Source organism: Vibrio sp. 99-70-13A1 (assembly GCF_013114625.1).
Taxonomy (GTDB): domain Bacteria; phylum Pseudomonadota; class Gammaproteobacteria; order Enterobacterales; family Vibrionaceae; genus Vibrio.
In genome coordinates this window covers 1-57,671 of record NZ_VTXD01000025.1, presented here as the reverse complement: position 1 = coordinate 57,671, position 57,671 = coordinate 1, and the positions used below count along the sequence as shown (strand labels likewise).

The 57,671-nt window shown below is 40.7% G+C and carries 53 protein-coding genes; 29 read left to right on the top strand and 24 right to left on the bottom strand.

Translation table 11 applies throughout. The annotated features are described in order from the left end of the window. Positions 1–98: 98 nt before the first annotated feature. The gene (gene cysS / locus F0226_RS15645) at positions 99–1,484 is read left to right on the top strand and encodes a cysteine--tRNA ligase (protein ID WP_171736512.1); all 1,386 of its coding nucleotides are present in this window, start codon (positions 99–101) and stop codon (positions 1,482–1,484) included. A gap of 92 nt (positions 1,485–1,576) precedes the next feature. Beyond that, positions 1,577–2,155, top strand: coding sequence for a thymidine kinase (locus F0226_RS15640; RefSeq protein WP_137372994.1), 579 nt, complete (start codon positions 1,577–1,579; stop codon positions 2,153–2,155). Positions 2,156–2,229: 74 nt separating this feature from the next. Here F0226_RS15640 and F0226_RS15635 read toward each other — a convergent pair whose 3' ends face one another. From F0226_RS15635 to F0226_RS15625, 3 genes are all read right to left on the bottom strand, one after another. Next, positions 2,230–2,829, bottom strand: a complete 600-nt coding sequence (locus F0226_RS15635; RefSeq protein WP_171736525.1) for a YdcF family protein — start codon at positions 2,827–2,829, stop codon at positions 2,230–2,232. A gap of 43 nt (positions 2,830–2,872) precedes the next feature. Continuing rightward, the gene (locus F0226_RS15630; RefSeq protein WP_171736511.1) at positions 2,873–3,715 is read right to left on the bottom strand and encodes an NAD(P)H-binding protein; all 843 of its coding nucleotides are present in this window, start codon (positions 3,713–3,715) and stop codon (positions 2,873–2,875) included. A 94-nt stretch (positions 3,716–3,809) separates the two neighbouring features. Then, on the bottom strand, positions 3,810–4,040 hold the full coding sequence (locus F0226_RS15625; RefSeq protein ID WP_171736510.1) for a TIGR02647 family protein: 231 nt from the start codon (positions 4,038–4,040) through the stop codon (positions 3,810–3,812). Positions 4,041–4,301: 261 nt separating this feature from the next. On the opposite strand from F0226_RS15625, the gene F0226_RS15620 reads away from it, so the two are divergent. Both F0226_RS15620 and focA read left to right on the top strand, forming a co-directional pair. Next, positions 4,302–5,678 (top strand): ATPase, encoded by a 1,377-nt coding sequence (locus F0226_RS15620; protein ID WP_171736509.1) that lies wholly within the window; start codon positions 4,302–4,304, stop codon positions 5,676–5,678. A gap of 318 nt (positions 5,679–5,996) precedes the next feature. Then, positions 5,997–6,839 carry a formate transporter FocA gene (gene focA / locus F0226_RS15615; protein ID WP_171736508.1) on the top strand — a complete coding sequence of 281 codons (843 nt, stop codon included), beginning with the start codon at positions 5,997–5,999 and terminating at the stop codon, positions 6,837–6,839. A gap of 426 nt (positions 6,840–7,265) precedes the next feature. Here focA and F0226_RS15610 read toward each other — a convergent pair whose 3' ends face one another. Further along, positions 7,266–8,060 carry an ABC transporter permease gene (locus tag F0226_RS15610; RefSeq protein WP_171736507.1) on the bottom strand — a complete coding sequence of 265 codons (795 nt, stop codon included), beginning with the start codon at positions 8,058–8,060 and terminating at the stop codon, positions 7,266–7,268. 439 nt (positions 8,061–8,499) lie between these two features. Here F0226_RS15610 and torE point away from each other — a divergent pair, with 439 nt between their 5' ends. From torE to F0226_RS15590, 4 genes are all read left to right on the top strand, one after another. After that, a complete protein-coding gene (gene torE, locus F0226_RS15605; RefSeq protein ID WP_137372999.1) occupies positions 8,500–8,682 on the top strand; it encodes a trimethylamine N-oxide reductase system protein TorE in 183 nt (60 codons plus the stop codon). A 49-nt stretch (positions 8,683–8,731) separates the two neighbouring features. Then, positions 8,732–9,913, top strand: a complete 1,182-nt coding sequence (gene torC / locus F0226_RS15600; protein ID WP_171736506.1) for a pentaheme c-type cytochrome TorC — start codon at positions 8,732–8,734, stop codon at positions 9,911–9,913. A 24-nt stretch (positions 9,914–9,937) separates the two neighbouring features. Continuing rightward, entirely contained in the window at positions 9,938–12,400 is a 2,463-nt protein-coding gene (gene torA / locus F0226_RS15595) for a trimethylamine-N-oxide reductase TorA (protein WP_171736505.1), read from the top strand. Between the two features lie 899 nt (positions 12,401–13,299). Continuing rightward, positions 13,300–14,232, top strand: a complete 933-nt coding sequence (locus F0226_RS15590) for a porin (protein WP_171736504.1) — start codon at positions 13,300–13,302, stop codon at positions 14,230–14,232. Between the two features lie 161 nt (positions 14,233–14,393). Here the strand turns inward: F0226_RS15590 and F0226_RS15585 are convergent, their stop codons facing one another. Next, positions 14,394–15,617 carry a putative manganese transporter gene (locus F0226_RS15585; protein WP_171736503.1) on the bottom strand — a complete coding sequence of 408 codons (1,224 nt, stop codon included), beginning with the start codon at positions 15,615–15,617 and terminating at the stop codon, positions 14,394–14,396. Positions 15,618–15,816: 199 nt separating this feature from the next. Here F0226_RS15585 and F0226_RS15580 point away from each other — a divergent pair, with 199 nt between their 5' ends. Together F0226_RS15580 and F0226_RS15575 are read left to right on the top strand one after the other, a co-directional pair. Further along, positions 15,817–16,722: a manganese-dependent inorganic pyrophosphatase gene (locus F0226_RS15580; RefSeq protein ID WP_171736502.1), complete on the top strand. Its 906-nt coding sequence runs from the start codon at positions 15,817–15,819 to the stop codon at positions 16,720–16,722. 126 nt (positions 16,723–16,848) lie between these two features. Then, positions 16,849–17,238 (top strand): DUF2750 domain-containing protein, encoded by a 390-nt coding sequence (locus F0226_RS15575; RefSeq protein WP_171736501.1) that lies wholly within the window; start codon positions 16,849–16,851, stop codon positions 17,236–17,238. Positions 17,239–17,264: 26 nt separating this feature from the next. On the opposite strand, the gene F0226_RS15570 is transcribed toward F0226_RS15575, so the two are convergent. The 7 genes from F0226_RS15570 to pspF all read right to left on the bottom strand — a co-directional run bounded on the left by F0226_RS15570 (position 17,265) and on the right by pspF (position 24,564). Further along, positions 17,265–18,044 carry a DUF2927 domain-containing protein gene (locus F0226_RS15570; RefSeq protein WP_171736500.1) on the bottom strand — a complete coding sequence of 260 codons (780 nt, stop codon included), beginning with the start codon at positions 18,042–18,044 and terminating at the stop codon, positions 17,265–17,267. 120 nt (positions 18,045–18,164) lie between these two features. Then, the gene (locus tag F0226_RS15565) at positions 18,165–18,962 is read right to left on the bottom strand and encodes an ATP-binding cassette domain-containing protein (RefSeq protein ID WP_171736499.1); all 798 of its coding nucleotides are present in this window, start codon (positions 18,960–18,962) and stop codon (positions 18,165–18,167) included. Then, positions 18,959–19,960: an oligopeptide/dipeptide ABC transporter ATP-binding protein gene (locus F0226_RS15560; RefSeq protein ID WP_171736498.1), complete on the bottom strand. Its 1,002-nt coding sequence runs from the start codon at positions 19,958–19,960 to the stop codon at positions 18,959–18,961. Before F0226_RS15560 ends, F0226_RS15565 begins: the two co-directional genes overlap by 4 nt. Further along, complete coding sequence (gene sapC, locus F0226_RS15555; RefSeq protein WP_171736497.1) at positions 19,960–20,847, bottom strand: putrescine export ABC transporter permease SapC; 888 nt, start codon at positions 20,845–20,847, stop codon at positions 19,960–19,962. The genes F0226_RS15560 and sapC overlap by 1 nt, the downstream gene beginning before the upstream one ends. Continuing rightward, complete coding sequence (locus F0226_RS15550) at positions 20,834–21,796, bottom strand: ABC transporter permease subunit (RefSeq protein WP_171736496.1); 963 nt, start codon at positions 21,794–21,796, stop codon at positions 20,834–20,836. Before F0226_RS15550 ends, sapC begins: the two co-directional genes overlap by 14 nt. Beyond that, a complete protein-coding gene (gene sapA, locus F0226_RS15545) occupies positions 21,796–23,418 on the bottom strand; it encodes an ABC transporter substrate-binding protein SapA (protein ID WP_171736495.1) in 1,623 nt (540 codons plus the stop codon). Before sapA ends, F0226_RS15550 begins: the two co-directional genes overlap by 1 nt. 99 nt (positions 23,419–23,517) lie before the next feature. Continuing rightward, a complete protein-coding gene (gene pspF, locus F0226_RS15540; RefSeq protein WP_171736494.1) occupies positions 23,518–24,564 on the bottom strand; it encodes a phage shock protein operon transcriptional activator in 1,047 nt (348 codons plus the stop codon). A gap of 294 nt (positions 24,565–24,858) precedes the next feature. On the opposite strand from pspF, the gene pspA reads away from it, so the two are divergent. From pspA to F0226_RS15505, 7 genes are all read left to right on the top strand, one after another. Then, entirely contained in the window at positions 24,859–25,530 is a 672-nt protein-coding gene (gene pspA / locus F0226_RS15535) for a phage shock protein PspA (RefSeq protein ID WP_171736493.1), read from the top strand. 14 nt (positions 25,531–25,544) lie between these two features. Further along, on the top strand, positions 25,545–25,778 hold the full coding sequence (gene pspB, locus F0226_RS15530) for an envelope stress response membrane protein PspB (protein ID WP_171736492.1): 234 nt from the start codon (positions 25,545–25,547) through the stop codon (positions 25,776–25,778). Continuing rightward, entirely contained in the window at positions 25,771–26,157 is a 387-nt protein-coding gene (gene pspC, locus F0226_RS15525; RefSeq protein ID WP_171736491.1) for an envelope stress response membrane protein PspC, read from the top strand. Before pspB ends, pspC begins: the two co-directional genes overlap by 8 nt. 156 nt (positions 26,158–26,313) lie before the next feature. Next, positions 26,314–27,348, top strand: a complete 1,035-nt coding sequence (locus F0226_RS15520; protein ID WP_171736490.1) for an efflux RND transporter periplasmic adaptor subunit — start codon at positions 26,314–26,316, stop codon at positions 27,346–27,348. Position 27,349: 1 nt separating this feature from the next. Beyond that, the gene (locus tag F0226_RS15515) at positions 27,350–28,435 is read left to right on the top strand and encodes an efflux RND transporter periplasmic adaptor subunit (RefSeq protein WP_171736489.1); all 1,086 of its coding nucleotides are present in this window, start codon (positions 27,350–27,352) and stop codon (positions 28,433–28,435) included. Beyond that, positions 28,428–31,523, top strand: coding sequence for an efflux RND transporter permease subunit (locus F0226_RS15510; RefSeq protein ID WP_171736488.1), 3,096 nt, complete (start codon positions 28,428–28,430; stop codon positions 31,521–31,523). Before F0226_RS15515 ends, F0226_RS15510 begins: the two co-directional genes overlap by 8 nt. A gap of 47 nt (positions 31,524–31,570) precedes the next feature. Beyond that, on the top strand, positions 31,571–32,164 hold the full coding sequence (locus F0226_RS15505; protein ID WP_171736487.1) for a DNA-3-methyladenine glycosylase I: 594 nt from the start codon (positions 31,571–31,573) through the stop codon (positions 32,162–32,164). Positions 32,165–32,311: 147 nt separating this feature from the next. Here F0226_RS15505 and F0226_RS15500 read toward each other — a convergent pair whose 3' ends face one another. Continuing rightward, positions 32,312–33,520, bottom strand: a complete 1,209-nt coding sequence (locus F0226_RS15500; protein ID WP_171736486.1) for a cystathionine beta-lyase — start codon at positions 33,518–33,520, stop codon at positions 32,312–32,314. 161 nt (positions 33,521–33,681) lie between these two features. Beyond that, a complete protein-coding gene (gene cls, locus F0226_RS15495; protein WP_171736485.1) occupies positions 33,682–35,136 on the bottom strand; it encodes a cardiolipin synthase in 1,455 nt (484 codons plus the stop codon). Positions 35,137–35,581: 445 nt separating this feature from the next. Between cls and F0226_RS15490 the strand changes: the two genes are divergently transcribed. The 4 genes from F0226_RS15490 (at position 35,582) to F0226_RS15475 (ending at position 40,618) form a co-directional block, all read left to right on the top strand. Then, positions 35,582–36,952, top strand: coding sequence for a sodium-dependent transporter (locus F0226_RS15490; protein ID WP_216606648.1), 1,371 nt, complete (start codon positions 35,582–35,584; stop codon positions 36,950–36,952). A 212-nt stretch (positions 36,953–37,164) separates the two neighbouring features. After that, positions 37,165–38,778, top strand: coding sequence for a methyl-accepting chemotaxis protein (locus tag F0226_RS15485; protein ID WP_171736483.1), 1,614 nt, complete (start codon positions 37,165–37,167; stop codon positions 38,776–38,778). A gap of 191 nt (positions 38,779–38,969) precedes the next feature. After that, positions 38,970–39,668: a TIGR01621 family pseudouridine synthase gene (locus F0226_RS15480; protein ID WP_171736482.1), complete on the top strand. Its 699-nt coding sequence runs from the start codon at positions 38,970–38,972 to the stop codon at positions 39,666–39,668. 8 nt (positions 39,669–39,676) lie between these two features. Further along, positions 39,677–40,618 (top strand): class I SAM-dependent methyltransferase, encoded by a 942-nt coding sequence (locus F0226_RS15475; RefSeq protein ID WP_171736481.1) that lies wholly within the window; start codon positions 39,677–39,679, stop codon positions 40,616–40,618. Positions 40,619–40,680: 62 nt separating this feature from the next. On the opposite strand, the gene F0226_RS15470 is transcribed toward F0226_RS15475, so the two are convergent. From F0226_RS15470 to F0226_RS15450, 5 genes are all read right to left on the bottom strand, one after another. Further along, positions 40,681–41,292, bottom strand: a complete 612-nt coding sequence (locus F0226_RS15470; RefSeq protein ID WP_171736480.1) for a CDP-alcohol phosphatidyltransferase family protein — start codon at positions 41,290–41,292, stop codon at positions 40,681–40,683. Further along, positions 41,285–41,932 (bottom strand): ATP-binding cassette domain-containing protein, encoded by a 648-nt coding sequence (locus tag F0226_RS15465; RefSeq protein ID WP_171736479.1) that lies wholly within the window; start codon positions 41,930–41,932, stop codon positions 41,285–41,287. The genes F0226_RS15470 and F0226_RS15465 overlap by 8 nt, the downstream gene beginning before the upstream one ends. Further along, on the bottom strand, positions 41,898–43,604 hold the full coding sequence (locus F0226_RS15460) for a thiamine ABC transporter permease (RefSeq protein WP_171736478.1): 1,707 nt from the start codon (positions 43,602–43,604) through the stop codon (positions 41,898–41,900). Before F0226_RS15460 ends, F0226_RS15465 begins: the two co-directional genes overlap by 35 nt. Before the next feature lie 6 nt (positions 43,605–43,610). After that, a complete protein-coding gene (locus F0226_RS15455; protein ID WP_171736477.1) occupies positions 43,611–44,771 on the bottom strand; it encodes an ABC transporter substrate-binding protein in 1,161 nt (386 codons plus the stop codon). A 405-nt stretch (positions 44,772–45,176) separates the two neighbouring features. Next, positions 45,177–45,623, bottom strand: coding sequence for an META domain-containing protein (locus F0226_RS15450; RefSeq protein ID WP_171736476.1), 447 nt, complete (start codon positions 45,621–45,623; stop codon positions 45,177–45,179). A 222-nt stretch (positions 45,624–45,845) separates the two neighbouring features. On the opposite strand from F0226_RS15450, the gene F0226_RS15445 reads away from it, so the two are divergent. Next, a complete protein-coding gene (locus F0226_RS15445; RefSeq protein WP_171736475.1) occupies positions 45,846–46,094 on the top strand; it encodes a DUF1289 domain-containing protein in 249 nt (82 codons plus the stop codon). A 126-nt stretch (positions 46,095–46,220) separates the two neighbouring features. Next, positions 46,221–46,394: a hypothetical protein gene (locus F0226_RS15440; RefSeq protein WP_171736474.1), complete on the top strand. Its 174-nt coding sequence runs from the start codon at positions 46,221–46,223 to the stop codon at positions 46,392–46,394. A 160-nt stretch (positions 46,395–46,554) separates the two neighbouring features. Here the strand turns inward: F0226_RS15440 and F0226_RS15435 are convergent, their stop codons facing one another. Together F0226_RS15435 and F0226_RS15430 are read right to left on the bottom strand one after the other, a co-directional pair. Next, positions 46,555–46,776: a hypothetical protein gene (locus F0226_RS15435; protein ID WP_171736473.1), complete on the bottom strand. Its 222-nt coding sequence runs from the start codon at positions 46,774–46,776 to the stop codon at positions 46,555–46,557. Positions 46,777–46,989: 213 nt separating this feature from the next. Further along, positions 46,990–48,261 (bottom strand): DEAD/DEAH box helicase, encoded by a 1,272-nt coding sequence (locus F0226_RS15430; protein ID WP_171736472.1) that lies wholly within the window; start codon positions 48,259–48,261, stop codon positions 46,990–46,992. A gap of 267 nt (positions 48,262–48,528) precedes the next feature. Here F0226_RS15430 and F0226_RS15425 point away from each other — a divergent pair, with 267 nt between their 5' ends. Further along, complete coding sequence (locus F0226_RS15425; protein WP_171736471.1) at positions 48,529–48,885, top strand: PilZ domain-containing protein; 357 nt, start codon at positions 48,529–48,531, stop codon at positions 48,883–48,885. A gap of 130 nt (positions 48,886–49,015) precedes the next feature. Then, positions 49,016–49,354 (top strand): Fis family transcriptional regulator, encoded by a 339-nt coding sequence (locus tag F0226_RS15420; protein WP_171736470.1) that lies wholly within the window; start codon positions 49,016–49,018, stop codon positions 49,352–49,354. A gap of 127 nt (positions 49,355–49,481) precedes the next feature. Here the strand turns inward: F0226_RS15420 and F0226_RS15415 are convergent, their stop codons facing one another. Continuing rightward, positions 49,482–50,606: a carboxypeptidase family protein gene (locus F0226_RS15415; RefSeq protein ID WP_171736469.1), complete on the bottom strand. Its 1,125-nt coding sequence runs from the start codon at positions 50,604–50,606 to the stop codon at positions 49,482–49,484. Between the two features lie 252 nt (positions 50,607–50,858). Continuing rightward, positions 50,859–51,278: a BLUF domain-containing protein gene (locus F0226_RS15410; RefSeq protein WP_171736468.1), complete on the bottom strand. Its 420-nt coding sequence runs from the start codon at positions 51,276–51,278 to the stop codon at positions 50,859–50,861. A gap of 496 nt (positions 51,279–51,774) precedes the next feature. Here F0226_RS15410 and proV point away from each other — a divergent pair, with 496 nt between their 5' ends. The 4 genes from proV to F0226_RS15390 all read left to right on the top strand — a co-directional run bounded on the left by proV (position 51,775) and on the right by F0226_RS15390 (position 55,755). Beyond that, positions 51,775–52,962: a glycine betaine/L-proline ABC transporter ATP-binding protein ProV gene (gene proV, locus F0226_RS15405; RefSeq protein WP_171736467.1), complete on the top strand. Its 1,188-nt coding sequence runs from the start codon at positions 51,775–51,777 to the stop codon at positions 52,960–52,962. A gap of 4 nt (positions 52,963–52,966) precedes the next feature. Next, positions 52,967–54,052, top strand: coding sequence for a glycine betaine/L-proline ABC transporter permease ProW (proW, locus tag F0226_RS15400; RefSeq protein WP_171736466.1), 1,086 nt, complete (start codon positions 52,967–52,969; stop codon positions 54,050–54,052). Next, on the top strand, positions 54,045–55,052 hold the full coding sequence (gene proX, locus F0226_RS15395) for a glycine betaine/L-proline ABC transporter substrate-binding protein ProX (RefSeq protein ID WP_171736465.1): 1,008 nt from the start codon (positions 54,045–54,047) through the stop codon (positions 55,050–55,052). Before proW ends, proX begins: the two co-directional genes overlap by 8 nt. A gap of 187 nt (positions 55,053–55,239) precedes the next feature. Beyond that, positions 55,240–55,755 (top strand): lipocalin family protein, encoded by a 516-nt coding sequence (locus tag F0226_RS15390; protein WP_171736464.1) that lies wholly within the window; start codon positions 55,240–55,242, stop codon positions 55,753–55,755. A gap of 133 nt (positions 55,756–55,888) precedes the next feature. Here the strand turns inward: F0226_RS15390 and F0226_RS15385 are convergent, their stop codons facing one another. Then, positions 55,889–57,520, bottom strand: a complete 1,632-nt coding sequence (locus F0226_RS15385; RefSeq protein ID WP_171736463.1) for a methyl-accepting chemotaxis protein — start codon at positions 57,518–57,520, stop codon at positions 55,889–55,891. Between the last annotated feature and the right edge of the window lie 151 nt (positions 57,521–57,671).

The window sequence follows — 57,671 nt, the reverse complement described above, 5'->3', positions numbered from 1 at the left end:
AGAGTTGAATGATTTACGATTAAGGGTATTACCTAATAAGTCATGAGTTGTTATACTGCCAACTTATTTTGGTTTATACATAAATATAGATAGAGATCATGCTGAAGATATATAACACGCTCACAAGACAGAAAGAGGAATTCAAACCAATTACAGCCGGCAAAGTTGGCATGTATGTCTGTGGGGTAACCATTTACGATCTCTGTCACATCGGTCATGGGCGCACATTTGTTTCATTTGACGTTGTTTCTCGTTACTTACGTTACCTTGGTTACGATTTAACTTTCGTTCGTAATATCACGGATATCGACGATAAAATCATTAAGCGAGCAAATGAAAACGGTGAATCTTGTGATTCTCTAACAGAACGTTTGATCGGTGAGATGCACGCTGACTTCGATTCTTTGAATATGAAGCGTCCTGATGTTGAACCTCGTGCAACTGAATTCATCCCAGAAATTATCGAATTGGTTGAAACATTAATTCAACGTGGCTTTGCTTACGTAGCAAGCAATGGCGATGTTATGTTTGAAGTTAAGAAGTTCGATGAATACGGTAAGCTTTCAAAGCAAGACCTTGATCAATTACAAGCCGGTGCTCGTGTTGATATTGAATCGGCAAAACGCAGCCCGCTTGACTTCGTACTTTGGAAAATGTCTAAACCAGGTGAGCCTACTTGGGAATCACCTTGGGGCGCAGGTCGCCCAGGCTGGCACATTGAATGTTCAGCAATGAACTCTTCTATCTTGGGTGATCACTTTGACATTCATGGTGGTGGCTCTGACCTTCAGTTCCCTCACCACGAAAATGAAATTGCACAATCTTGCTGTGCGCACGGTACTGACTATGTAAACACTTGGATGCATAGCGGCATGGTGATGGTAGATAAAGAGAAAATGTCTAAATCTTTAGGCAACTTCTTTACCATTCGTGATGTGCTAGGGCACTACGATGCCGAAACAGTTCGTTATTTCCTAATGTCAGGGCATTACCGTAGCCAACTTAACTACAGCGAAGATAACCTAAACCAAGCTCGTGCTTCTTTAGAACGTCTATATACTTCACTGCGTGGCTTGAATTTAAGTGCTAGCCCTGCTGGTGGAGAAGAATACGTAACTCGTTTCTCAACGGCGATGAACGATGATTTCAATACACCTGAAGCATATTCAGTACTCTTTGAAATGGCACGTGAAGTAAACCGTCTTAAAGGTGAAAACCTTGAAAAGGCGAGTAGTTTAGGTGTATTGCTTAGAGAGCTAGCAGATATTCTTGGTATTCTTCATCAAGATCCGGAAACCTTTTTGAAAGGTGGTGTAGTAGGTAATGATGATGAAGTTGCTGAAATTGAGGCTCTGATTAAACTCCGTAATGATTCTCGCGCTTCAAAAGATTGGGCGAACGCCGATCTAGCAAGAGATAAGCTTAACGAGTTAGGCATTGTGCTAGAGGATGGCCCTGAAGGGACAACTTGGCGTCGTAAGTAATTTATAAAAGGGCTGATTTTCAGCCCTTTTTTCTTGTGTCTATTTCTTCCTGAAATAGGTTTCTACAATCAAAAATAAATGGGAATATCTCTGTGGCTCAGATGTATTTTTATTACTCTGCAATGAATGCGGGTAAATCTACAACACTTCTTCAATCCTCTTTTAACTATGAAGAACGCGGTATGACTCCTGTCATTTTTACCGCAGCACTTGATGACCGTTATGGTATCGGAAAAGTGAGTTCACGAATTGGTTTACAATCGGAAGCGCAATTATTTAGAAGTGATAGTGACCTTTTTGAAGCCATAAAAGAATTGAACGAGAAAGAGAAACGTCACTGTGTGTTGATTGATGAGTGTCAGTTCCTATCAAAAGAACAAGTTTATCAACTTACTGAAGTTGTCGATAAACTTCATATTCCGGTACTTTGCTATGGTTTAAGAACGGACTTTCTAGGTGAGCTATTTGAAGGCAGTAAGTACTTATTGTCTTGGGCAGACAAGTTAGTTGAGTTAAAAACAATTTGCCATTGTGGTCGTAAAGCTAACATGGTGATTCGCACCGACGAGCATGGTGTTGCTATCGCTGAAGGTGATCAAGTCGCTATTGGCGGTAATGATAAATATGTATCTGTTTGCCGTTTTCATTATAAAGATGCTCTAGGTAAATAATCATTTAGCCCCAGAATCACGGGCGATAAATCAAACAGTAAATGGCGACCATAATTGGTCGCCATTTTTATGCTTTACACAGTAAGAGGCTTTAATGTTTGGCAGATCGCTTGATAAGCAATTTCGACTTCATGTTGGATCGGCATTTCTATTTGAAAACCTTTCTTGGGGTAATCTCTAATTCGCTCAAAGTCAGCAAGTAATGCCTCAATGACCATAGGTAGCGGAAGCGATTCATTAAAGTAATCGACCCAGCTTTGCCAAGGAGAAGTAACCATCACTTGCTCAGCTTCTAGTGGCCACTGTTTTTGAAAGGTAGCGAAAGTTCGCTTTTCCATAAATGGCTTTTGTACCAATATAAAGGAAGTTGGAAACAGAAGTTTGTCGGATAGAATTTTGTGGGTGAATCGAACATTTTCACCAGTATTCGTCGCATTTGTTTCGGTGATGATTGCAGTCTTAGGCACGCCATTGTCTCTGGCTGTATCTGCAAAGGTTTCGGCTTCTGATTTATCGAAAAGTCCGTCAGTAAACCGACCTTTACCACCTGAAAATACGATATAGGGAGCAAAGCCTTGGTGGTATAGCTCGGCGGCGTACTCTGCGACTCGTAAATCATTACTGCATAATACAAATATGCAATCTGCCTTAGCTAATTCATGATTCATTCTCATGAAATCCCACAAGGTATCCAGATGACGGTGTAAGTGGATGTTGTTATTCATACAAAGCATCCAAGGTAGAATTAAAATAAAACTGATATCCAAGCTTTAAGAGCTTTTCAGGTGAAATCAGCTTGTCAGGTGTATCAACTTTAGGTGGTAAAGGAGAATCACTTTCTACTGAGTCTAAAGCCGCTTGATAGAATTCAGCTTTACTCACTGTATTCGGGGTCGTGGCGTTGACTATTTCTTTCGAAACATTATCAATACAGAATGACACAGCGCCAATGGCATCGCGTAAATGGATCATATTGGCTGGGGCAAGGGTACTTACTTGCTTCAGTTTCCCGGCAAAACGTGACGGGTGGCGTTCTGGCCCAATTAAGCCACTGCAACGTACAATCGTGTAATCCAATCCTGAATCAATGACATACTGCTCTGCACGTAGCATTATCTCTGCGTTAGAAGAAAACTCATCATTATTTACGACCAATTCAGATGAAGCATCTTCTTCATTCATAACACCACTTTTCAAAGGGTATACCGTTGTTGAGCTCACCATCATCACTTTATCTACATTGGCTTTCTTTGCAGCAGTGATGAGCTGGTGCCAGTAATTAGCATACTCATCTCCATTTGCTTTTCTAAATCCAGGAGGGAAGCAGCCAATTATTATTGATATTTCTCTGTTGAGTAGAAGGTTAGACAGTTCTTCAATAGCTTGCGTTGGAAGGTCACTATTAAATTGGAATTGTTCACAGGGTATACCTTGGCTAATGCATTCAGATAGACCAAGTTCGGTCGTCTTCGTGACGATTGAACCTATCCCTTTTTCTATTAGTGACTGACATAAGGGTTTACCTAACCAGCCACCGCCAATAATTAAAATAGATGCCATAAAAGAAACCCTATAAATAAAAAATTAACATACCCGTTAAAACGAAAAAACTCCACAGCTTGCGCATGTGGAGTCTTTGAATTCGAAGTTGTACTTACTTGATTACACGTAGTAGTTTGTCTGCACGTTCAGCGACTTCAATGCCTTCATCGGTCAGATAACCGCCGTCAGGTTGAGTGCAAAGACCTTTAGCAAATAAGCGCTTTACGGAGTCTTGCATTTCTTGGCTTGCTTCTTGATGAACTTTAATGCCCGTAGCTGCGCTACTGATGTCAAATTGGAGAAGAAGGTTTAAATCGGCAATGTGTTCAGCGGTGTATTTCATATTCAACCTATCAATTATAATGTTTATCTACCCTCACCTTAGTGCTCAACGCTACTTCAATCAACAAACAATAAATAAAATTGATAAGTGATACCAAATTGAAGAATTAATCGTCAGTGTAAAAATAAATGTATGTTGTTTTGTGTGAAATATATGCGTTTGATTGGTGTGCTTATGTCTATTTAATGAAGGCTGTAATATATTGGTTACATTATAAATAATCAGCGTCATATTTAGATGCTTTGAATTAAGGATGTTTTTGTGAAAGTCAGTAAAGTTGCATTGGCAGTAAGCGTATTACTAAGTGTTGTTGGTTGTCAGAGTACGTCGACAACCAGTGATTCAGCTCAAGAACCAACGAATATGGATGTTCAAACACAAACTGAAACTCGTACTTTCCAATCAATTCAACCAATTTACAAAGAGTGGGAAAAGACGCTGGTTGGGATTGCTTCTTTAGAAATCTACGCTCCAGAAAACTACAGTGACTTGCAAGATGCTTGGTCTGAAGCACAAGAGATTTATCTTGATATAGAAAAGAAACCAGAACTTTTCTTAAAAGATTATTCTATTTTCTCAAGCCAGACTTATGCAGAAGCATTTGATGAGCGAATTGCTGTGCTTGATACTAATTATAAATCAATGCTAGAGCTAAAAGATAAGTCCGATCGCGTTTTAGCGGATTCTATTGCCCAGATAGAGTACCTTCAATTTTTAGAGGCTGATAAGTTATTCTCATCAGACTACAAAAAAATATATTCGCAATATCGTGACTTATTTAACTATGTTTTAGTTGATGAGCTGGAAAATGCGCAAGAAGCACAAGTCGACTTTTTGAATAATGCAAGAAAGCTTGAAATTAAAGTAGTGAGAGAAAAGTACATTACTCCTTTAAATAAACAGTTGAAGACATTAGAAAATGAAGACTTCCATGAAGTGGCTCCACTGACTTTTTCTAAAGTGTCATCTCAAATTGACTTAGCAGAAAGCAAAATAGAAGCAAGTCCTAGAGATAAGTCAATTATTACTCTTGCGGTTGCATCCGCTGAATTTGAGTTGAACCATGTTCGAAATGTGGCTCAAGAAGTAAAACAACTGGCAAGTGTAGAAGATGATAAGTTTGAACAAGCAGTGCTACGAATGGAAAACAAGCTGTTGTCTATTTCAACTGTTGTGAATAATGAAGACTACCGTGACTTAGCTATTCGCGTTCAATCTCAAAAGATCATTGAGAGTATTTCTGAATTAAAAACTTCAAACCAAACCGTTGAGCTATCTTCTGAGGTAGATAAGTTGGCTGAGAAGTTGACGCTGTTAGAAAGTGAAAACAAGAAACAAGCCCAGCAATTAATTGACAGTGATAAACGTAGCCAGTTACTAACTGAGCAGATTGCACGCGGTGATGCTCATATTAAAAGTTTAGAAGAGTTGGTTTCAAATTTAAAAGGTGAAGGCGACAAAGCTTTAGCTAAAGATGCTGAACCAGCTGGAGTAAATAAAGCTGAAACTACTGCAGAAAATGATGTTGCACCAGTAGCAGATAGCGAATCATCTGCAGTAGATACTCCCCAATCTGAGGCAGCCCCTGAAGTTGCTCCTCAGACCAGCGAGCCAGAAGTGATTGCTGATAACGCATAATTTTACTGTTTTGTGATGTAGAAAAGCGCCTGATGGCGCTTTTTTTATTTCTGTTGATCTATGTCAAATTTATTTCGCCTAAGGATGAATCGTTGCCATACGAACTTATCTTAAAGGTTAACTTTTTGATTTTATTATTAAAAATGAAATTCTCTTCTGCTTTCAACATACTACTAAAGGTGTATTGATAATTCAGGGTTATCGATTTGTCTTTGTTAGCGTTACTTAGCTTGTTTTCTTGTAGAAAATAGCGCTTGAATAAAAAAATAAAAGGGAGGATTATCGCCAGCCCTAAACATGTTTCAAAATGTAAACGCTATGAACTTAAATCAATTTGACTCTTTATTACCACCCCAGATGGCTGAGCGAGCAGCAGAAATTGGTGTGGGTAAAGCCACTAAAGACCCTGTTAAGTCGTTCCTATTAGCCATATCAGCAGGCATCCATATTGGTATTGCATTTGTCTTTTACACTATCGTTACGACAGGTGCAGGTGATTTACCTTGGGGCATCACTAGGTTGCTCGGAGGATTAGCTTTTTCTCTTGGACTTATTCTTGTTGTGGTGGCGGGGGGCGAGTTGTTTACTAGTTCAGTGCTTACCTTAGTCGCGAGAGCCAGTGGCAAAATTAGTTGGCGAGTGCTGGTTAAAAACTGGGCAACCGTTTATGTTGGCAATTTGATTGGCGCGCTATTGCTGGTTGTGTGCATGCTTTTTACCAAACAGTACATGTTCGATAGTGGTCAAGTTGGTTTGAATGCGATGGCGATTTCGCAACACAAAATGCATCACGGCTTTTTCCAAGCCGTTGCGTTGGGAATCATGTGTAATGTTCTTGTTTGTATTGCTGTTTGGATGACGTTCAGCGGGCGTACATTAACAGATAAAATTGCGGTAATGATTCTGCCTGTCGCTATGTTTGTGTCAGCAGGTTTTGAGCACTGTATTGCAAACATGTACCAAGTCCCTCTTGCTATTGGCATTAAGACATTTGCCCCAGCTGAATTCTGGACGATGACAGGGGCGAACCCAGCGGATTATTTGGATCTAAATATGATGGATTTTATTACTAACAACTTACTGCCCGTAACGCTCGGTAATATCATCGGTGGTGGCATATTTGTTGGTATGTGGTACTGGTTAATCTATTTAAGAGACTAGCTTTAAATGCATTGTATTTAGAATACGCTACATTAGATTCGGCTTACCAAGAGGTAGGCCGATTTTGTATCTGCTCTTGGATAAACGTCCACATAGCTTTAGTCTTGATTTATAGCTTATAGCTTATAGCTTATAGCTTATAGCTGGGAGGTTATGTTTAAAGTTGGAAGGTTACTGTGGCGGTTTAAAATAGGATCACTTAGGCGGTTCTTTTTGTTGAAAATTAACTTAACGCGCCTTATTCAGTTTTTATTAATAGGTCGTATAAGCTCGAAATCGATACAGATAAGTGATGGTTAGCTTTTGGTTATCCACAGTTTCTGTGGATAACCTGTCTTAAAATCGGTGTGTAATCAAGTTTATAGCCGCCATATCAGCCATTCATTCATGCCCAACTTGTCTACTAAAATCCCGAGGAACGATAAGTTAAGAAGCTTTGAACACTCTGACTTTTACACGTCCTTCTTTGCTCAATATAACCTTTAAAGAAAGGTGAAGTGCTAAAGAAAGCGAAATGCTCATCATCGTAAAAATCGCAATCATGATCATAAGTTGGTACTTAATCGCAATCATGGGTGAGGTTCCTCCCAATATTTGACCAGTCATCATACCAGGTAACGTCACAAGCCCTGTTGTTGCCATAGAAGCCATTATTGGAGATACCGCCTTTTGCATTGACTCTTTCACGAAAGGAGCGGAAGCGTAGGCAGGAGAAGCTCCTAAAGAGATAGCTGCCTCATATTCTGATTGTCGATGCTCATATGAGCTAAAAAGGTTCTGTAACGCCACAATATTACAACTTAAGCAGTTACCTAAAAGCATCCCTGAAATTGGAATGAGATATTGAGCACCAAACACTGGTGTTGGCTTAATGATATAGAAACAGATGATCAGAACGATAGGGGTAGCGGTAATGGCAAGGCTAAACGCCATTGGAAGGATTAATAAGCGCTTAGGCAACTTTGCCTTACTAAGAATAGAGCTTGCTCCTATAAGGACCATTCCCATAAGCCACAGTAAGTTAACCACAAGGTTATTTAGAGTGAATAAATACTCAAGATAAAGGCCCACAAGGCACAATTGGAAAAACATTCTGAAGATACTGATCGTAGCTTCTGTACCAAGCTTTAATTTGAAACGTTGGTTTATCCAGATAGGCAATATGAGTATTGAGCTAAAAAACAGTAATTGCCACCACGAAATATCAATAACGTCTTGCATGAGAGCTCCTTATTATGGAGCTAGAATAGTAGCGTAATTGGGCCGTCATGACTGTTAGATTTCAATCCGATCCTACTAAAATAAAAACCCCCACCATTAACATAAACATAACAAGTGAGTGGCAAATTGTGCGCTTTTTGGCTACTACTTATTAGGTAAAAAGTAGCTTTCAGTTGATATTGTGTAATGAAAATGTACCTTTTTAACATGCTCGTATCATTATTAATTTGTCATATTTGTTAATACTTTTTAATATATATTATTAACTGCAAACATCTATGGATGACCTCAAAAAAGTGTTGAATAACAAGGTTTCTAGCCATTGAATTGATTGAACCCTACTTTGTGTATGGTCTAATATTTGTAGTTAGAAACTAAAAAACTTTGGCTCATTACACTGGGCTCCTCGGAATTACTAAATACAAAATAGGCAAAATGTATGAGTGATGTTAATAAAATTGAAAATGGCGAAAAACAATCGCTGGAGTGGAAGTCATTCCTCTTCATTGCTGTTGTTCTCTTTCCAATCCTTAGTGTGGCATTCGTTGGTGGCTATGGGTTCATCGTTTGGGCTCTACAAGTCTTCTTCTTAGGTCCTCCTGGCGCTCATGGCGGCATGTAACGCCAAAGCTTCCTTCCACTTTTTTGATTGATTTTTAAGAGAGCTAAACATGAAATCATTTTTAGTTAAATTATGGCGCACAATGACTCGCCCAGCAGTACACATTAGTCTTGGTGTGCTAACTATGGGTGGCTTTATCGCTGGTGTTATCTTTTGGGGTGGTTTTAACACCGCTTTAGAAGCAACCAACACAGAAGAATTTTGTATCAGCTGTCACACAATGCGTGACAATGTATACGTAGAACTGCAAGAAACGGTTCACTGGAAAAACACATCTGGTGTACGCGCAACTTGTCCTGACTGTCACGTTCCACATGAATGGACAGCAAAAATTGCTCGTAAGATGCAAGCATCGAAAGAAGTATTCGCGCAAGTATTTGGTGACTTAGATACTCCTGAGAAATTCGAAGCTCGTCGTATTGAATTAGCGAAACACGAATGGGACCGTTTTTCTTCGAACAAATCGTTGGAATGTAAAAACTGTCACAACTACGATTCAATGGATTTTGAAAACATGCGCCCAACAGCGCGTATCCAAATGAAGAATGCAGCAGAGCGCGACCAAAGCTGTGTTGATTGTCATAAGGGTATTGCTCACAACCTTCCAATGGATATGGCATCAGCAAGCGGCATTGTTGGCGAACTAGAAAATGTGGCAAGTAGCACATCTTATGCTTCAGGCAACGATGTTATTTCAATTCGTCACCTTCCAATGTACACGGATGAAACTGCAGAAGTAGAAGCTGGCCTTCTAAGCCCTGCAAGTAAAGTGGCTGTGATTGATGAAAAAGGCGACATGATCAAAATCCAAATTGATGGTTGGCGTAAAGCGAAGGGCTTCGGACGTGTAATCCAAGAAGACTTCGGTATGAACATTTCAACGGCTATCTTGACGAAAGACGTGTCTCAAAGTGATGTAGTCACTGTTGGTGATAAGAAAGAAGATGAGCTTACTGGCCTGCCATGGGAAGAAGTAAACCTAGCGCTTTGGATGAAAAAAGAGTCTATGGTTGATAACTTCGATCCAATCTGGAACGCAGCTGGTCAAGCGTACCAATCAAACTGTTCTACATGTCACTCACAACCTGATGAAGCTCACTTCAGCGCGAACGGTTGGGTAGGGATGCTAGACGGCATGATTGCATTCGTAAACTTCGATACAGATACAGAAGCACTTGTTCTTAAGTATCTACAGAAGCACTCATCAGATTTTTCTGAAGGTCATCACTAATAAGACGTCAATTGGAGTAACACAATGGCAATTACAAGAAGAAGTTTTCTGAAAGGTGTCGCGACTACTAGTGCGGCATCGGTTATTGGCCCAAGTTTATTGGCGTCGGCATCTGCTTCAGCAGCAGAAACAGAGGGAACTTGGAAGGTATCAGGTTCTCACTGGGGTGCTTTCCGTGCTCGTGTTTATGCGGGTAAAGTACAAGAAATTAAACCTTTAGAAATCGATCAGCACCCAACTGAAATGCTGAAAGGTATCAAAGGTATTATTTACAGCCCATCACGTGTGCGTTACCCAATGGTACGCCTAGATTGGTTGAAGAAGCACAAATACAGCGCTGACACGCGTGGTAACAACCGTTTTATTCGTGTGACTTGGGATGAGGCACTAGACCTTGTTTACCGCGAACTAGAGCGCGTACAGAAAGATTACGGTCCATGGGCGCTTCACACAGGTCAAACTGGTTGGAGACAAACTGGTCAGTTCCACAGCTGTACTAACCATATGCAACGTGCAATGGCGCTTCATGGTTACTCTGTGAAGAAAATCGGTGACTACTCAACAGGTGCTGGTCAAACGATCATGCCTTACGTGCTAGGTTCTACTGAAGTTTACGCACAAGGTACATCTTGGGAACTTATCCTAGAAAACAGTGACAACATTGTTCTTTGGGGTAATGATCCAGTGAAAAACCTGCAAGTAGGTTGGACATGTGAAACGCACGAGTCGTTCGCATATCTAGAACAGCTGAAAGAAAAAGTCGCTAAGAAAGAGATCAACGTTGTTTCTGTTGACCCTGTTAAAAACAAAACAGGTCGCTTCTTAGAAAACGAGCAAATGTACATCAACCCACAAACTGATGTGGCGTTCATGCTTGGTGTTGCTCACGTTCTTTACAACGAAGACCTATACGATAAGAAGTTCATCGAAACTTACTGTCTAGGTTTTGAAGATTTCATCAAGTACGTTCAAGGTGAAACGAAAGATAAAGTTGAGAAGACGCCTGAGTGGGCTGCAGAAATCTGTGGCGCAAGCGCTGACTCAATCCGTGATTTCGCTAAAATGCTGGTTAACGGTCGTACACAGATTCTTGTTGGTTGGAGTATCCAGCGTCAAGAGCACGGTGAACAGCCTTACTGGATGTGTGCTGTTATCGCTGCAATGGTTGGTCAAATTGGTCTACCAGGCGGTGGTATTTCTTACGGTCACCACTATTCAGGTATCGGTGTATCTTCAACTGGTTTCGCTGCTCCGGGCTCTTTCCCGTTGAACATCGACCAAGGTCAATCACCTAAGCACACCAATACTGATTACAACGGTTACAGCCGTGTAATCCCGGTTGCACGTTGGGTTGATAGCTTGCTAGAACCTGGTAAGAAGATCAAAGCAAATGGTGGAACGGTAACACTGCCTGATATCAAGATGATGGTGTTCAGTGGTAACAACCCGTGGCATCACCACCAAGATCGCAACAAGATGCGTAAAGCATTCAAGAGCCTACAAACGGTAGTCGCTGTTGATTTCGCTTGGACTGCAACTTGCCGTCATTCTGATATCGTACTTCCAGCATGTACTCAGTGGGAACGTAATGATATCGATGGCTACGGTGCGTATTCTGGTCGTGGTTTGATTGCAATGCACAAGCTTGTTGATCCTCTGTTCCAGTCTAAGACAGACTTTGAAATCATGTCTAGCTTGACTAAACGTTGGGGTCGTTACGACGATTACACACGTGGTATGGATGAAATGCAGTGGGTTAAGTCATTATATGACAACTGCCGTGCAGCAAATGAAGGCACTATTGAGATGCCAGAGTTTGCTGAGTTCTGGGAAAAAGGTTTCCTAGACTTCGGTAAAGGTAAGCCTTGGACTCGTCACGCATCATTCCGTGAAGATCCAGAGATCAACGCGCTAGGTACACCTTCTGGTTTCATCGAAATTACAAGCCGTACTGTTGGTAATATGGGTTACGAGCACTGTCAAGAACACCCAATGTGGTTTGAAAAATCTGAACGTTCACATGGTGGTCCAGGTTCTGACAAACACCCGTACTGGCTACAGTCTTGTCACCCTGATAAGCGTCTTCACTCTCAGATGTGTGAATCTGAAGAGTGGCGTGCGACTTATGCGGTACAAGGGCGTGAGCCAATCTACATCAACCCAACTGATGCTAAGAAGAAAGGCATCAAAGATGGCGATGTAGTACGCGTTTTCAACGACCGTGGTCAACTACTAGCAGGTGCTGTTCTAATGGATAGCTATGCTCCTGGTGTTGTACGTATCGAAGAAGGTGCTTGGTACGGTCCAATGAACGAGAACGTGGGCGCGCTAGATACATACGGCGATCCAAACACACTAACTCAAGACATTCCATCTTCTGAGCTAGCTCAGGCGACATCAGCAAACACTTGTCTTGTTGATTTCGAGAAGTTCACTGGTAAGTTACCTCCAGTGACTTCATTCGGCGGCCCGATTGAAGTATCGTAGTTTGCTTATCAAGTAGTTTGTCAAACAATAGATAGATAAACCGCTCGCTATAGCGTTATTGAAGCCCGAGAACATCATTGTTCTCGGGCTTTTTGTTTGCGCTCTAGTTATCTTAAATCTATTGGAAAAGGTTTGAATGTTGAAGCCAGACAGAACGGTTTGGAATGGTGTCCTAGTTTGTGTTTGGTCTTCACCCATATAACGTTTCTATCAGAAAGTGTTAACCCACAGCTTTAACTCGCTACAAATAATAGTATAGCCAGTCCTATTTCTTTGTTTAATCTCCATCCTAAGCATCCTAAGCATCCTAAGCATCCTAAGCATCCTAAGCATCCTAAGCATCCTAAGCATCCTAGCTATAGCAAACGGAGATTAAGCTCCCTAACTACTTAGTTCTGTATCTTCCTCATGAGCGAGAATTAATTCAGAGTAATACGTTAGTAGGTACGATGTATTACCCATCAATATTGGTGAGATTTTATTCTATGGACGCTTGATAGAAATCGAGGACATCGCAATAAATAAACGCAACAAAGCTAAGGAGCTGGAGTGATTCACTTGGGTTATTATATGCCTGATAGAAATGAGATTTTGGAGAGTGATTGCCAATGTTTGTTTTTTATCCGCTTTTGTCAAAGCATCTAAAAATTAACATCTCTAGAAAATATATTTTTATTTTTTATTAGCGGAAAATACACAAAAATTTGAGATCTCTCTCACTCAAAGTATATCGAATGGTATTTTTTTTGTTCGAATTTTATGTTTTTTTATGTTTAAGGTTATTAATTGAGCTGGTTGTTTATGTTTTTTTATTTGTGTTGAGTGGTGTTTTTACCTAAATTCAGCCCCAGAAAAGCTTTGTTAACTCCCTCGCATAATAAATACTTATAGGTATAAAAATGAAAAAGACAGCAGTAGCGATCGCATTATCACTTGTAACGGGTTCAACTTTTGCAGCAGAAGCACTTACAGGTGAGCAATTCACTGTATCTGGTGAACTTGCAGCAGGTTTCTATTCAGACTCTAGCCGTACTGAAGACGAAGTTTACAACGGTGGTGTAACTGGTTTCGATATCTTCGCTGATTACGAAAACGGTAAGATTGTAGGTAAATTTGGCGGTGAGTTCGACGTTGAAGACGACTACGCAACAACAGATTCTACTTTCACTATCACTGATACTTGGGTTGGTTACAAAACAGGTTTTGGTATCGCTTCTGTAGGTTACGCAAACGACACTGCTCTAGACGCAGTTGATGGCGCAGCTGACCAAACAATTGAATTCCTATGGTCTCCTTCTGATGCTTCAGATGCACGTCAAGTTGTAAAATTTGAAGGCGAGAAAGAAGGCATCAAATACGGTATTTCTTACTTCGGTGACCGTAACTACGAATCTCTAGACGCTCAAAGTGGTTTCAACGGTTACGTTGGTTACGCAACTGAGACATTCTCTATCAATGCTGGTTACGAAGATAACGCTCAAAAAGAAGGCAGCACTGATAAACTATACCTAGTAAACGGTACTGTAACTGTTGGTGAAATCGGTCTAGGCGCTACTTTCGCTGAAGAAGAAGATTCTGCTGGTCTTAAAACTAAGCTAGTAAACGCTTCTGCTGGTTACTCTATGGCTGAACTATACCTAGCAATGGGTTACGTGAAAGTTGAAGATATTCGTGAAGCAATCAACGTTGGTGGTTCTTACGCTATTACTGAAAACTTCACAGCTCTAGTTGATATCGCATACCACATCTCTGATGAAGGTTACGTTACTGCAAACAAAGGCTGGGAAAAGGGTGACGTTGAGTCATTCGTTAAACTAGCTTACGCATTTTAATTAAAAGTTTATATTTATGGTCCGAATAGGACCATTTATCAGCAGGATGCTTAGACGTTAATCCACTGCCTTTTTGTGCCCTCCGGAGTTGGAGGGCCTTTTTCGTTTTGTACATTCGTAATTGCTATCGCTTAAAAAAGGGCAAAGCAGGGAGGTAAATTCTATAATTCAAAAAAGAACCAATAACCATAAGCAAACAGTAGAGCCGGAATGGCAGAATAGATTGTTGCCACAAGAGCAGCTTTAGGTGCCATTGCAATTGCAGGGAAGAGGGCATCCCCGTCATTTGAAATTGCATTACCTATTTGAGCTGATAGCGGTAACGCACCAGATAAATATAGACTTGTCACGAGTAATTGAGGTCCGCAACCAGGTAATAGCCCCATGAGTACACCTGCTAGAGGGAGTAGTAATCCCCAACTAGAAAATACAGCAGCAAAATCAATTTGAGCAATTTCCGCACCAAATTCGAAAATTAAGAAGGCAACTACAACCCAAGCGGTAACAAAGTTAGTATCTTGCGCCGTTTTTTGCATCGGGTGTGAGCTGACTGATTTTTCATCCTCACTTACTACAGAACGGTAGTCATCTATTTCCTTTGTCAGAGCCCATAAAGACATCGAAACGAGCAGTAATATTGCTCCACTCCACTCCATCGTCATTTCAGGCAAGGCAAACATCGAATTAACGTCAACTTGAAATGAGCCGAGCAGCGCCACAACCGCACCGGGAATAATTAATAAACCCCATAGCATGCCTTGAAGGTTAATTGCATTTCTTATTATGTTCTGTTTGCTTTCAGATTCATTATCTCCAGCGCAATGAGGGAACATTTTTTGAACGGTTTCATTTTCGTTATCGGGTCTTAAAAAATCATCTTTATGAAAAGCATTAATAATTAACCCAGAGACAGAACCAACAATAACTCCCATTGCTACCATTGCGAATCCAGTTTTAGGCTCACTCGCCAATAGAAGAAAAGCAGCGTCTCCCATGGTAGAAACTAAAACGGCCACAACTGAACCAAATCCTAGTCGCCCAGAAATAAATTGAGTGGTAACAACAATAGCACCTCCACAACCAGGCAATGCTCCCATTAAGGCTGAGAAAATGACTTGGTGAGAGCGTGTTTTGTATGCCATTCGGCTGAAAAGGTTATTGCTTGAGACGTGTTTACTTAGCAAGTGATATATAGCAAGCGTTAGTGCTACGTAGCATGATACTGCCCAAAATGCGTCGGAAAGCGTTGCGACAGTCAGTTCACGAGTGGCTGGCGCCACCATTAAAGCAAGTAAAAAAACGGGTAAAAGTACACGTTTAAAAGAAAAAGAAAACTGACTTTTATCCACAATATTGTTTGGAAGTTGGGAGACAAATTGGCTCATAAAATACAATCCTAAATGATAACTATTTACAACTATATACTAATGATAATAATTCTCAATTGTATTTAGGTTTTTTTTGTAATTGGTCACTCGAAGAGGGCTAACGAACAAATGATCATTGCAAAAAAATAAGGTAAAGTACTGCCCATATAAAAAAGCTCTTAAACAGAGCGGTACTTGATAGGTAATAGGAAGCAAAATGATTTTAGTTGTTGGTCATAAGAACCCAGATAGCGATAGTATTTGTAGTGCACTTGTTGCGACTGAGCTTTTACAAGCTCGTGGTCTAGAAGCAATGCCAATCCGTCAAGGTGAAATCAATCGTGAAACTCAGCACATTTTAGAAGTTGCAGATGCAGAATCTCCAGAACTTCGCACCTCTGTTGCTGGCGAAAAAATCTGGCTAGTAGACTACTCAGATCTAGCGCAAGCACCTGATGATGTTGCTGACGCTGAAATCTTAGGTATTGTTGACCACCACCGCCTTGGTGATGTAATGACAGTTAATCCAATGGAAGCGTGGATTTGGCCTGTTGGCTGTACTAACACTGTTCTTTTCAACATGTACAAAATTGAAGGTCATTCTATTTCTCAGAAGATTGCAAAGCTTATGATGTCTGCAATTCTATCTGACACGGTTGGCTTTGCTTCTCCAACATGTACTCAAAAAGATAAAGATGCAGTGGCTGAACTTGCTGAAATCGCAGGTGTGACAGACATTGATACTTTCATTAAAGATCTTTTGATTGCTAAAACGAATATTGAAGGTCTATCTGCTGCTGAACTAGTAGAGAAAGATTTAAAAGGTTACCCATTCAACGGTCGTGATGTGGTTGTTGGTCAAGTTGAACTTGCAACTCTTGAGCAAGTCGATGGCATGATTGAAGCGCTTGAAGCTGACTTAGAAGCTCGTTGTGAAAAAGACGGTCTAGCGTTTGCTGCAGTAATGCTAACGGACATCACAACCGCTCAAACTCGCCTGCTTTACAAAGGTGAGTGGGCAGAGATGCTAGTGAAGCATGAAGTAAACGGTCAGCTAATGATGGAAAATACTTTAAGCCGTAAGAAGCAAGGTTGGCCTTGGCTTCAAGGTGAACTTGCTTAAGTTTCACCAAGAACAAATATTAAAGCGCCTACTGGTTTCAGTGGGCGTTTTTATTTTAATCTATCTTTACTTGTTCGCTATCCTTGCTATAAGTGAATACAGAAAACAAGCCGCAGGAAAAATAAAATGACAAAACAGTTAGATGATAAGCAATTAGCTGATATCAACAAACTCGATGGTGAACAGCGTTTGAAATACTGTGTTAAAGAGATCGTTGCAAATCGTGAAGTTTGGATCTTAAAGGATGAGCATGGCTGTGTAATGCTGAATACTGAAGAGGAAGACTGCGTACCAGTGTGGCCTAACCAAGAATTTGCAGAGCAATGGGCTACTGGCGAGTGGGCTGATTGTACTGCGGAGTCTATCGGATTAAATAAATGGCATAGTCGCTGGACAGTAGGTTTAGAAGACGACGAACTGGCTATCGTGGTTTTCCCAAATCAGAATGAAGAAGGTGTGATTCTTTTCCCAGATGAATTCGACTTTGAATTAAAGAAACAAGCTTCTAAGCGTTAAATAAACAAGTAAACGTTACTTGAAAATCAGTATCCCACAAGTTGATATAAAGGGGCTTGTGTGGATACTTTAGACGCATTTTTTAATACACCTTCATCTTTATAGCGCTTTAAAATTCTTTGAACTGCTGGCTTTAACTGCGTTTTAGTTAACCCTACCTTTAACTCCGGTTCATATAGCAATTTGAGTAAAATGACATCAAGCGGTGATAGTAGATCATTGGGTGTTTGGTCATTGAAAATTGAAGGGTAGGCGAGTTCTGAGTCATTCGGTAGCCCGAGCACTTGGGTTATTTCTTCTACTATACATGCGACAAGTTTTCCTCTCTCCCGTGCTAGATCGACCGGTATCGCAATCCCTGCCTTGATAATCTCATTTTTGTGATTCATTTGATAACCCGCTGTGCAAATTGCGGTGTTTAAGTGATCGGTAGATTTAATGCCTATTGCGCTTTTTGCGTCTTGATGCCAAGTTGATTCTGAAGTGAAAATCCACTTGATGTTGGCTTCAGACTTTTGATTTACGAGAGTGATGCTCAAACCAGTAATGCTTGAAAGGTGGGCTAGATGAAGTTCCACTAACTCTTGATGAAGTTCTTGATCTTTAACCTTGTGTTGAATCCAAATTTTTAATGGGCGATTCCACTTGGACAGCGATTTCTGCCCTTTTGAATATTCATTTTTTAATGCAACTTCATAAAAGGCAGTTTCGACAAATTTAGGGCCGAGCCAAGTTAGCCCTGTCGCCAAGCTTGAAAAGGACAAAGCGGATAACAATAAAGTCAGCATGAATAAAATCTGATTCATCGAAGTACTGATAACTTAGTCGGTTTTATTATGTTAGCTGGATTCAAACCTAATACTCCGGGAGAGAATTGAAGCGAAAAGGATCGCTTCATTCATTACACTATCATTGTCTTACTTGTTTTATTTACACTTGGATAAGTGGCTCGGAGCTTTGAAAAAGTGGCTTTCTACTAATCTTTGTGTAATTTGATGAGACGGATCTGTGAGTACTTGCTGCGTATTACCTGACTCAACAACATTACCTTCGTGCATAACCATGATCTTATCGGTGATGTGTTTTACTACACCAATATGTTGAGAAACGTAAACAAATGACACGCCCATCTCTTCTTGAAGCTCAAGAAAGAGGTTGATGATTTGAGAGCGCATCGCCATATCAAGCCCGTTAAGTGCTTCATCTGCGACTATTATAGACGGCTGCAAGATTAAAGCTCTAGCAAGGCACACCCTCTGCTTTTGACCTGTCGCAAGCATCTGAGGGTAAAAATACGCATGCTCAGGAAGCAAGCCAACTCGCAAAAGCGTGTCTTTTACTCGTCTCATCCGAGCTTCAGGTGTCATGTTAGTGTTTCGTTTTAATGGCCCCTCAAGGATTCGACCGATTTGGATTCTTGGGTTTAAAGACGTATTCGGGTCTTGGAAGATCATTCGAATGAGCTTACAACGAGTAGAATAATCTTTGTGTTCTAATTTCTCACCATTAACTCTTATTTCACCGGATGTCGGTTCCACCATCCCAGAAAGCATGCGTGCTAAAGTAGATTTTCCCGATCCATTTTGCCCAATAAACCCGATGGTTTGTCCCGCCTCTAAAGTGAAGCTGACAGGTTTTACGGCATGTTGGATCTTTTTACGGAAAAGCCCAGAGCGTGTTGTAAAGTCTTTAGCTAACCCGTTGACTTCTAGTAGTGCACTCATGATTTCTTTTTCTTCTCCATATTCAAAGGGAAGTGACAGCTAAACTTGTGATTTTTAATCCGTTTCGTATAAGGGATCTCTACGCATTGTCTTTGTGCATATGGGCAGCGAGGACCTAGCCGGCATCCAATAGGCAAATGTTGCAGCGGAGGAATCGAGCCTGGTAAAGATTGGAGCTTTTCTTTATGAGGAATCCAGTCACTAAAATCAGGCATCGCTTTTAGCAAAGCAACCGTATAAGGGTGCTTAGGAACAGAGAGAATTTTTGCGGTATCGGCAGACTCAACAGATTGACCACAATACATCACTGTAATTCGGTTTGCCCATTGGGTAATGGTTGTTAAATCATGTCCGATCAAAACAATCGTAGTGTTGTTTACTTGATTCATTCGACTCAAAAGGCGCAATATTTGTGACTGTGTAATAGGGTCTAAGTCATTCGTTGGTTCGTCAGCAATAAGTATCTTAGGTTTGGCCGCAATAGCCATCGCAATCATGACTTTTTGGCACTCTCCATCTGTTAGCTCATAAGAGTAACTATCCATTAGGCGGGAGTGATCTTTTATCCCAACTTTATGCAGCAAACCAATGGCTTGTTTCTTGCGCCATTTAAAACGCTCCCACCACTTCCCATCGAAAGAGCGCGACGGGATAGCTTCAATAAGCTGGCGGCCAACTTTTTCTGATGGGTCAAGACAAGTTGATGGCTCTTGGAAAATCATGGCAATATCACGAGCAATGACTCGGCGTCTTTCTTTCGGCGTAAGCTGCAATAAATCTATGCTGCCGAGGCGCATTCTATCGGCCGTCACCTTCCAGTTTTCTTTGCAAACGCCCACAATCGCTTTAGCAACTAAACTTTTTCCTGAGCCCGACTCTCCTACTAAACCCCTGATCTCACCTTCATTGAGAGTGATGCTCATACGATCAACTGCTTTTACTAGCCCTTGAGGGGTTTCAATTTCAATGGTTAGGTGTCGGATATCCAGTAATGGCATTATTCGATTCCCGCGTTGAGGGCTTGGCGCACGCCTTCACCAACCAAGTTGATAACAATAACTGTAAACATAATGGCTAATCCGGGCAAAGTAACGGTCCATGGCGCTAAGTAAATCAATTCTACTGAGTCTCCAAGAATAGAGCCCCATTCAGTGCTCGGAGCCTGTGCACCTAGGCCTAAAAAGCCCAGAGCTGTGATATCCAAAATCGCAACTGAAAGTGCCAGTGTCACTTCCAAAGCTACGACTGTAAGTATATTAGGTAAGATGGAATTCCAAAGTAGGTAGAAGTCGTTTGCCCCGTCCAGCCTTGAGGCAAGGATATAATCTTTCTCTACTTCAGTATGAACCGCAATATAAACAGAGCGAATAAACCTTGGTATTAAAGCCAAACAAATCGCGAGCAAAATATTAAATTCCCCAAACCCCAGAAAAGCAACGAAAATAATGGCTAGGAGGAGAGATGGAATGGACATTACAGTATCAAGAAGGTGATTGAGGGTGCTTGAAAGTAGCCCGCGAGTCATCCCCGCGAGTACGCCAATTAAACAACCAATCACAGCCGCTATAGTTGTTATGATGACGGCTGCACCAAAAGTCAGCTGAGAACCAATAATTAAACGGGATAAGATATCTCGCCCAAGATCGTCTGTTCCTAAGAAATACTCAACAGTGCCTGCTGGGTCCCAAGACGGTGGGATCAATAAATGACCAGTCTGCTCTTGAGCATCATGAGGGGCAAGCCAAGGAGAAGTAACTGTAATTATGACGATAAAAGCTAAACACCATAGCCCAAACATCGCTAAGTTATTACCTCGAAAACTGCGCCAAAACCGTTCATATTGGGTAGGAATTTGTTCTTCCTGGTAAACATTATTTGTTAGCATACCATTCCTTCCTTACCAGAGGATTAATCGCCGCACCCAACAAATCAGATAGAATATTAGCAGTGAGTACAAGTGTCGCCACAACCATTACTCCAGCTTGAATTGAGACATAATCTTGATTGGATAAAGCATCCAGCAACCATCTGCCTATACCAGGCCAGTTAAAAATCGATTCAGTGATTATGGCTAAAGTGAGCATACTGGAAAGCTGGACCCCAACCTTTGGGATAATAGGGGGTATAGCATTTCTTAATACGTGTTGAGTAACAATTTCTCGTGTTGACAAACCTTTAATTCGAGCCGCTCGGATGTAGTTTTCCGTCATGACTTCTGCAACGGAACTTCTCATTAACCTGATCACTTGAGTAGTAGGCGCTAGGGCGAGAACTAAGCAAGGTAACACCATATGTTGGATAACACTTTCTAACGCATGCGCGCGATACTTACCTTCAGAAAAGAAAGCGTCAATAATGGCAAAACCAGTAACGTGCTGAATTTCGTAGAGAAGGTCATAGCGACCTCCAACAGGAAATACTTCAAAGTTTAGGGAAAATATCATGATCATCAATAAAGCGACCCAAAAAATAGGGGCAGAATAGCCTGACATTGATGTGAATGAGATTATCGTATCAATGAACTTACCTTGTCTCATACCTGCAATGGTTCCAAAAGGGATACCAAATGATAGGGCGAGAACAAATGCAAAAAAGCACAGCTCTAATGTGGCTGGAAAGACAATGGCAAGCTCATCAATAATAGGCACACCATGTTTACTGATACCGAAGTTTAATGTCGATAGCTCACTGATGTAGTTAATCCAACCCGGCCAAAAGTCTTGAATTGCCCATGGGGAAGTCTGGTCTAAACGCAGTAAAGAAAAGCCAACCAAAGTGAGCATAGCGAGTGTAATAAAGAAGAGGTTGATTCGTCTTAATGTATACCAAAACATTATTTCGGCTCCCGAACAACTTGATCAAAAGGTTGAGAATTAAATGGGCTTTGTTTAAAGCCGCTTAGCGAAGTGTCGTGAACCCGAAATTGAACGCCATGCGCCAATGGAATTACAGGGAACTCCTCATTCAATATATTTTGTGCTTGGTGATACAAATTCACGCGATGCCTTTGTTGATTGATCTCCAATGCGAGGTCGAGCAGAAAGTCAAAATCCGAGTTACACCACATCGCAACATTTAGACCAGCTCTGTCAGAACTGCATGAAAGCAGTGGGCGTAAAAAGTTGTCAGGATCTCCAGTATTACCAATCCAGCCCGTTAACAATAGATCGGTTGAGGATATTGAGGACAATTGAGTACGATCAAAACGGTCATCAGTAAACAGCTTCAATTCAACCCCTATGTCGGCTAAATTTGCCTGAATCAACTCGGCCGTTTTACGTGGGCTAGGGTTATAAGCTCTAGGTTCCAAAGGGACCCACATGGTCAGTTTTAGCCCTTGTTCTACACCCGCTTCTCTTAATAAAGCAATGGCATAATTACGGTCGTAACGAACATGCACGCTGTCTTTAGGGTAAGCCCATGAAGTAGGGGGAAGTAAGGTGTAGGCTTTCGTTCCTGTGCCGTAATAGACTGAATCCAGAATATTTTGACGATTGATTGCAAGGTTTAGAGCCTTTCTAACTCTAGAATCATTAAGAGCGGGGTGCACTGTATTTAAGGCGATGAAAGAAACATTAACCGCAGGTGTTGCGCTTATTTTAAGCTCTTCTCTCGCTTGAATAATCGGAATTTGACTCGAAATTGGTGAATTTAGTACGTCACATTCGTTACGCAGTAATTTTGCTAATGTGCCAGTCCCACGTTGTGAAGTATCAAAGACAACTTGGTCCATTTTGACTTCATTCTTCCAATATTTATCGTGCTTTTTAAGCCTGACGAGGTCATTAATTTGATATTCGCTTAAGTAAAATGGTCCAGTCCCTACAGGGAACGCATCTATTTGACCTTTTTCATCTTTGAGCTCAAGTTGGGTCGCATATTCTTTTGAGTGAATGACCGCGTAGCTTGTCGCAATATTATTTAAAAATGAGTTATTTGGATGGCTAAGGGTGAACTTGACCGTCAAATCATTAATAGCTGATACATCAACTAATGAATTTTGGAAATCAATGCCGGCAAACCAAGGGTATAGACCGCCACCGACATAATGATAAGGGTGAGAAGTGTCGAAAATTCGCTCAAAGCTGAACACGACATCTTGAGCGTTCAAAGTTCTTGTCGGTGTGAACCACTCAGTTGTTTGAAACTCAACATTCGGTCTTAAATGAAAGGTATATTCCGTACCAGATTTGTTCACTTCCCAGTGTGTTGCTAAGTTTGCGGTAGGTCGGTATGTACCAGAGTCTAACTGCAAAAGCGTATCGAATATTTGAGGGCTGAGCGACTCAGAAGTAATACCACTATCTACTAACTGGGGATTGAAGGTGCTTGGGTTGCCTTGTCCGCAATAGACAAAACCTTTTTCACGGATCTTCTCGTGGTCCACCTCTTTTCCGCAGCCCGCTAAAAGACCAAACGTACAAAGACCGAACACTAATCTGGATAATACTTTCATAGAAAGAAATACTTTTTGAAACGAAGCTTATTAGATGCCTCAAGAGCCGGACAATTTATCATTTTATTTATTTCGCTCCAAATGATTATCTAGTTATACCTACGATTTGTCGCCAGTTTGTCCAACAATGGCATATTTTCTTACCATGCCTCTAAGTTGGTGATAGCTGAGCCCTAATAATTCAGCAGCATCTTTCTGATTATATTTACTTTGTTCTAAAGCTTGTGTGAGCAGATGAACATCTTGCTGCTCTTGCCACGCTTTGTAATTCAGTGGAAATGAAAAACTATTGTCTAATGAAGTATGGCTGTTGGCAGCATTATTGTCAGGATTTTGTGAAAGGGGATTCACGTGGTCAGAACCCTTGGCTTTTTGTTCCCAAGGTTGTTGAAATGGGTCGAAAACTAATGATTCGATTGGGTAATCGGATTTTCCATTTTGATATATCGCTCGCTCAACCACATTTTTTAATTCTCGGACATTCCCTGGCCATTCGTAATCAAGCAATGATTGTAAAGCGTCATCTGAAAAACCAATGAATAAATCCAGTTGTAGTTCGCGGCACATTCTAATCGCGTAATGTTCTGCAAGTAAGAGGATGTCTTCTTTTCTTTCTCTAAGTGGTGGAATGGAAATGACATCAAAGGCGAGCCTATCGAGTAAATCTGCTCGAAATTCGCCTTTTTGAGCAAGTTGAGGTAAGTCAGCGTTGGTTGCACATACAAGGCGAACATTAGCATTTAATATTTTTTGCCCGCCAACACGTTCATATTGACCATATTCTATGACTCTAAGCAGCTTCTCTTGCACTGACAGCGGTGCTGTCGCGAGCTCATCTAAAAATAAAGTGCCACCTTCTGCTCTTTCAAAACGCCCTTGGTGACGACCTTTAGACCCTGTGAATGAGCCTGATTCATGTCCAAATAGTTCCGAGTCAATCAATCCTTCACTTAACGTTGAGCAGTTTAAGGTGACTAAAGGTTGATCCCAACGCTTTGAAAGGTAATGTAGACGTTGTGCAATTAACTCTTTACCCGTCCCTCTTTCACCTATGATAAGTACGGGCCTTTCAATCGGGGCAAGTTGTGAAACTTTATCTAGAACAGAAAGGAAAGTAGGTGATTCGCCAATAAGATTCTGCTGCATAGTGTGACCTTTCAATTGAAAATATGTGGGTTTAAAACCTTGGAAGTGCTAATCGTGGCTAAGGTGCTACTCATTAATTCAAGTTGGTTAAAAAAACCAAAAATTGGTTTATTTCATCATAGCATGATTGTTTAAAAAGAGCTGGTAAGTTTATCTTATTGAAAAATAACAAATTTAAACTTGGCACGCGAATTGATACTAGATAGTAGCTAAACAAGTTTCTGAAACACTGATTTAAGCTTAACAATAGCTAGAGTGTTTTAACCAGCGGTCAATTATTTTAAGGAGAACCCCATGGGTATTTTTTCTCGTTTCGCAGACATTGTTAACTCAAACATCAGTGCTTTACTTGATAAAGCTGAAGACCCTGAAAAGATGATTCGTCTCATCATTCAGGAAATGGAAGATACCTTAGTGGAAGTTCGCACTAACTCCGCAAAAGCCATTGCCGATAAAAAAGAATTGGCTCGAAGAGTGGATGGTATGGATTCTCAAATTGCTGAATGGGCTCAAAAAGCGACATTAGCCTTGACCAGAAATAGAGAAGATCTTGCAAGAGCGGCTCTGATTGAAAAGAAAAAGTTAGAAGATTTAATAAAAGGGCTGCACACGGAACAAACGTTAGTTGAAGAAACTATCGAAAAGTTAACCGGTGAAATCGGCAAGCTGGAAACAAAAATCGCAGAAACGCGAGCGAAACAACAAGCGTTAGCTATTCGCAATCAAGCGGCAACTAACCGACGCGATGTGCAGAAGCACTTACATTCAAGTCGTTCACATGAAGCGATGGCAAAGTTTGAACAGTACTCTCGTAAAGTTGATGAGCTTGAAGCAGAAGCTGATGTGTATGCCAAAACAGGCAATGCTAAATCACTTGATCAAGAATTTGCAGAATTACAAGCACAAGATTCAATTGAGCAAGAGCTAGAAAAACTGAAGCAGCAAGTTGAAAACCGCGACAAATAACTGAGGAGCTTTATATGTCAACATTTCTGATTGCCGGACCGCTGATCGTATTTTTGATATTTGTCGCTCCGCTGTGGTTGTTTTTACACTATCGCAGTAAGCGCAAATCTGGAAACGGTCTATCAACTGAGGATCTAGAGCGTCTAAATATATTGTCTGAGCGCGCAGAAGCGATGCAAGATAGGGTAAAAACGCTTGAGAAAATTCTAGATGCGGAGTCCCCAAGCTGGAGACGAAATTATGAGTAGAGACTTATATCGAGATCCGATAAATGGGAAGCTTTCAGGTGTTTGTGCTGGTATGGCTAATTACTTTGGACTTGAAGTGTGGTTGGTAAGGATACTAGTGATATCAGCGGCGCTTTTAGGTGGAAGTTTTTTAGTTATTCTCGCGTATGTAGCTATGACGTTCATGCTAGAGAAGCAACCCACGCAATATGTGAATGAACTTAAAGCGAAACAAGATCACAAATTGAAAAGCAAGCCGTGGGAACAAGGTCAGTCTGCTGAGTCGTTACTCATGACTTTAGAAGGCGATTTTGATCACCTTGAGCAGACGGTAAGAAACATGGAAGCTTATGTGACTTCAGATGCATTTAAGGTGAATCGAGAATTCAAAAATATGTAATTTCTATGTTGGTTAATACGAAAATAACGGTTTGGGTAAATATTATCCAAGCCGTTATTTTTTTTGACAATTTTTAGGGTAAATCAGTCTATTAACTGGTAAGTTTCAAATGATTAATCTATGTTAAATAATATTTCTAGATATGGATGATCGCCAATGTATAAAGCCTCCCTAGTCCTTTTGATGACCATAATCGGGTTATCTGGGTGTGGTAAGGAGCTTCCCCCTGTTCCCGAACCTGAATCTCGCCCTGCAAAACTATTCACTGTCTCTGTTGGTAACAACAACTTTGAACGAGACTTTCCCGCGACAACAGAAGCTGGTGATAAAGCAGTATTAGCTTTTCGTGTGCCTGGTTTACTTGAGAGTATTGACGTAACTGCGGGTCAAGCTGTATCTAAGGGCGATGTTTTAGCTGCGTTAAACCCTGATGAGTATCAGTTGCTTGAAAAACAAGCGCGTGCAAATTTCAAATTGGCTGATGTTCAATATCAGCGTTCCAAAAAACTCCGTAAAGATCGTGTCGTATCAGAACAAGATTTTGATCAAGCCAAAGCAAATCATAATTCTGCCCGAGCAGTTCTCGAACAAGCGAAAGCTAACTTGCGTTATACGCGCCTTGTCGCGCCTTATGATGGTACCGTATCTTTAATTCCTGCTGAAAACCACGAATACATCAGCGCCAAGAGCGGTGTAATGAATATTCAAACGAATCAAATTCTAAAAGTTGTTTTTCTTCTACCTGACCAACTATTAAATCGCTTTTCGACAGGTGTTGAAACAACCGCAACAATGGTATTTGACGCCTTTCCGCAGAATAGTTATCCGCTCACTTTCCAAGAAGTGGATACTGAAGCGGATCCAAAAACAGGTTCATATAAAGTCACCATGGTGATGGAACGCCCAACGGATGTGGGTATTCTGCCGGGTATGTCTGGCAATGTGACAGTCGTTGCTGAAAAACAATCGGCTACACGTATCCCTAAAACTGCCATCGTGAATGCAAATGGCAAAACGTCTGTTTGGCGAGTAGGCAGTGAAGGCATTGTTGAAAAAGCGAGTGTGACTTTGGATGAGCAACACCATATTTTATCTGGTTTGAATGATGGCGATAGAATCATTACTTCAGGTGTAAGTGGCATTGAGGCGGGTATTAAAGTTCGCGAGTGGGTTAAGGAAAGGGGGCTATAATATGAAGCATTTTAAAACGATCGCATGTTTATCTAGCCTTGCTTTATTGAGTGCGTGCAGTGATAACAGTACAGAATCTGTGGTTGTCACTCCAAAAGTGAAAGTGATAGAAATCCAAAAGTCAGACACGCATGATAAATTGTATTTCCCGGCGGTTGCGAATGCGGCTGAAAAATCACACCTTAGTTTCCGAGTGTCAGGTGAGATTAACAAACTGACGATTAAAGAAGGGGCAAGAGTTAACCAAGGCGACATTCTTGCTGAACTTGACCCAACTGACTATAAGTTGGACGTTGATAACGCTCGCGCTCGATTCACTGTAATTGATAGTCAATATAGGCGTTCAAGCCCACTGGTTAAAAAAGGTTTATTAGCTAAATCTCAATTCGATGAAATTGCGGCACAACGTCAAATTGCATTTTCGGAATTAGAGCTAGCGAAACTGCGTTTATCATTTACTAAACTTCGCGCGCCAGTCGATGGAATCATTTCTCGAGTTAGTGTTGATCAGTTTGAAAATATACAAGTCGGTCAGCAAATTGTGAATATTCACAGCGTCGAAGATGTTGAAGTGGTTATCCAATTACCCGACCAAATTTATGTTAACCAACCTAGCCAAGCGACGACTGCAAAAGTAGATGCGTTAGTTCGTGTGCCAAGTGGAAATGAATATAAAGCGACGGTTAAAGAGTTCACCACGGAACCCGATCCCGCGACAGGAACATTCACCGTTACTTTGTCACTTCCAATGCCCGATACAGAATACATCCTTGATGGTATGGCGGTAGAAGTGACTTCAAGTGGTCGTAACATGGGGCTAAAGTTAAACCTTGGAGTCCTCATTCCTATTGAAGCTATTTTTAATGGCGATGGCGATGCCTTGGATAGAAAGCAATCGTATGTCTGGGTGGTTAATGAAGATAATACCGTTTCCAAGCAACACGTTGAGATAGGGAAAGCGAATCAAACAACGTTGCAGGTTATTAGTGGGTTAGAACTCGGGCAAGATATTGTTACTGCAGGTCTATCAAGATTAAGAGACGGAATGACAGTGGAAGTATTGTCTCAGGAGACGGGTAATGAGTGATATTAATAATAAGCCTCAAACAGACGATGAAATTACCGGTGTTGCGGCCTACTTCATTCGTAATAAAGTTATTAGTTGGATGCTCGCACTGATCTTTTTAATTGGTGGTGTTTCTGCATTTTTCGGATTGGGACGTTTAGAAGACCCAGCCTTTACGATCAAAGATGCCATGGTGGTGACCTCTTACCCTGGTGCAACTCCTCAGCAAGTTGAAGAAGAGGTGACTTATCCATTAGAGAAGGCGATTCAGCAATTAACTTATGTTGATGAAGTGAACTCTATTTCCAGCCGTGGCTTGTCCCAAATAACGGTGACAATGAAAAACAACTATGGTCCTGACGATTTACCTCAAATTTGGGATGAACTGCGTCGTAAAGTTAACGATTTGGATGGGCAACTGCCCCCAGGCGTGAATACGCCTCAGGTCATTGATGACTTTGGTGATGTGTACGGGATTTTGTTAGCGGTTACTGGTGAAGGGTACAGTTATAAAGAGCTACTTGATTATATTGACTACCTAAGGCGTGAACTTGAATTGGTTGATGGTGTCAGTAAAGTTTCAGTATCTGGTCAGCAACAAGAGCAAGTGTTCATTGAAATATCGATGAAACGCATCAGTTCGCTCGGCTTGTCACCTTCAACAGTATTCAATTTATTATCCACTCAAAATGTTGTATCTGATGCTGGTGCGGTGCGAATCGGTGATGAGTTTATTCGGATCCATCCCACTGGTGAATTTAAAAATGTTGAACAGTTAGGTGACTTGATCCTGACAGAAGGTGGCGCACAAGGTCTGATTTATTTGAAAGATGTTGCTGACGTCACCAGAGGTTATGTCGAAGTACCAAGTAATATCATCGGCTATAACGGTAAGCTAGCGCTTAACCTTGGTGTATCTTTTGCCCAAGGTGTAAACGTTGTCGCGGTTGGTGAAATGTTTGATCGGCGCTTAGCTGAGCTTAAATTCCAACAACCAATCGGTATCGATATTGCTGAGGTTTATAATCAACCGAAAGAAGTAGACAAGTCAGTTAGTGGCTTTGTTGTCAGCCTTGGTCAGGCGGTTGCAATCGTAATCATTGTACTCTTGTTCTTCATGGGGCTTCGTTCAGGTCTGTTAATTGGTCTGATACTTTTATTGACCGTATTTGGCACCTTTATCTTCATGCAATACTTCAAAATCGACCTTCAACGAATTTCGTTAGGGGCGCTGGTTATTGCGTTAGGTATGTTGGTGGATAACGCCATAGTGGTGGTCGAAGGGATATTAATAGGGACACAAAAAGGTAGGACACGCTTACAAGCGGCTACAGATATTGTTACCCAAACCAAATGGCCATTACTTGGGGCTACTGTCATTGCGGTAACGGCTTTCGCGCCAATTGGTTTGTCGCAAGATGCGACAGGTGAATATTGTGGAACATTATTTACTGTATTACTTATCTCATTGATGCTTAGCTGGTTTACTGCGATCTCAATCACGCCATTCTTTGCCAATATGTTCTTTAAAGGGCAAAAAATTGCGGGTGACGGTGAAGATAATGACCCATATAAAGGCATGGTTTTCGTTGTTTACAAAAACTTCCTAGAGTTTTGTATGAAGCGAGCTTGGTTAACCGTGATTGTATTAATTGTCGGTTTAGCTGTTAGCTTGTATGGCTTCATGTTTGTTAAACAAGCGTTCTTCCCATCTTCGACTACACCTATGTTTCAGGTAGATGTGTGGATGCCAGAAGGCACCGATATCAGAGCAACCAATACAAAGCTGAAAGTTTTGGAAGGTTGGTTATCAGAGCAAGATGAAGTTGACCACATCACTACAACCGCAGGTAAAGGCTTACAGCGTTTCATGCTTACCTATGCCCCTGAAAAAAGTTACGCTGGTTATGGTGAAATTACAGTTCGAGTGAAAGATTACGCAGTGCTTGATCAGTTAATGATTCGCTTCCGTGAACACGTAAATGCACAATTCCCAGAGATTAATTACAAACTTAAGAAAATTGAGTTAGGTCCAGGTGGTGGTGCAAAAATTGAAGCGAGAATTGTAGGTTCAGATCCAACAATATTACGTTCTTTAGCATCACAAGTGATGGATATTATGTACGCTGATGCAGGTGCATATAATGTACGCCATGACTGGCGTGAAAGAACCAAAGTATTGGAGCCACAATTCAATGAAAGCCAAGCTCGTCGTTACGGTATTAGTAAATCCGATGTAGATGAGTTTCTTGCGATGTCCTTTTCGGGTAAATCTGTGGGTGTATACCGTGATGGTACGACGCTGATGCCAATTGTGGCGCGTTTACCTGAAGATGAGCGAATTGATATTCGAAATATCGAAGGGATGAAAATTTGGAGCCCGGCATTAAGCGAATACATTCCATTGCAGCAAGTGACTTTAGGTTACGAGCTTATTTGGGAAGACCCATTGATTGTTCGTAAGAACAGAAAACGTATGCTAACGGTAATGGCAGATCCTGACTTGTTGGGTGAAGAAACTGCCTCAACGCTTCAAAAGCGCTTACAGCCGCAAATTGAAGCAATTGAAATGCCTTCTGGTTACTCGTTAGAGTGGGGCGGTGAGTATGAATCATCTCGTGATGCACAAGCGTCGTTGTTTACGACAATGCCACTTGGCTACTTATTCATGTTCTTGATTACAGTCTTCCTATTTAACTCCGTTAAAGAGCCATTGATTGTCTGGCTAACGGTGCCATTAGCAATAATAGGGGTAACCACAGGGCTGTTAGCCTTAGATACACCGTTTGGCTTTATGGCTCTACTTGGGTTCCTAAGTTTGTCGGGTATGCTGCTTAAAAACGGGATTGTATTACTGGATCAAATTGAAATTGAGATGAAATCTGGTAAAGACCCTTATATCGCCGTTGTTGATGCCGCTCTGAGCCGTGTACGCCCAGTTTGTATGGCGGCAATTACAACAATCTTAGGTATGATTCCGCTACTGCCTGATATTTTCTTTAAACCAATGGCTGTAACTATCATGTTTGGTCTTGGTTTTGCCACAGTGTTAACGTTAATTGTTGTGCCGGTCTTGTACCGAATATTCCACAATATTAAAGTTGCATAAATAGATAACGGAATGCCCCGATTCAGGGGCATTTTTATGGATATTGTATGAGCTTATTAAACGAAGAATTTAACACTGAGCAGAAAAGTGGGCATCAAACATGTGCTTGGGCTTTGAAACATGAATTAGAGCGTGATTACCACGATAAAGAATGGGGTATTCCTGTTTATGATGACCAAGTGCTTTTTGAATTTATCACTCTTGAAGGTGCTCAGGCAGGACTAAGCTGGATCACTATTTTGAAAAAGCGTGAAGGTTATAGAGCTGCATTTGAAAATTATGATTTACAAAAACTTGCTAGGCTAAATGAAGAGGAAGTACCGCGTATTATCGAAAGCTTTGATGTTGTTAAACATAAAGGGAAAATTGCATCCGTTTACAATAATGCTCGTGCTGCTATTGAGTTACAAAAGGAGTTTGGTTCGCTATCTAATGCTTTATGGCAGTTTGTAGATGGAAAGCCGATAATTAACCAATGGGAAGATATGAGTCAGGTTCCTGCTTCAACTGATGAATCAAAACAAATGAGTAAGTTTCTGAAAAAGCGAGGCTTCAAATTTGTTGGAGAGACGATTTGTTATGCTTTCATGCAAGCAATGGGCATGGTAAATGATCACATGGTAGATTGCCCTAAAAGGTAAACATCGTGCTTTGCTAAGCTATAAAGCTATAAAGCTATAAAGCTATAAAGCTATAAAGCTATTAAGAAAGCCGCGGGTTTGTTTACCGCGGCTTTTTAGTAATTTAATCTCAAAAACTAATTCATTAGAATTCAGTCTTTCAAAAATCTAGCTGGCGTTTGATTCACGTTCAAGTACTAGCGCATTATGCCTTTCTAATCCGCGTTCTAAATCCGCAATAAGGTCATTAACATCTTCTAGACCAATATGAACACGTATTAAAGTACCTTCAAATTGTGGGTGTGCCACAGTTCTTAAACTATCAAAGCTTTTAGGTTCATTAGCAAGTATCAAGCTTTCAAAACCGCCCCATGAATAACCCATACTGAAATGTTTCATACCATCTAATAGTGCAGTAGTTGCTCTTGGGTAAGAGGATTTTAATACAAATGAAAATAAGCCGTTACCGCCTGTAAAGTCACGATTGAAAAACTCATGCCCAGGACACGTTTCAAGGGCAGGGTGACGAACATGGTCGACTTCGGGTCTATCTTGTAGCCATTTCGCGACTTTAAGGCTGCTTTCTGCATGTTGACGTAATCTTACATCAAGAGTGCGAATACCTCGTAAACCAAGGTAAGCGTCATCTGGCGAAACACATTGACCCATTAGGTAGCTTTGCTCTCTTAGCTGTTCCCAACATTTTTCATTAGCAACGGCAGTACCTAACATGACATCAGAGTGACCGACGATGTATTTGGTTGCCGCTTGAATAGAGATATCAACGCCAAACTCAAAAGGAGAGAAGTTCACGCCAGCAGCCCAAGTATTATCAAGCATAACAACAATGTCAGTTTCGTGAGCAATACGAGCCAAAGTCGGGATATCTTGCACTTCCATGGTTACAGAACCAGGAGATTCAGTGAACAAAACCGTAGTGTTTTCCTTAATAAGATCACGAATACCTGCCCCAATAGTTGGAGCGTAATAGGTCGTTTCTACGTCCATTTTTTTAAGCATCGTATCGCAGAAGTCACGTGTTGGTTCATAACACGTGTCAACCATCAAAATATGGTCGCCTGTTTTTACAAAAGATAAAATAGCATTTGAAATAGCAGCTGTGCCACATGGGTAAAGTGCACATCCTACACCGCCTTCGACTTCAACCATTGCATCTTGGAAAGCAAAGTGAGTATTGGTACCACGACGTCCGTAGAAAAGGGTTTTGTTAGCACGGTTGACGGTTGCTTTATGCTTTTCTTCAACAGTATTAAACACAACTGTCGAAGCACGTTGAACAGGCGGGTTAACCACGCCATTCGTCCATTTTTTATCGCGACCGGCAGTTATGAGTTTGGTTGTCTTACTTTCAGACATGCTATGAATTCCTTATCAATCAGTTATGGTCTATTTAAAGCATGTAGGGAGGCGTGAATGCAATAGCTAGTAATGACTTTTTCCTATTTAGAACGAAATTTAAGTTCAACACATCAAAAACGATGGTTTAAAGGTGGCAGCCAGTGCTGCGGGTCAAATAGCTAGAGTAGCGGGTTAAATAGGTAGAATAGCCGTTCAAAAAATCGCGCGGGTAAACCTCGTTTATTCCAAGTGTCTAATTCCACGGAATACGAGTTATCTATATAAGACTGTTGGAGTTGAGACAGCTCACTCGTGAATTTAACGTCATCAACTGCGAGCGTCACTTCAAAATTAAGCCACAAGCTACGCATATCAATATTGACTGTACCGACTAAACAAAACTCTTCATCAATGACTACCGATTTTGTATGAAGCAATCCGCCATGAAACTCATAAATCTTCACTCCCGCTTCTAATAGCTCGGTATAGAACGCTTTTGATGCCCATTTGACCATCATCGAGTCATTGATATGAGGGATGATGAGCTCAACATTGACTCCACGCTGGGCTGTCATCTTCAATATTTCAAGTAAGTCAGCGCTGGGTACAAAGTAAGGAGTGGTAATACGTACAGACTTATTGGACTGATTTATTGCGATACTTAAGACTTGTAATATTAGATGTTCAGGCATGCCTGGACCTGATGGAACGACTTGAATAGGGTGTTGAGCTTCAGAGTCATCTATTTGGCATTCAGGGAGTTGAGGAAGAATACGGTCACCCGTTTCTACTTCCCAATCCCAGCCATGGATAGCAGAAAGCACATTAACGGTAGGACCGGTTACTCTCACCATTATGTCTACCCATTGCCCAACGCCGGCACATTGTTTGAAATGAGCGGGGTCCACCATATTCATTGAGCCGGTATAGGCAATGGATTCATCGATCACAATGATCTTCCTATGCTGCCTGAGATCTAGCCTTCTCAAAAAGATACGCCAAGGGCTAACTTCTAATGCTTGCACAACATGAATTCCAGCATCTTCCATCATCGAGCTCCAGTGACTTCTAAAGAACCTTGGGCTACCAGCGGAGTCGAGTAACACTTTAACTTCAACACCTCGTTTAGAGGCTTGAATTAAAGCAGATGCAACAGAGTCAGCTAACCCTCCTGGATGCCAGATATAAAAGACTATTTTGATGCTGGTTTTTGCACTTTCAATATCTTTGATGATGGAACGGAGGATTTCATCTGGGGATACTTGTAAGGAAAGCGTGTTACCACTTAGAGCGGGGATGCCCATTCGATTATTACAAAGTTCATCTATTTTATGGATTGGTGACCCGACCTGAGCGGGCAAATGAGCTTGGCAATGATTCAGTTGTCTAAACCAGTCACCGAAAGGGGTAAACATCTGTTTTGCACGTTCTGCTCGTTTTCTGCCCAAATTGAGCTCCCCAAACAAAAAGTAACAGGCAACACCAACGATTGGAACGATGTAAATGACCATCAACCACGCAAGAGACACACTGACAGCTCGCCTTTTAAGAACCACTCGAAGCGTGACACCGGCAACGAGAATCCAATACAGCACTAGTGAAGCTATTGTTAGAAAATGATAAACCTTATCCACATGCAAATACTCGAAAAAAGAGACACTTAGATAGTAATAGTATTTTAGAGCTATTGGAATTTTAGTTGTAACGAATTTATAAAAAGCAACAAATTGTTTACAAGTTAGAGTAAAGGCTGTAAATAGAGGAAAGTTGTTAAGTTTTAGTTAAACTAAGACGAAAACGATTGGTTTGTACGAAAAGTCGGCATTTAAACATATAAACTAACATCTATGTGGGAATTTATACGGTGCGGGCTTCCAATTTTAATCTTAAACTGTTTTACTTGCTACACAACGAGCGTCAATTATACTTTTATAAAGTGTACTTATATTTTTACACTTCATCTTTTAAGACGCCAACTCAAGCAAATACAACACAACACAAAATATATCTGGAGAGAGCGTGGCTACTAACCCATCTACAAATTCCCGTGACACATGGGGCTCAAAACTTGGCTTCGTAATGGCCGCAGCAGGTTCTGCTGTTGGTCTAGGTAACATTTGGAAGTTCCCTTACACAGCAGGCGAAAGTGGCGGCGGTGCATTCGTTGCAATTTACCTGTTTTTTGTAATCTTTATTGGTTTCAGCGTTATGCTGACTGAATTTGCAATTGGACGTCATACGCAAAAATCAGCGGTTGGCGCATTTAAATCGACAGACCGTCGCTGGACATTCGCTGGTGTGATTGGCGTAGTCAGTGGTCTACTTATTATGGGTTTCTACCCTGTAGTAGGTGGCTGGTCTATTGCTTACATTGGTAAAATCGCTGGTGGTCTTCTTGATACGCCTGAAGCAATTGGTGACAGTTTTGGTGGTTTCATTTCTGATCCTATCCAACCACTAATGTGGATGGGCGCATACCTATTGCTAAACATCGTTATCGTAATGAAAGGTATTTCTGGCGGTATTGAAAAAGCAGGTAAGGTATTAATGCCTTTACTGTTCATCATCCTTATCGTTGTATCTATTAAAGGTCTTACGCTTCCAGGCTCTATGGCTGGTCTTGAGTTCCTGTTCAGCCCAGATTTCTCTAAGGTAGATAGCAACGTAATTCTTGCGGCTCTAGGTCAAGCATTCTTCTCTCTAAGTCTTGGTATGGGTTGTATGATGACATACGGTTCTTACCTTAAGAAGAAAGAGAACCTAGTTCAGACGACAGCGATGGTTACCGCAATGGATACAGGTGTTGCAATTCTTGCTGGTGTGGCAATGTTCCCTGCAATGTTCGCATTCGGTATGGAACCTGCGGCTGGTCCTGGTCTTGTATTCGTAGTTGTACCTCAACTATTTGCTGAAATGGGCGGCGTAATTGGTCTTCTGTTTGCACTTATGTTCTTTATCGGTCTAAGTGTTGCGGCTCTAACTTCTTCAGTATCTCTTCTAGAAGTAGTGGTTTCTTACCTAATTGATGAAAAAGGCATGAAGCGTGTTACTGCAGTACTTTCAGCAAGTGTGGTAATGGCGATTCTATGTATATTTGCTTCTCTATCTCTAGGTGGTTTAGGTCCAACATTGTTCGATACTGGTGCGTTCGATATCTTCGACCTACTAACTGATAAAATCTTCCTAGCGGTTGGCGGTATGTTGGTATGTATCTTCGCTGGTTGGAGACTAAACCGTGCAGACCTTGAGAAAGAAATCACTAACGATGGTGAAGTATCTTTCCCACTATTTGGTCTATGGTACAATCTTGTGAAATACGTAATCCCTGTAGCAATCGCAATCGTTGCATTTATGGGTGTATCTTCAGGCTTTGATAGCGGTAAAGGAGCAATAATGCTTCTAGGCTTAGGTATCATTGCTGGCTCGGCGGTTATTTCTAAGAAGTTCTAATCATTAAATACTTCTAAAGAACGACTTTGAAACGAGAACCTTTTAGGTTCTCGTTTTTTTATGCCGCGAAAAATATCCTTCTTAATTAAAAAAAACATCATTTATTTGTAATATTGACTATAAATATGATTAAAGAAATATCATTGATTGTCGATAAAGTTATATGAGGCAGCGACCCGTAATCGCTGCCATTTATTCTAGGAAGGTGCTGTGTGAAATTATCAGTAAGAAAAAAGTTGTATGCAGGTTTTGGCGCAATACTTGCGGTTTTAGTTATATTAGTGGCTATTGTTTGGATGGAGGTCAGCAAGTCCCATAAGATTGCTGACGAAATCAGAACAGATGATGTGCCTGAGGTTGTGACGTACCTGATTCTTATTGATGAAGCTGGGGATGTATATCGTGATGCTATGGGAGGCGTAACTCTCGTAAATGGTTCACTTGAGGATTATCGTTCGAACAAAGGTGAGTTTGCTGACGCAATTCAACAAGCTAAGCAACTTGAAACTCAAGGAACTTCTGATTACCGACGCATCCAAAAAATTGAAGATTTGATGCAAAGGTTTACGCAAGAGTTTGAGTCTCAATTAATTTCAAATATTAGCGAAGATCGACTGCTGACAAATATCAATCAGCTTCGAGCTTTATATACCCAGTATTTAATGCCAATTGAAGCGTTATTAGATGAAGCATCAGACTCAGAGCGTGCAGCTGCAAATGAATCATTACTGTCTTTGACGGAATCATTTACAACGATGGAACGAACTATTCTTATTCTGTCTGTCATCGCGATTGTGTTTGGCTGTGTAATTGCTTATTTGCTATCGAGCTCTATTACAAACCGACTAACTAAGTTGGAAGGTGTAGCAAGACGAGTTGCCTCTGGTGATTTAACAGCAGAAGCAATTGTCGATGATTCTGGCGATGAATTAGCGAATCTAGCTCTGTCAGTGAATCAAATGCAAAATTCATTAGTGGATTTGATCGGTTCGATTTCGACAGTTACAAAAGAAGTTCAAACGGCGACAGGTGAACTTTCTTCGATTAGCCAAGATATCGTAAGCGGTGCAACTGCTCAGGCAGACAAAGCTAGCTTGATTGCTACTGCGGCTGAAGAGCTAAGCTTAACTATCTCTGAAGTAGCACAGCAAGGTACTTCAACTTATGAAGAAGCACGCCGCTCTGAAACTTCAGCAGAAGATGGTCGTAAAGTCATTGTTGAGATGGTTGCAAGCATCCAACAAGTTTCTAATCAGATGAGCGACATGTCGACTCAAATGAACACGCTTGGTTCACATGGTGAGCAAATTGGCAGTGTAATTAAAGTGATTGAAGACATTGCTGAGCAAACTAACCTACTTGCTTTGAATGCGGCGATTGAAGCTGCTCGTGCTGGTGAGTTTGGACGCGGTTTCGCTGTTGTTGCGGATGAAGTGAGAGCTTTAGCAGAAAGAACAACAAAAGCGACTCAAGAAGTGTCAGGCATCATCCAAGCGATTCAATCAGGAACACAAGAAGCCGTTACTTATACTCAAGACAACTGCCGACTTGTTGAGATTGGTGTTGAGCAAAGTTCTGGAGCTGTCGTGGCGCTAGAAGCCATTGTTGCTGGTGCAGGTAATGTACAAAGCATGGTTAACTCTATTGCAACAGCAGCTGAAGAACAAACAGCAGTAACGAAGGAAATTGCTGCGGATATTACTGCAATTAGTGATATCTCTGAGCAATCTCTTAGTCTTGCAAACCAGAGCTCAAACAGTACTCATGGGCTAAATGGTCGAGTTTCTGAACTAGAAGCTTTGATCAGCAAGTTTAAGCTTAAGTAAGTGGCTAACTCTTTAAGTCAAAATTGGCTAATTTTCGGTAAAGCGGACTCTCGTTTCCCCGATGTTTTTGTCAGCCAATAATCAGTAAATACAGGGCTAAATGTTAGGTCATACCTAATTATTTAGCCCTGCTCATTACTGGCATCTCAAGTTAGAATAGGTATACTCCTCGCTCTACAATGGAGCCTTAAATGTTCAATATCCTATTCACCCATCAAGACTTTCTTGTCATAAATAAACACCCTAATGTATCGGTCCACAAAGATGATGGCGACACTATGCTTTTGCATGAAGTGGCTAAAGCAAGTGGTGATAAGCAATTATATTTGGTGCATCGATTAGACAAAATGACTTCTGGTATTTTGTTGCTAGCTAGACATTCCGCAGCAGCAAGTGAACTCTCCCAAAGCTTTGCGAAACGAGAAGTTGAAAAGTATTATTTGGCTATTGGCTCCAAGAAGCCTAAAAAGAAACAAGGCTTAATTTCTGGAGATATGGAGCGATCAAGACGCTCTAGCTGGAAGTTATTGAATAGTAAAAATAACCCTGCTGTTACACAGTTTTTATCTGCATCTGCTGAGCCAGGTGAAAGGCTACTACTATGTAAGCCGTACACAGGTAAAACTCATCAAATTCGTGTGGCAATGAAATCAATTGGCTCCGCTATTGTAGGGGATGCAATCTATAACCCATCTAACCAGTCTGATAGAGGTTACTTACATGCATTTGCTATTCGATTTACTTACCAGAACCAAAGTTATGATCTCGTGTGTGATCCTAGAGAACATGACGTTCTCGGCATGAAATGGCATGCAGATCCTATAAAAAGCAATTTAGATTCTTGGCTTAAACCATGGTTACTAGATTGGCCTAAGTTAAATATTAAGTGAGTAATATAATGCAAGCATCCGCATTACCTGTATTTTTTAAACATATAGAACAGCAACTTAATGATGTTCCTAATGAATTACGCCGAGTCTTCCATGGGCGAGGTAAATTTTGGCCTGAATTAGATCAGTTAACGTGTGACTGGGTAGACGGGCAACTTTTAGTTAATTTATTCAAAGCCGTTGATGAAGACTTCATGAAAAGCCTTAAAGAGGGGCTGCTTGAATTAACTGAAACCGCTCTTTGGCAAGAGAAAAGTGGTCGTTGTATTATGCTGCAACACCGTTATTCAGATGGTGCCCCATCTGAAGTGCTGTGGGGAGAATTAGATGCGTCCCCTGTGGTTGTAGAACATGGCTTAAAGTACCAGTTAGATATCGGACGTAATCAGAATTTTGGTTTGTTCTTAGATATGCGATATGGGCGACAGTGGGTTCAAGACAACGCAAAAGAAAAGAATGTACTTAACCTATTTGCTTATACCTGCGGTTTTTCTGTTGCTGCCATAGCTGGTGGTGCGACCAAAGTCATGAATGTTGATATGTCACGTGGCTCATTGAATAAAGGTCGTGAAAACCACCGACTAAATGAACATGACATGCGTTCAGTGAGCTTTTTAGGTTACGACATCTTTAAGTCTTGGGGCAAAATTAAGAAAGGTGGACCTTATGAATTGGTGATTATTGATCCGCCATCATTTCAGAAAGGCAGCTTCGCTCTCACTAAAGATTACAAAAAGATCCTTCGCCGTTTACCTGAGTTGTTAACTGAAGGCGGTGAGGTCATTGCGTGCGTTAACTCACCGGCAGTATCGCCTGATTTCTTAGTCGAGACGATGGCAGAAGAAGCTCCGACAGTTATTTATCAAGAGCGATTAGAAAATCCACCTGAATTTATTGATGTGGATTTAGACTCGAGTCTGAAAGTGCTTAGATTCAAATTATCGGCTTAAAACTATCCGCATAAGTTTATCGATAATCGATTTTAAAAATGCCGCAATATTTGCGGCATTTTCTATTGATTCTGCAGAGTTTTAAACCCAAAGAAAATTCTCATGAAAGTGGTTATCCAACATGCCGCACCAAACACATAGGCAATAATTGCAAAATGCTGTGGCCAGATACAAAAGGCAATGAAGGAAGCAATGGTTTCTGTGCCTTCAGTTAAACCAGACATGTAATACAAAGATTTATGCTTGTATTCTGGGTTCTCAATCCCCAATTTTCCTGCCATAACAGCGAAAGCAAGAAAGCTGCTACCCGTGCCTATGAAAGCAAAAATCAAGAATGCACCTGCCACCGCATTTTGATCAGGGTTTGCCAGTACAAAGCCGAAAGGTATCAGGGAATAAAATAAGAAATCTAAACTGATATCTAAAAAGCCACCAGCGTCTGTAATGCCTTGGATTCTTGCCAGTGCCCCGTCTAATCCATCAAATATTCGATTTAAAACAACGAATAAGAGCGCTAAATCATATTCTTGATTGATTAAAGCAGGAAAAGCTAAACATCCAATAATAAAACCAAACAGTGTGGTTTGGTTAGCTGTAACACCGACTTTATTGAGAGTCGCGGCAGCTTGGTTTAACGGCCATTTAATGACTTGGACAGAATATTTATCAAGCATCTTGTTTGCTCCATGGCCATTTTAGTACTTTGGCATTGTTCGGAATGTCTTCATCATCATGGGTGACTATTAAAGCCGGTATGTCGGCTTGCTTGAGCTGCTCGAAAACCCAATCTTTAAATTGCCCTCTTAGTGCTTTGTCTAGTTTGCTAAATGGTTCATCAAGTAAGGCAACTTTTGGCTTGGCTAGTAGCATTCTAGTTAAGCTAATACGTGCTCGTTGTCCTCCAGAAAGCTGGTCTGGAAATGATTCAGCAAGCATAGATAATTCGATATTTTTAAGAGCAGCCATCGCCTGTATTTTTCGGTCATTTCCTTTTATGGCATTAGGTAAAGCAAAAGCCAGATTTTCCCAAACGTTCAAGTGCGGAAATAATAGATCATCTTGAAACAAGATCCCGACATCTCGAAGGTGAGCTGGAGATTTATCTATACGAATATCATTCAAAGAAACAGAACCACGATACGTAAATTCAGTAGATAAGTGACCAGCAATCACATCAAGCAACGTTGATTTTCCACAGCCACTAGGACCCATTAAGGCCAGTATTTCACCTGAACCTAATGTGTAATTTAAAGGCTCAAATAATTGTGAACCATCAGCTTTATGGATGGTGAGGTCTTCGATGCAGAGACACATGGGGCAATAAACCTTTAAGTGAAAGACGGCGATATTTAACCTGAAGTCGGCTAACTAAAATCGCGAATGAGAAAAACAGTAGGGGCAGCAGAGCTTGCCATATCGCATAAATAGCAGTGACTCGGCGGTCAAAGCCACTCGATAAAGCCACAGCTTCCGTGGTAATGGTACTAATTCGGCCTGCACCTAGCATGAGGGTAGGTAAGTATTGTGCCAAGCTCACGCTTATTCCTACCGCCCAAGCAAAGATAATTGCGGGAAGGAGGATCGGCGCTTTTATTTTAATCCAGCTATAAAGCGGTGATTTACCTAAACTTAACGAAGCCGTGATAATACGGTTATCAAAACTTCGCCATGGTCCATCGAGGGATAGGTAGACAAACGGGAAGGCAAAGAAAATATGTGACCAAACGACCCATAATGAATAAGCGCTGCTATTGAGGTACAAAGTAGAGACCTGCAAACCAAACAAAATGGAGAGTTGAGGTACTAGCATTGGAATCGCAATGATGTAGCCGGGAAATTGCCATTTGTATTTAATACGGTATTCATGAGCGATTAAAGCAAGAAACAAAGCAATCGAGGAAGCGATTATCGCTATCCATAAACTTTGGTTTACAGTACTTATAATACCGTCCCACTCATATTCCCAAAAACGTAAAGTGTAGCGGCTAGGAGTTAGATCTGGAAACCTCCAACGCTGGGCAATACTCCAAATAAACATTAACGGAATCATGAGTATTGAGAGAAACGCAATTCCGCTAAAGATGATTCTTCCGGGTAAGCGAATTCCGGATCTTCCAGAAAACTGCCAGCCTCTATTCACTTTCAAAAACATCCATTCAATGAAGCGAGCAAAAGCAATCATCAATGAAGCAATACCAAAAAGTACAATTGCACCGGCAGCTGCTCTTGGAAGTAGGTTTAAATCAGGATCACTGAACCATTGCCAGACTAAAACAGCAAATGTGGGTGGGTTTGTTGGTCCAATAATTAAAGCAATGTCCACAACAGAAAGGCTGTAAGCAATTACTGCAAGCATAGGGAAACGAAGCTTGGTAAACCATTGCGGAAGAATGCATTTCCACCAAGTCTGAGCTTTGCTATAGCCTAATGAAGCGCTCACTTTTGAAATTCGTTCAACATTGATTTGTTGAAGGATAGAAATGCTCATTAATAACAGAAATGGCACTTCTTTAAGTGCGAGCATTATGATTAGCCCAGCAGAGTAGGGATCTTTTATGATCAAGGCGAGCTCTGAAGATCCATCTATATTGCTGCTTCCAAAAATGGCTTCAAATGTTCTTACACCCAACCCTGTTGGGGCGAAAAGGAAAGCAAACCCAATAGCAAAAGCGACATGAGGCATAGCCAGTAAAGGAGATAAAGTCAGCTCTATCTTTTTCCAAAATGGACTTCCCCAAGTTGCCAATAAAATGGCAAAAGTCAGCGCGCAAGCGAGATAGCTGCTAATCAGCGCAGAGCTTATGGTTAAGCCTATTGAGTGCCATACTCCTTGCCATTGGAATACTTGCTCAAAACCATTAAGGGAAGGCGTGTGTAAACCAATGGGAGGAATATAGCTAAGTGAGGACACTACCACGCCAAATAAACCTGGAATGGTAGGTAAAATACAAACGGCTATAACAACACAATATAGGACGCGTAGCATGTATAGTTAGCTTCCGTAGCGCTTAAGCCATTCTTTTTCAAGAGCCGCTTGCCAGCTAGGGTGAGGTTCACCAACTGATTTAAATTGTTGTGTATTCTTAGCGCTTCCACTTAAATATTGGCTACTTAAAACGGAAGGGTCACCCCAAACATTTAAATCACCTTTACGTGACTGAGCTTCAGGGCTTAGTAAGAAATTAATAGCCACTTGAGCACCAGCACTTGCATCACTGTTCCAAGGAATAGCAAGGAAATGGATGTTAGATAAGGCACCGTTTTCCAAAGCGTATGCTTTCGTTGTATCGGCTAGTTTACCGCTTGCTTGTGCAGAGTAGACAGCATTCGGGTTAAATGAAATTGCGAGATCAATCTGGCCGTCATCAAGTAGCTGGATAGTTTCAGAAGTACCGGCTGGGAACTGCTTACCACCACGCCATGCGACTTTATGGAACTTATCTAAATATTGCCAAAGAGGAGCCGTTAGCAGTTGAAAATCATCTTCGTTAACGGGTTTCTGTAAAGTGGCATCATTTTTAGTTAACTCAATCAGTAATGATTTTAAGAAACTGGTTCCATGAAACTCTGGTGGTCTTGGGTAGCTTAATTTGTTTGGAAAGGCTTGAGCATAGCTAAGCATTTCAGAGAAAGATTTCGGCGGGTTGTACAATGATTCAGAATCATGGATGAATACCAGTTGACCAACGCCCCAAGGTGCTTCTAAGCCTTCTGTTGGTTCAGAGAAATCGACATCGATTGGTAGCGTTTTATCTACAAATTCCCAGCTTGGTAAGTTTTGAGTAAAAGGACCAAATAACAACTTATTGTCTTTCATCGACTTGAAGTTTTCACCGTTTATCCAAACCATATCGACACTGCCGCCAGTGTTTTTGTTTGCGGCTTTTTCAGCGACAAGGCGTGTCGTTGTTTCAGCAATATCTGTTACTTTCACATGCTTTAGAGTAACGCCATACTGGCTTTGTAATTCCTTACCAGCCCACTGTAGGTAGCGGTTAATTTCTTGGCTTCCGCCCCATGCGTGGAAGTAGACGGTTTGACCTTCAGCTTGTTGCTCGATCTGAGTCCACTGATCATTCGTTGATGACTCCGCAAATGTTCCAGATGCATAGGCAGTTGCTAAAATGCTTAACGTGCTAACTAATTTGTTCATAAACCATTCCATTTTTTAGTGAACAGGGTGGGCGGCTAAGTGTGAATGATTCACCGCAGCTATTCTATCTGTTTCTAAGATTAATTTTAATTCAGTGTTAAATTTGATTTGATAATAGTTTCAATCAATTACAAAGAAAGTCGTTCAATAACTTAACATTAGACTAAGACCGGGCTCGAACCGAAATAATTACACAAGTTACTGCTTTTTCTTTGAAGTTCGGACATTAGGAAGGGGAAAGAAAATTTAGCAGGATTTTGGAATAAGAGAGTGGCTGTTAATTTTGGATCTAGATATTTAGAGTAGCTGAGTCATTCAGCTAAATGATTTGTATTATCGAGCGTATGAAAAAGGGACCATGAAGGTCCCTTTAGTACATTGAATACTATTCACTTGAACGCGTGATTAGTTTACCCAGTCACGTAAAGTGTAAGTCAATGTGTGGTTTTCGTTAGAAAGAGTCAGAGTATCTTGAGTCAAAGTGATGTCACTCCACTCACTTAAAGTTGCAGAAACTGTTTGCTCAATATCCATTGCTTCACCAGCACACATCTTCATGGTCATACCCATTTGCTTAATGCGGAATTTACCGTCTTCTAGTTCAGCTTGACCAAAAAAGTTGTTACAGCCGGCAAGACCGTTAGCCGTCATTTTTTCACCAACTTCTAAGCGTGGTGCTTGCTGATGTTCATTGATCTCAATTTGGTTCCCGTCGATTTTTGCCAACTCCCAATTGTGGTGTTGTAGATCTACGGGTGTAACTTGTTGAGCGTCATCTCCATTGCTTGAACAAGCTGCGAGCAAAATCGGCAATGCTGTGATTGCTAGTAATTTTTTTGAACTAAACTTCATATATAAAGACTCCAATGGAATAAACGAAGTGACCTATTCAGTCGGTCACTTAATTAGAATGAAGTATAGGTTACAAAACTCCATTCTTGTCAGCATAGGGTCATAGTTTAGTATGGTTTAATACCAATTCATTTAGCCATGTGAGGTTGCTGGTTAAATATGACTCTAGAACGACAATTAAAGTTAAAATTGAAGTGATGCATAATGAATGTTGGGGTGAAAATGGAGCAGCTAGAGTTCTTTCAAGTACCGAGCCCTTGTATTGGTGTTTGCTTAGCCGATGAAAAAGGCTATTGCAAAGGGTGCATGCGTAAACGGGAAGAACGTTTCAATTGGATGTCGATGACAGCAGCACAGCAACTACATGTGATAAAGCTCTGCCAGCAACGTTATAGAAGGAAAATAGCGAAAGCTAAATTAGCGGAATCAAATCTAGATAAACCGGAAAGCCCGCAAGGGGAATTATTCTAATGCCATTAAATGTAGTGTAATCATAGATATAAGTTTTAATGAAGTTAGGTCTTTACATTATTACTTTACAGAATGTCTCAGGTGTAATAATAATTAGATTCACTATACGGTTTTGGAAGCTTTATTATGAATAGGCATGGCATCAAGGATAAACAAGTGCCAATTAAGGCATTAGATAAAAAAACCGAAACAAATGATGCTAAGGATGATCTTAAGGAGCAAGGTCGAGATTGGCATTCTATGAGTGAGGAAGAAAGGCTAGAAATTTTGTCACACTTGTCTGATATCCCATTTCAATAAAGGTTATCTTACAAAGAGTCTTTCCGCATTTAATCTTTTGTACTGATTTGGAATTGAATCAGTCTAGTTGCCTTCCACATAGATTCTTTTCTGAAAGGCAACTTTCTAAGGGTATAAAGGATACTGTAAATAACTATTTAAAACCGGCTTAATTCAGTATCTATTTCATTCCCCAATCATCACTGACCCATCCACCAATATGTTCATCAAAATGACAACCACTGAAACGCTGGTTCCGCTCGACTGAATGATCACCGTCATCTTGGTGATCTAGTAATGTTTGAATGTAACTAGACATGGGGTCATTGGATCGTAAGCGATCACGGCGGGTTGCGACTTCTTTTATGAGTTGCAGTCGGTATGCAGAGCTAGCACGTTTCATTTCAATGACCTCCTTGGTTTAGACACTAATAAAAAAATCTAGTTGTCCAAACTCAACGCGTCAACGTTATTCAGAAGTATTTTTTTAGCTCAAGATTAAATCAATAACTTGGGAACAAAAACGAGTTTATTGATAGATTTATGATGAAAAGAAGCTTAACCAGTGGTTAAGCTTCGGTAGTTTTTGTGGGATGCCGGAGAAAAAATAGCAGAGTTATTTAGTACTATTTGGCTTGCCTTTACTTATCTTCGTTCTAGTGGGTTTAGACTTAAACTGAGTAATACTTTTCTTCTTAGCGGTTCTACGATTGGCTTGCTTATCTTTAGGCGGACGCTTTCGTTCAGTCGTATCAGACGCCGCCGGTTTATCTGTTACCAGGAATCCATCTAATAAAGTCGTTGGTAGCTCTTTTTGTGTCAGTTTTCTTATCGCATCTAAATAAGTTGTTTCACTATGGCTGACTAATGATAAAGCTTGACCTGATTTTCCAGCCCTAGCTGTGCGACCAATGCGATGAACATAAGTTGCAGAGTTAGCGGGTAAGTCATAGTTGATGACAATAGGTAAACTTTCAATATGAATACCTCTAGCCATCACATCAGTTGCAATGAGAACATCTACGTCATTGCGCTTAAATGAATCCAATGTCTCAGCTCGTTCTTCTTGGCTCTTATTGCCATGAAGTGCAGTCGCTTTGATTTTCGCTTTTACGAGTTTCTTGACTAGCGAATCTGCATTATCTTTCGCTCCAATAAAGACTAAAGCCTGTTTCCAATTATTGCGCTGTAGTAGAGCAATCAATGCTTGGGCTTTACTGCCTTTATTGACAAGGTAAAGGGTTTCTTGAATGGTAGACACCACACTATTTTCTTGATGAGCACTAATCTTAACCGGCTTACAAAGTAACTTATCAGCAATTATTTCTAGTTCTTTTGGAAACGTCGCAGAGAACAATGAAGTTTGGCGCTGACTCGGAAGCTCGTTAAGGATGGACTGAATGTCAGGCCAAAAACCCATATCAAGTAAGCGATCAGCTTCATCGAGGATCAATGACTTTATAGTCGAGACATCTATAGATTGATTTTTTAGCAAGTCCAATAGACGACCTGGAGTAGCAACCGCTATATGTGGTTGTAGTGCTAATTCCCTTTCTTGTTCAGAGCGGTCTTGCCCTCCAATTAATGTCACCATTCGGATATTTAATGATTGTGCGATAGGCTCTAAGGCAAGGCTGACTTGGGTTGCCAGTTCACGAGTTGGAACAATTACTAATGCTTGTAACTCCGAATGATTTGGCTGAACACTGTTAAGAACAGGTAATCCGAATGCGTACGTTTTTCCACTGCCTGTTTGAGCCAATGCTAAAATATCCTGATGCTTGAGCGCTGGTGGAATGGCAGACTCTTGAATCTCAGTCGGTTTTTGTAATTGGTTTGGAAGAACCATCAGCAATTCAGGGTTTAGGTTTAGTGCTTTAAAAGACATACGTTAGACCATGGAGAAATGAGGTGCTGAGTTTACCAGTCAGTTTTAGGATAGAGAACAACAATTACTTGCTGCCAAACTTAGATATGCTTAGCACTTTTCCATTTTTTCTCACTCAAAAGTGCATTTATGTACATTTATTACTAAAGTTTTTATAGGTAAGGTCGAAAGTCATAGGTAGTATTTATATATCTGACGCAGATGGTTTCTATAAATGACTTTTATGATGGAATCTGCTTCTACGACTAAAGGAATGGAGTGCTAACTATGAGTGAAGAATCGTTCGCACAAAAACGTCAATATTATCGTTTAAAGTATCCTAAACGAGCTCGACCTGTTATCCGAATTCAAGATGAACTCTTTCATGTCAGTGAAGTATCTGAAAAGGGGGTTAGGCTTCTTATTCGAAACCTTTCTGCTTTTTATCGAGGTTTATCAATGGCAGGAACCTTGAGTTTGCATGATGAGAGCAAAGTTAATGTGAGTGGATCTGTTTTGAGGTTTGATGGCGATGAAGTCATCTTAAAACTAACCAAAGGACCATCATTCAAAGATATGGTGGCTGAACAACGTCATATTAGACAAAAGTACCCATCGTTTTTCGCTAGTTTGAGGGCTGCATAAGCCTTCTGCACAACATTATAAGCTATCTATGAATTGAACTACGGAACTCCGTAGTTTTTTCATTTTTACACAGAGTGAATTGAGTTACCGTCTCGTTCATGTGAGCTAATGAATTAATTGTAAAAGAATTATGACCAAGACAGAGAAAAAGCTAGATAAACAAATTAGAGAAGTCCTTACGGATGTTTGCGATTCAGCAACAGAAACAATTCATGGATTCGAATGGTTAACTCATGCTGTTAACTATTCACGTTTTCCTGCGAGTTTAAAGATTACTTGTGTCTTTAACACCGCTGAAAATCTAGAACACTACCAAGCTTCTAATTCACAAAACGATATTCAAAACTTAATTGTTGATTCATTAAAATCGGTAGGAATTGTCTTACCTAAAGCTGAAAATCAGATTCAATTTGATACTGAAGAGGCTTGCGAGTTGATGCATGGTGGAAATTGGGCAAGAAGGTTATGAGAGTTTGAAAGCTATGACAGATTAAGGTCATGAGCGCTACATTAATTAAATCCAATTAAGACTCATAGGGTGTATCGCGGTTTACTACGTAATCACTACCTAAGAGTCTTATTTATATTCGCTTGATTTATAACTTGTTCACCGTCGCCCAAACTGCCGCAAGCATGTCATGCCCAAAGCTTACACTTCGTTCTGGAGACCAACCGTATAGCTCGTCAGCATGGCTAATATGATCTTTAAATGGCATCTCAACGGTATAGGATAAACATTTAAACTCTTCTCCAACCCAATTAGAGCCAACGGTTAGGTTAGCTTTGCCTGGCTCATCTTTGTCGTAGCCAATTTCATCTTGAAATTCTGGGGTAATGGTCAATAGTGCTTGTTTGAAATGTTCCTCAAGTTCTGCAATCTTATCATTGTAAGATGGGATGCCTTCGCTTCCAGCGACGAAATTGTATGGAATGGCTTCATCACCATGGATGTCTAAGAACATATCCACACCGGTTTCAAGCATACGCTGTCTTACATGAAACACTTCTGGGCTCTTTTCAAGAGAAGGAGTCTGCCACTCTCTGTTAAGGTTTACACCAATGCCGTTGGTACGTAGATGCCCACGAATACTGCCATCAGGGTTCATGTTTGGAACAACGCGAATGGTCACTGAATCTAATAGTGCGCGACCAACAGTGTCTGTTTCATCTAAAAGACGCAGTAATAACCCTTCAATAAACCATTCTGCCATGGTCTCACCAGGATGCTGGCGACCAATAACCCAAATATTTTTCTTTTCTGGTGAAGGTTCGCCAATAGTCAGTAGGCTAACGTCGTTACCATCAAGAGTTGAGCCTAAAGTCTCAAGCTTACAGCTATGATGCATTTGCGCATTGTGCAATAGGTCTTGATGACGATCGTAAGAATATGGAGCGAAGTACGCAAAGTACATTGAGCCGTATTCTGGAATGATATTGAAGCTTAATTTATCGCCATCAAATTCTGCAGGAATGCGGAACCATTCCTCTCTGTCATAAGATGCGACAACATCATAACCATCCCAACCTTCAGGGTAAGCAGATTTAGCTAAACCTTGGATGTTGAATGTATGCGGTTGCTGAGCTTCACTTTCTAAACGGAAATGAAACCACTGAGAGATATCAGTTTGGTTGTCAGCTGGAATGGATAATTGGATGTTATCTGTTGAGTTCGCTTCGACAACACTGATGTTGCCACTTTCGAAGTTGCTGAATATTTTCATGTTCTTCATTATGTGTTTGTTATTGTGCTCTAAGATTAGCATAGATGTACGGAGGCGAGAGTAAGAGGCAGTTTTGTTATTGAGTGAAAGGTTAATTATTGAGCTTTTACGGTTAATTGTTGAACCAAACGGTTGGTTTCCACTCTGTTGAATCGCTAAAAGTAAACTTTAGCCGTTTAATCTTATCCTTCATTGAACCCTGATTTAGATGAAGGAAAGGCGAAGGGCAAAAAGATCTCTTTGCCCTAAAATTCAATCTGAAGGTAGATTCTTCTTTAGTTCTAACAACATCTGGAATGCACTTGCTCCAGACATTTCATACGGCGTAAAACGGTCAGAACCAGAGAATTGAAGGTTTAATAAAGCCGTTAATTTGGACTTCGGAACATACCCCATTGACCAATCTCCAAACACGCGAGAATTGATCTCTTCATAATCTAAAATAATTACATTCGAGTGCCGTTCATCGTTATGTATTCTGCTGTAAGCTTCGTTTACTTTTGTTCTGGAACCTTCCAAGCATTGTAGGAAGTACTGCTCATTAAAACTGAGTATTCCGGTTATATTATCGTCTTCATTATGTTTTCTGGAAGCAATTAAAATCTCGTCTAATGACTCAGGTCTGCACAGTTGCGTGATAGTGCTAACGTATATCAATCTGGTTAAGTACATAATCACCACGTTTATCCGCATAAGTATCAATAAATATAATCCATGTGCTAAAAAAAGCGAATTCAGCAGCTATATTCAGCTATAGCAACCCGCCTGCCGAGTGTCTACAGAGGATGCCTTTAAAAACCTGAGCCGACCCTCTTTCAACTGTACATAAAGAATATTGCGTTAAAGTGAACAAACTATTAATTTCATTCGTACACAAATGATTAGAGCTTTAAATAATTTTACTAATCTCAAATGACACTTTTGAACTTCTAGTCATCATGATTTTTTTCTCAATCTTTATTAAGAATAATTAATGAAAATAGAACTGTATTTTTTATTTTAAAAACAATAAGTTGGATTTGTTTTTTAATTATTTACTAGCCCTTATAATCATTCAATATTTGTATTGTTGGTAGTATACAGTACTTTGTTCATTGATTGTTTTAGGTTATTTGATTAGAGTACTAAGTGTTTAAAGGTGAATTAAACGTAATAAAGGATTGTTTATATGGATCCCATACTAGAAGTTAAGGGACTGTACAAGGTGTTTGGAGAAGACACTGACCGCGCATTTTCAATGATAGAAAATGGTGCTGATAAAGATGAAGTATTTGAGAAAACAGGGTTAACGATCGGCGTTAATGACGTCTCTTTAAGTATTCAAGAAGGTGAAATTTTCGTGATAATGGGGTTATCCGGGTCAGGAAAATCAACTCTAGTTCGCCTTCTTAACCGCCTCATTGAACCGACTAGAGGCAACGTATTCCTCAGGGGTAAAGATATTGCCCACATCTCAGAAGAAGAACTTCGTGAAGTTCGCCGCAATAACATTTCAATGGTTTTCCAAAACTTTGCTCTGATGCCACACATGACGGTGATTGAGAATGCTGCATTTGGTCTCGAGCTTGCTGGCGTAGATGTAGATAAGCGTAAAAAATCTGCATTAAGTGCTTTAGAAAGGGTTGGTCTTGACCCTTATGCAGAGTCTTATCCTGATGAATTATCCGGTGGTATGAAGCAACGTGTTGGGTTAGCAAGAGCATTAGCTTGTGACCCCGATATCCTTCTAATGGATGAAGCGTTCTCGGCTCTTGATCCTCTTATCCGAACTGAAATGCAAGATGAACTTATCAGGCTACAAAATGATGATAAGCGAACTATTGTGTTTATCTCTCACGATTTAGATGAAGCCATGAGAATCGGAGACCGTATTGCTATTATGCAAAATGGTGAAGTGGTTCAAGTTGGTACTCCTGACGATATTCTAAATAACCCAGCTAACGATTACGTAGAAGCTTTCTTCCGTGGTGTGAATGTCGCGAGTGTTTTAACAGCAAAAGACATTGCTCGTAAGAAACCTGCCGCTGTATTTAAAAAATCTGAACATGACGGACCCGCATCTGCACTCCAAATTCTCATGGATAATGATAGAGAGTATGGAATCGTTGTAGAGAAGAGTAGTCACTTTTCAGGCATTGTTTCAATTGAATCACTTCGTAAAGCACATAAAGAAAATGCTTCTTTGACTAGTGCTCAATTGCCTGATGAAGTCACTATTAAACCAAATCAACCCATCAATGATGTACTTGGCTTAGTCGCAAGTGTGCCGTATTCAGTACCGGTTGTGGATGAAGACGGTAATTACTTTGGCGTTGTGACGAAATCGCGACTACTTCAGACGTTAGATAAGGGGTAGGGATATGTCATCTGAACAAACAAATAATGATCCGTGGTCGCAACCTGCTGCTGAATCAAGCGACCCGTGGGGGCAAAGTGCAACTTCTACTGATGACGCAGGTTGGTTGAGCAGTGAAGTCGTAGAAACTAAGCAATTCGATATCATGAACCCGTTTGAAGAGGCAGTTTTGCCTGTCGACGTGTGGGTTGAGTCTGGTTTGAATTGGCTTGTTGAACATGGTCGCCCTTTATTTCAAGCGATTCGCGTTCCTATTGATTTTATTTTGAGATCGTTTGAAACGGCGCTAGTTTCTACTCCAGCTCCGTTTATGCTGATTATTTTATTTTTACTAGCTTGGCAATTTTCTAACTTAAGGTTAGGTATTGCTACTGGTGTATCACTTGTTTTTATTGGATTAATTGGTGCTTGGTCTGAAGCGATGACCACGTTATCGCTGGTAATGACTTCGGTCTTTTTCTGCTTACTGATTGGTCTTCCCATGGGGATTTGGCTAGCCAGAAGTAATACTGCCGCAAAATTTGTACGCCCAATTCTTGATGCAATGCAAACCACACCCGCTTTCGTTTACCTAGTACCAATAGTCATGCTTTTTGGTATAGGTAATGTCCCTGGGGTAGTGGTAACCATTATTTTTGCTTTGCCTCCAGTTGTTCGCTTAACCATTTTAGGTATTCAACAAGTGCCTGAAGAGCTGATCGAAGCTGGTCATTCATTTGGCGCGAACAAAAAACAAATGCTGTATCGAATTCAACTGCCATTAGCGCTTCCGACAATCATGGCTGGTGTTAACCAAACTTTGATGTTGTCGCTTTCAATGGTCGTTATTGCCTCAATGATTGCGGTTGGTGGTTTAGGTCAAATGGTATTAAGAGGTATTGGCCGATTGGATATGGGGCTCGCTGCTGTTGGCGGTCTTGGAATCGTTATTCTCGCTATCTTGCTCGACCGTATCACACAAGTATTAGGTGCTAATGCTGGTAATACTAAATTGCGTTGGTACCACATGGGTCCCGTAGCAATAGTACTGCGCGCTTTTAACCGTGGTAATCAATCAGAACTAAAACTAAGGAAAAAAACGAATGAATAATTCATGGAAGAAGACTTTAACGGTAAGTATTGTTTCTGCACTTACTATTTCTAGTAACGTTTGGGCTGAAAAATTACCAGGTGAAGGTGTCTCAATTCAACCACTACAGTCCACTGTAGCTGAAGAGACATTTCAAACTTTGATTGTAAACCGTGCTTTAGAACAGTTGGGCTATGACGTCCAACCAACGAAAGAAGTCGATTACAACGTTGGTTACACATCTATCGCAAAGGGCGATGCAACATTCCTAGCTGTTGGTTGGTTCCCATTACACGCTGATAAATACAAAATGTCTGGCGGTGATGAGAAATTTTACCGTGAAGGTCAGTACATCAGTGGTGCTGCGCAAGGTTACCTAATTGATAAGAAAACCGCCGAGCAATACGGCATCACTAACATTGGTCAGTTAGCTGATCCAAAAATCGCTAAGCTATTTGATGCGGATGGTGATGGTAAAGCAGACTTAACCGGTTGTAACCCAGGCTGGGGTTGTGAGCTTGTGATTGAAGAACAGTTATCAGCGTACAAACTGCGTGATACGGTTTCTCATAATCAAGGTAACTACGCGGCAATTATTGCAGACACTATTTCACGTTACAAAAAGGGTGATTCAGTTCTTTACTACACATGGACACCTTACTGGGTAAGTGGTGTTCTAGTACCAAATGAAGATGTAGTTTGGCTAGAAGTGCCGTTCTCAGCACTGCCTGGTGAGCGTAAGAATGTAGATACCACTTTATCTAATGGTAAAAACTATGGGTTCGAAATGAACTCGATGCGTATCATTGCAAACAAAGAATTTGCAGCTCAAAACCCAGCAGCGGCTAAACTGTTCGAAATCATCAAAGTGAACATTAATGATGTTAGTGCTCAAAACATGATGATGAGTAAAGGTAAAAACAGTACTGCGGATATTGAATCTCATGTAAATGGTTGGATTAAAGCAAACCAAGGCTTATTCAATTCATGGGTAACAGAAGCTAAAAAAGCATCTATGTAATTTAAAGCTTCTATCTCATATATAGCTTTGTTGTATGGAAATGAGAAAGCCAGTAGTTAATCTACTGGCTTTTTTTTTACCTGTGATCTTAATAGGTTATCGTTTCGTATTGGCGTGGTATCTTAATAACGCTGTCTGAAAGATAGTAGGATTATTAGGTATTGCGTTGAGGTATTAGGAGAACTTTGTGAAAAGAATATTACTGTTATTAAGTGTACTGATGCTCAATGGATGTTTAGGCATGCCTGAATCAGTAAAGCCAGTCTCGAATTTTGAGTTAAATCGATATTTAGGTCAGTGGTATGAAGTTGCTAGATTAGACCATTCATTTGAACGAGGGTTAAGCCAAGTCACTGCGACATATAGTTTAAAAGATGATGGTGGGGTGAGGGTAATTAACCGAGGTTTTTCAAAAGAAAACAATGAATGGAAAGAAGCAGAAGGAAAGGCTTACTTTGTAAATGACAGTACAGAAGGGTATTTGAAAGTCTCTTTCTTTGGACCATTTTACGGCTCTTATGTCATTTTTGAATTGGAAAGTGATAACTACCAATATGCTTTTATTTCTGGACCTAATAACGACTATCTATGGTTACTTTCGAGAACGCCTTCTGTTGAACCTGAAATCATAGAAAAGTTCGTGAACTTATCCAAACAGCGTGGTTTTAATACTGAAGATATAATTTATGTAGAACACGATTAACACAAAACTGAGTAGAACTGATCGAGACAACAAACTTATTATGAAGAAGAGAGAGCGAAGTGTTAATCCGTTCTCTCTCTCTTTCTAGCTAAGCCTATTGCTTAACTATGAAGTCTAATCCTAGTCTTTAGACCTAAGTTCTGAATTCACTGACTAGCTGATCAAGTCTTAAGCATTGACCTGACAACTCTTCTAAGGTTGACTGAGCATCTTGTACTATCGATACAATTGAAGAACTGCTATCCGCTATACCTTGAATGTTTTCATTTAGCTCATCACTCACAGTGCTTTGTTGGTGTGAAGCAGTAGCAATATGAGTATTTTTCTCGTTCATTTCTCCAATCACAGAAAGGATTGAATGTAGAGACTCGCGAGCTTCCCCAGCTTTATCTATAGTTTGCACACTGCTTAATTCACTTTCTCTCATGACACTTACCGCTTTATCAGCACCAGATTGAAGTTTTTCAATCATGCTATGAATTACACCAGTACTGTCTTGAGTTCGGCTAGCTAGAGAACGAACCTCATCTGCAACAACCGCAAAACCTCTACCTTGCTCACCAGCTCGTGCGGCTTCAATTGCTGCATTAAGGGCAAGTAGGTTAGTTTGTTCTGCAATACCTCTAATCACATCTAGAACCGAGGCTATTTGCCCAACATCAGTATTCAAGGTATCAATCACTTGTCCAGCAGATTGCACATTCGAGCTTAGCTGACTAATTGAGTCGATGGTTTGGTTCAGTGATGCATTGGTTATCTCAATCTGGCTATTTGCTGACTTTGAAGACTCTGCCGTTTCAGCCGCATTTTGACTCACACTATGACTGGTAGCTTGCATTTCATGAACGGCGGAAGCGACTAATTCGCTGTCCTTTTGCTGGTTTTGTGTTGCATGCGCAATATTGTTAGCTAAGTTTTCAAGAGTAACCATCTCAGAACGTAATGTATTCGACGTACTAATAACTTGAATGACCGTAGACTGTATTCTGGTCACAAATTCATTGAAAGCATTCGCAACTTCACCTAATTCATCTTTCGACTTCACCTGCATTCTTTGGGTCAAATCACCATCGCCTGACGCTATTTGAGTCAGCGCTGATTTAAGCTCAATGATAGGCTTGATTACACTGGTGTTCAGTAAAATGATAATACCTGCGCCCGTTAAAATGACGAAGATAACGCCACCTTCGAGTATCAGCTCACCTTGATTACGAGCATCGCTGATCTCAGACTCTAATTGAGTTTGTTTTAGTTCAAGTGCATCTTTAACGATATTTAGCTTTTTACGTACATCAATAAAATGATTATCAAAGAGATCAAGATTATTTGAGTAGTAATTTGCCCATTCACTTCTTGGTAATGCCTTCAAACGGTCATACTCGGCTAACCACAGCTTGGTGGAATCAACGAGCTCATTCACATTGGAAGAATGGTTATTCGGCATTATTTCTACTAGGTTCATCGTCTTTTGCATTCGTGGTATTGCTTTATAAGCATTGTCATCGAATTCAAAAAGGTGATGTTCGAGTTCTTCATTTGAACGCGATAATGCAATACCACTCATCGCTGCTGTAGCTTGGTACAAATCGCGATAAGCATCGTTTAGATCGTTTTGTACTGGAAGTAACTGAAGGTTAAATTGGTTAGATAACTCAATTTGTTTCCAAGTTGAACTGACATTAAAAAATGAACTTGCGGCAAAAACCAAGATCATAAAAACAATGGGTAAAATTAACTTCTTTTTGATTGAGGCGTTGCTGAACATACCTATCTACCTAAGTGAATATTGTTAAACAGTACAATAGAATTTGAAAACTTAGCATAGAGCATAAGCTTCATACTTTTATCTTAATCTCTGCTAAATTAATATTAATTCAATGTCTAACTTTTATTTAATTGATACGCAGTATTATATG

Excerpts from the sequence above, each read along its gene's own strand:
- cysS (WP_171736512.1), top strand. The coding sequence starts at position 99 with ATGCTGAAGATATATAACACGCTCACAAGACAGAAAGAGGAATTCAAA.
- F0226_RS15450 (WP_171736476.1), bottom strand. The coding sequence starts at position 45,623 with ATGAAGTTTAGTTCAAAAAAATTACTAGCAATCACAGCATTGCCGATT.
- proX (WP_171736465.1), top strand. The coding sequence starts at position 54,045 with ATGAATAATTCATGGAAGAAGACTTTAACGGTAAGTATTGTTTCTGCA.
- F0226_RS15560 (WP_171736498.1), bottom strand. The coding sequence starts at position 19,960 with ATGCCATTACTGGATATCCGACACCTAACCATTGAAATTGAAACCCCT.
- F0226_RS15445 (WP_171736475.1), top strand. The coding sequence starts at position 45,846 with ATGGAGCAGCTAGAGTTCTTTCAAGTACCGAGCCCTTGTATTGGTGTT.
- F0226_RS15630 (WP_171736511.1), bottom strand. The coding sequence starts at position 3,715 with ATGGCATCTATTTTAATTATTGGCGGTGGCTGGTTAGGTAAACCCTTA.
- pspF (WP_171736494.1), bottom strand. The coding sequence starts at position 24,564 with ATGCAGCAGAATCTTATTGGCGAATCACCTACTTTCCTTTCTGTTCTA.
- F0226_RS15565 (WP_171736499.1), bottom strand. The coding sequence starts at position 18,962 with ATGAGTGCACTACTAGAAGTCAACGGGTTAGCTAAAGACTTTACAACA.
- F0226_RS15415 (WP_171736469.1), bottom strand. The coding sequence starts at position 50,606 with ATGAAAATATTCAGCAACTTCGAAAGTGGCAACATCAGTGTTGTCGAA.
- F0226_RS15520 (WP_171736490.1), top strand. The coding sequence starts at position 26,314 with ATGTATAAAGCCTCCCTAGTCCTTTTGATGACCATAATCGGGTTATCT.
- proV (WP_171736467.1), top strand. The coding sequence starts at position 51,775 with ATGGATCCCATACTAGAAGTTAAGGGACTGTACAAGGTGTTTGGAGAA.
- F0226_RS15550 (WP_171736496.1), bottom strand. The coding sequence starts at position 21,796 with ATGTTTTGGTATACATTAAGACGAATCAACCTCTTCTTTATTACACTC.
- F0226_RS15625 (WP_171736510.1), bottom strand. The coding sequence starts at position 4,040 with ATGAAATACACCGCTGAACACATTGCCGATTTAAACCTTCTTCTCCAA.
- torE (WP_137372999.1), top strand. The coding sequence starts at position 8,500 with ATGAGTGATGTTAATAAAATTGAAAATGGCGAAAAACAATCGCTGGAG.
- sapC (WP_171736497.1), bottom strand. The coding sequence starts at position 20,847 with ATGCTAACAAATAATGTTTACCAGGAAGAACAAATTCCTACCCAATAT.
- F0226_RS15470 (WP_171736480.1), bottom strand. The coding sequence starts at position 41,292 with ATGCTTGATAAATATTCTGTCCAAGTCATTAAATGGCCGTTAAACCAA.
- sapA (WP_171736495.1), bottom strand. The coding sequence starts at position 23,418 with ATGAAAGTATTATCCAGATTAGTGTTCGGTCTTTGTACGTTTGGTCTT.
- F0226_RS15435 (WP_171736473.1), bottom strand. The coding sequence starts at position 46,776 with ATGAAACGTGCTAGCTCTGCATACCGACTGCAACTCATAAAAGAAGTC.
- F0226_RS15510 (WP_171736488.1), top strand. The coding sequence starts at position 28,428 with ATGAGTGATATTAATAATAAGCCTCAAACAGACGATGAAATTACCGGT.
- F0226_RS15570 (WP_171736500.1), bottom strand. The coding sequence starts at position 18,044 with ATGAATCAGATTTTATTCATGCTGACTTTATTGTTATCCGCTTTGTCC.
- F0226_RS15455 (WP_171736477.1), bottom strand. The coding sequence starts at position 44,771 with ATGAACAAATTAGTTAGCACGTTAAGCATTTTAGCAACTGCCTATGCA.
- F0226_RS15385 (WP_171736463.1), bottom strand. The coding sequence starts at position 57,520 with ATGTTCAGCAACGCCTCAATCAAAAAGAAGTTAATTTTACCCATTGTT.
- F0226_RS15575 (WP_171736501.1), top strand. The coding sequence starts at position 16,849 with ATGACAAAACAGTTAGATGATAAGCAATTAGCTGATATCAACAAACTC.
- proW (WP_171736466.1), top strand. The coding sequence starts at position 52,967 with ATGTCATCTGAACAAACAAATAATGATCCGTGGTCGCAACCTGCTGCT.
- F0226_RS15475 (WP_171736481.1), top strand. The coding sequence starts at position 39,677 with ATGCAAGCATCCGCATTACCTGTATTTTTTAAACATATAGAACAGCAA.
- F0226_RS15430 (WP_171736472.1), bottom strand. The coding sequence starts at position 48,261 with ATGTCTTTTAAAGCACTAAACCTAAACCCTGAATTGCTGATGGTTCTT.
- F0226_RS15610 (WP_171736507.1), bottom strand. The coding sequence starts at position 8,060 with ATGCAAGACGTTATTGATATTTCGTGGTGGCAATTACTGTTTTTTAGC.
- F0226_RS15635 (WP_171736525.1), bottom strand. The coding sequence starts at position 2,829 with ATGAGAATGAATCATGAATTAGCTAAGGCAGATTGCATATTTGTATTA.
- F0226_RS15505 (WP_171736487.1), top strand. The coding sequence starts at position 31,571 with ATGAGCTTATTAAACGAAGAATTTAACACTGAGCAGAAAAGTGGGCAT.
- F0226_RS15410 (WP_171736468.1), bottom strand. The coding sequence starts at position 51,278 with ATGTACTTAACCAGATTGATATACGTTAGCACTATCACGCAACTGTGC.
- F0226_RS15500 (WP_171736486.1), bottom strand. The coding sequence starts at position 33,520 with ATGTCTGAAAGTAAGACAACCAAACTCATAACTGCCGGTCGCGATAAA.
- F0226_RS15590 (WP_171736504.1), top strand. The coding sequence starts at position 13,300 with ATGAAAAAGACAGCAGTAGCGATCGCATTATCACTTGTAACGGGTTCA.
- F0226_RS15465 (WP_171736479.1), bottom strand. The coding sequence starts at position 41,932 with ATGTGTCTCTGCATCGAAGACCTCACCATCCATAAAGCTGATGGTTCA.
- F0226_RS15460 (WP_171736478.1), bottom strand. The coding sequence starts at position 43,604 with ATGCTACGCGTCCTATATTGTGTTGTTATAGCCGTTTGTATTTTACCT.
- pspC (WP_171736491.1), top strand. The coding sequence starts at position 25,771 with ATGAGTAGAGACTTATATCGAGATCCGATAAATGGGAAGCTTTCAGGT.
- F0226_RS15490 (WP_216606648.1), top strand. The coding sequence starts at position 35,582 with ATGGCCGCAGCAGGTTCTGCTGTTGGTCTAGGTAACATTTGGAAGTTC.
- pspB (WP_171736492.1), top strand. The coding sequence starts at position 25,545 with ATGTCAACATTTCTGATTGCCGGACCGCTGATCGTATTTTTGATATTT.
- F0226_RS15440 (WP_171736474.1), top strand. The coding sequence starts at position 46,221 with ATGAATAGGCATGGCATCAAGGATAAACAAGTGCCAATTAAGGCATTA.
- F0226_RS15515 (WP_171736489.1), top strand. The coding sequence starts at position 27,350 with ATGAAGCATTTTAAAACGATCGCATGTTTATCTAGCCTTGCTTTATTG.
- F0226_RS15585 (WP_171736503.1), bottom strand. The coding sequence starts at position 15,617 with ATGAGCCAATTTGTCTCCCAACTTCCAAACAATATTGTGGATAAAAGT.
- F0226_RS15425 (WP_171736471.1), top strand. The coding sequence starts at position 48,529 with ATGAGTGAAGAATCGTTCGCACAAAAACGTCAATATTATCGTTTAAAG.
- F0226_RS15580 (WP_171736502.1), top strand. The coding sequence starts at position 15,817 with ATGATTTTAGTTGTTGGTCATAAGAACCCAGATAGCGATAGTATTTGT.
- torA (WP_171736505.1), top strand. The coding sequence starts at position 9,938 with ATGGCAATTACAAGAAGAAGTTTTCTGAAAGGTGTCGCGACTACTAGT.
- pspA (WP_171736493.1), top strand. The coding sequence starts at position 24,859 with ATGGGTATTTTTTCTCGTTTCGCAGACATTGTTAACTCAAACATCAGT.
- focA (WP_171736508.1), top strand. The coding sequence starts at position 5,997 with ATGAACTTAAATCAATTTGACTCTTTATTACCACCCCAGATGGCTGAG.
- F0226_RS15480 (WP_171736482.1), top strand. The coding sequence starts at position 38,970 with ATGTTCAATATCCTATTCACCCATCAAGACTTTCTTGTCATAAATAAA.
- F0226_RS15420 (WP_171736470.1), top strand. The coding sequence starts at position 49,016 with ATGACCAAGACAGAGAAAAAGCTAGATAAACAAATTAGAGAAGTCCTT.
- torC (WP_171736506.1), top strand. The coding sequence starts at position 8,732 with ATGAAATCATTTTTAGTTAAATTATGGCGCACAATGACTCGCCCAGCA.